This window comes from Streptomyces sp. NPDC033131 (assembly GCF_055578365.1).
Map to the genome: position 1 here is coordinate 70,389 of NZ_JBVIPA010000031.1, position 48,343 is coordinate 118,731.

45 protein-coding genes are annotated in these 48,343 nt (G+C 70.5%); 30 read left to right on the forward strand and 15 right to left on the reverse strand.

Going from position 1 to position 48,343, the window contains the following annotated elements; genetic code table 11:
- The first annotated feature begins 959 nt into the window (after positions 1 to 959).
- The 3 genes from ACZ5XS_RS31980 (at position 960) to ACZ5XS_RS31990 (ending at position 3,893) form a co-directional block, all read left to right on the forward strand.
- Positions 960 to 2,192 (forward strand): amidohydrolase family protein, encoded by a 1,233-nt coding sequence (locus ACZ5XS_RS31980; protein WP_468657192.1) that lies wholly within the window; start codon positions 960 to 962, stop codon positions 2,190 to 2,192.
- Between the two features lie 7 nt (positions 2,193 to 2,199).
- Complete coding sequence (locus ACZ5XS_RS31985) at positions 2,200 to 3,117, forward strand: TIGR03619 family F420-dependent LLM class oxidoreductase (RefSeq protein WP_468657194.1); 918 nt, start codon at positions 2,200 to 2,202, stop codon at positions 3,115 to 3,117.
- Between the two features lie 122 nt (positions 3,118 to 3,239).
- The gene (locus ACZ5XS_RS31990; protein ID WP_468657196.1) at positions 3,240 to 3,893 is read left to right on the forward strand and encodes a LuxR C-terminal-related transcriptional regulator; all 654 of its coding nucleotides are present in this window, start codon (positions 3,240 to 3,242) and stop codon (positions 3,891 to 3,893) included.
- Positions 3,894 to 3,921: 28 nt separating this feature from the next.
- Here ACZ5XS_RS31990 and ACZ5XS_RS31995 read toward each other — a convergent pair whose 3' ends face one another.
- Both ACZ5XS_RS31995 and ACZ5XS_RS32000 read right to left on the reverse strand, forming a co-directional pair.
- Positions 3,922 to 4,752, reverse strand: coding sequence for a hypothetical protein (locus ACZ5XS_RS31995; RefSeq protein ID WP_468657198.1), 831 nt, complete (start codon positions 4,750 to 4,752; stop codon positions 3,922 to 3,924).
- A gap of 58 nt (positions 4,753 to 4,810) precedes the next feature.
- Positions 4,811 to 5,542: a hypothetical protein gene (locus ACZ5XS_RS32000; protein ID WP_468657200.1), complete on the reverse strand. Its 732-nt coding sequence runs from the start codon at positions 5,540 to 5,542 to the stop codon at positions 4,811 to 4,813.
- A gap of 200 nt (positions 5,543 to 5,742) precedes the next feature.
- On the opposite strand from ACZ5XS_RS32000, the gene ACZ5XS_RS32005 reads away from it, so the two are divergent.
- The 4 genes from ACZ5XS_RS32005 to ACZ5XS_RS32020 all read left to right on the forward strand — a co-directional run bounded on the left by ACZ5XS_RS32005 (position 5,743) and on the right by ACZ5XS_RS32020 (position 10,985).
- Positions 5,743 to 6,495, forward strand: coding sequence for an SDR family NAD(P)-dependent oxidoreductase (locus ACZ5XS_RS32005; RefSeq protein WP_468657202.1), 753 nt, complete (start codon positions 5,743 to 5,745; stop codon positions 6,493 to 6,495).
- 98 nt (positions 6,496 to 6,593) lie between these two features.
- A complete protein-coding gene (locus tag ACZ5XS_RS32010) occupies positions 6,594 to 7,712 on the forward strand; it encodes an LLM class flavin-dependent oxidoreductase (RefSeq protein WP_468657204.1) in 1,119 nt (372 codons plus the stop codon).
- A gap of 94 nt (positions 7,713 to 7,806) precedes the next feature.
- Positions 7,807 to 9,537 carry an N-acyl-D-amino-acid deacylase family protein gene (locus tag ACZ5XS_RS32015; protein WP_468657206.1) on the forward strand — a complete coding sequence of 577 codons (1,731 nt, stop codon included), beginning with the start codon at positions 7,807 to 7,809 and terminating at the stop codon, positions 9,535 to 9,537.
- A complete protein-coding gene (locus ACZ5XS_RS32020) occupies positions 9,534 to 10,985 on the forward strand; it encodes an aldehyde dehydrogenase family protein (RefSeq protein ID WP_468657208.1) in 1,452 nt (483 codons plus the stop codon). Before ACZ5XS_RS32015 ends, ACZ5XS_RS32020 begins: the two co-directional genes overlap by 4 nt.
- Before the next feature lie 15 nt (positions 10,986 to 11,000).
- Here ACZ5XS_RS32020 and ACZ5XS_RS32025 read toward each other — a convergent pair whose 3' ends face one another.
- The 3 genes from ACZ5XS_RS32025 to ACZ5XS_RS32035 all read right to left on the reverse strand — a co-directional run bounded on the left by ACZ5XS_RS32025 (position 11,001) and on the right by ACZ5XS_RS32035 (position 12,566).
- Positions 11,001 to 11,426: a hypothetical protein gene (locus ACZ5XS_RS32025; RefSeq protein WP_468657210.1), complete on the reverse strand. Its 426-nt coding sequence runs from the start codon at positions 11,424 to 11,426 to the stop codon at positions 11,001 to 11,003.
- Between the two features lie 86 nt (positions 11,427 to 11,512).
- Complete coding sequence (locus ACZ5XS_RS32030) at positions 11,513 to 11,701, reverse strand: DUF397 domain-containing protein (RefSeq protein WP_468657212.1); 189 nt, start codon at positions 11,699 to 11,701, stop codon at positions 11,513 to 11,515.
- A gap of 10 nt (positions 11,702 to 11,711) precedes the next feature.
- Positions 11,712 to 12,566: a helix-turn-helix domain-containing protein gene (locus ACZ5XS_RS32035; protein ID WP_468657213.1), complete on the reverse strand. Its 855-nt coding sequence runs from the start codon at positions 12,564 to 12,566 to the stop codon at positions 11,712 to 11,714.
- A 201-nt stretch (positions 12,567 to 12,767) separates the two neighbouring features.
- Here ACZ5XS_RS32035 and ACZ5XS_RS32040 point away from each other — a divergent pair, with 201 nt between their 5' ends.
- The 3 genes from ACZ5XS_RS32040 to ACZ5XS_RS32050 are packed head-to-tail and all read left to right on the forward strand — an operon-like array spanning position 12,768 to position 13,806.
- A complete protein-coding gene (locus tag ACZ5XS_RS32040; protein WP_468657214.1) occupies positions 12,768 to 13,205 on the forward strand; it encodes an ATP-binding protein in 438 nt (145 codons plus the stop codon).
- A gap of 50 nt (positions 13,206 to 13,255) precedes the next feature.
- Positions 13,256 to 13,531 (forward strand): hypothetical protein, encoded by a 276-nt coding sequence (locus ACZ5XS_RS32045; RefSeq protein ID WP_468657216.1) that lies wholly within the window; start codon positions 13,256 to 13,258, stop codon positions 13,529 to 13,531.
- On the forward strand, positions 13,528 to 13,806 hold the full coding sequence (locus ACZ5XS_RS32050) for a hypothetical protein (protein ID WP_468657218.1): 279 nt from the start codon (positions 13,528 to 13,530) through the stop codon (positions 13,804 to 13,806). Before ACZ5XS_RS32045 ends, ACZ5XS_RS32050 begins: the two co-directional genes overlap by 4 nt.
- A 22-nt stretch (positions 13,807 to 13,828) precedes the next feature.
- Here the strand turns inward: ACZ5XS_RS32050 and ACZ5XS_RS32055 are convergent, their stop codons facing one another.
- A complete protein-coding gene (locus tag ACZ5XS_RS32055; RefSeq protein ID WP_468657220.1) occupies positions 13,829 to 14,224 on the reverse strand; it encodes a nitroreductase family deazaflavin-dependent oxidoreductase in 396 nt (131 codons plus the stop codon).
- Positions 14,225 to 14,323: 99 nt separating this feature from the next.
- Here ACZ5XS_RS32055 and ACZ5XS_RS32060 point away from each other — a divergent pair, with 99 nt between their 5' ends.
- The 9 genes from ACZ5XS_RS32060 (at position 14,324) to ACZ5XS_RS32100 (ending at position 23,837) form a co-directional block, all read left to right on the forward strand.
- Positions 14,324 to 15,154, forward strand: coding sequence for an endonuclease/exonuclease/phosphatase family protein (locus ACZ5XS_RS32060; protein ID WP_468657222.1), 831 nt, complete (start codon positions 14,324 to 14,326; stop codon positions 15,152 to 15,154).
- Between the two features lie 316 nt (positions 15,155 to 15,470).
- Complete coding sequence (locus ACZ5XS_RS32065; protein ID WP_468657224.1) at positions 15,471 to 17,060, forward strand: peptidoglycan-binding protein; 1,590 nt, start codon at positions 15,471 to 15,473, stop codon at positions 17,058 to 17,060.
- A 132-nt stretch (positions 17,061 to 17,192) separates the two neighbouring features.
- The gene (locus ACZ5XS_RS32070) at positions 17,193 to 17,585 is read left to right on the forward strand and encodes a hypothetical protein (protein WP_468657226.1); all 393 of its coding nucleotides are present in this window, start codon (positions 17,193 to 17,195) and stop codon (positions 17,583 to 17,585) included.
- A 19-nt stretch (positions 17,586 to 17,604) separates the two neighbouring features.
- A complete protein-coding gene (locus ACZ5XS_RS32075) occupies positions 17,605 to 18,156 on the forward strand; it encodes a protease inhibitor I42 family protein (RefSeq protein WP_468657228.1) in 552 nt (183 codons plus the stop codon).
- Positions 18,157 to 18,169: 13 nt separating this feature from the next.
- Entirely contained in the window at positions 18,170 to 18,580 is a 411-nt protein-coding gene (locus ACZ5XS_RS32080) for a hypothetical protein (RefSeq protein ID WP_468657229.1), read from the forward strand.
- Between the two features lie 85 nt (positions 18,581 to 18,665).
- Positions 18,666 to 19,511 carry an LLM class F420-dependent oxidoreductase gene (locus ACZ5XS_RS32085; RefSeq protein ID WP_468657231.1) on the forward strand — a complete coding sequence of 282 codons (846 nt, stop codon included), beginning with the start codon at positions 18,666 to 18,668 and terminating at the stop codon, positions 19,509 to 19,511.
- A gap of 141 nt (positions 19,512 to 19,652) precedes the next feature.
- Entirely contained in the window at positions 19,653 to 22,238 is a 2,586-nt protein-coding gene (locus ACZ5XS_RS32090; RefSeq protein ID WP_468657233.1) for a bifunctional FO biosynthesis protein CofGH, read from the forward strand.
- Between the two features lie 73 nt (positions 22,239 to 22,311).
- Positions 22,312 to 23,181: a DUF4231 domain-containing protein gene (locus ACZ5XS_RS32095; RefSeq protein ID WP_468657235.1), complete on the forward strand. Its 870-nt coding sequence runs from the start codon at positions 22,312 to 22,314 to the stop codon at positions 23,179 to 23,181.
- An 86-nt stretch (positions 23,182 to 23,267) separates the two neighbouring features.
- Positions 23,268 to 23,837 (forward strand): hypothetical protein, encoded by a 570-nt coding sequence (locus ACZ5XS_RS32100; RefSeq protein WP_468657237.1) that lies wholly within the window; start codon positions 23,268 to 23,270, stop codon positions 23,835 to 23,837.
- On the opposite strand, the gene ACZ5XS_RS32105 is transcribed toward ACZ5XS_RS32100, so the two are convergent.
- On the reverse strand, positions 23,830 to 24,342 hold the full coding sequence (locus ACZ5XS_RS32105; protein WP_468657239.1) for a DUF2165 domain-containing protein: 513 nt from the start codon (positions 24,340 to 24,342) through the stop codon (positions 23,830 to 23,832). The two genes, ACZ5XS_RS32100 and ACZ5XS_RS32105, sit on opposite strands and share 8 nt — an antisense overlap.
- A gap of 316 nt (positions 24,343 to 24,658) precedes the next feature.
- On the opposite strand from ACZ5XS_RS32105, the gene ACZ5XS_RS32110 reads away from it, so the two are divergent.
- On the forward strand, positions 24,659 to 25,774 hold the full coding sequence (locus tag ACZ5XS_RS32110) for an ADP-ribosylglycohydrolase family protein (protein ID WP_468657241.1): 1,116 nt from the start codon (positions 24,659 to 24,661) through the stop codon (positions 25,772 to 25,774).
- 975 nt (positions 25,775 to 26,749) lie between these two features.
- Here the strand turns inward: ACZ5XS_RS32110 and ACZ5XS_RS32115 are convergent.
- Together ACZ5XS_RS32115 and ACZ5XS_RS32120 are read right to left on the reverse strand one after the other, a co-directional pair.
- On the reverse strand, positions 26,750 to 28,324 hold the full coding sequence (locus tag ACZ5XS_RS32115) for a sodium:solute symporter family protein (RefSeq protein WP_468657242.1): 1,575 nt from the start codon (positions 28,322 to 28,324) through the stop codon (positions 26,750 to 26,752).
- A 218-nt stretch (positions 28,325 to 28,542) separates the two neighbouring features.
- Positions 28,543 to 29,328 carry an SDR family oxidoreductase gene (locus ACZ5XS_RS32120; protein WP_468657244.1) on the reverse strand — a complete coding sequence of 262 codons (786 nt, stop codon included), beginning with the start codon at positions 29,326 to 29,328 and terminating at the stop codon, positions 28,543 to 28,545.
- A 115-nt stretch (positions 29,329 to 29,443) separates the two neighbouring features.
- Between ACZ5XS_RS32120 and ACZ5XS_RS32125 the strand changes: the two genes are divergently transcribed.
- A complete protein-coding gene (locus tag ACZ5XS_RS32125) occupies positions 29,444 to 30,283 on the forward strand; it encodes a hypothetical protein (RefSeq protein WP_468657246.1) in 840 nt (279 codons plus the stop codon).
- Positions 30,284 to 30,384: 101 nt separating this feature from the next.
- Here the strand turns inward: ACZ5XS_RS32125 and ACZ5XS_RS32130 are convergent, their stop codons facing one another.
- Together ACZ5XS_RS32130 and ACZ5XS_RS32135 are read right to left on the reverse strand one after the other, a co-directional pair.
- Positions 30,385 to 32,256, reverse strand: a complete 1,872-nt coding sequence (locus ACZ5XS_RS32130; RefSeq protein WP_468657248.1) for an MFS transporter — start codon at positions 32,254 to 32,256, stop codon at positions 30,385 to 30,387.
- A gap of 149 nt (positions 32,257 to 32,405) precedes the next feature.
- Positions 32,406 to 34,973: a D-alanyl-D-alanine carboxypeptidase gene (locus ACZ5XS_RS32135; protein WP_468657250.1), complete on the reverse strand. Its 2,568-nt coding sequence runs from the start codon at positions 34,971 to 34,973 to the stop codon at positions 32,406 to 32,408.
- Between the two features lie 227 nt (positions 34,974 to 35,200).
- On the opposite strand from ACZ5XS_RS32135, the gene ACZ5XS_RS32140 reads away from it, so the two are divergent.
- The 3 genes from ACZ5XS_RS32140 to ACZ5XS_RS32150 all read left to right on the forward strand — a co-directional run bounded on the left by ACZ5XS_RS32140 (position 35,201) and on the right by ACZ5XS_RS32150 (position 37,530).
- Positions 35,201 to 35,959, forward strand: a complete 759-nt coding sequence (locus ACZ5XS_RS32140; RefSeq protein WP_217243130.1) for a GOLPH3/VPS74 family protein — start codon at positions 35,201 to 35,203, stop codon at positions 35,957 to 35,959.
- A 311-nt stretch (positions 35,960 to 36,270) separates the two neighbouring features.
- The gene (locus tag ACZ5XS_RS32145) at positions 36,271 to 37,128 is read left to right on the forward strand and encodes a helix-turn-helix domain-containing protein (RefSeq protein ID WP_217243131.1); all 858 of its coding nucleotides are present in this window, start codon (positions 36,271 to 36,273) and stop codon (positions 37,126 to 37,128) included.
- 210 nt (positions 37,129 to 37,338) lie between these two features.
- Positions 37,339 to 37,530 carry a DUF397 domain-containing protein gene (locus ACZ5XS_RS32150; RefSeq protein WP_217243132.1) on the forward strand — a complete coding sequence of 64 codons (192 nt, stop codon included), beginning with the start codon at positions 37,339 to 37,341 and terminating at the stop codon, positions 37,528 to 37,530.
- A 132-nt stretch (positions 37,531 to 37,662) separates the two neighbouring features.
- Here the strand turns inward: ACZ5XS_RS32150 and ACZ5XS_RS32155 are convergent, their stop codons facing one another.
- Positions 37,663 to 38,538, reverse strand: coding sequence for a MerR family transcriptional regulator (locus tag ACZ5XS_RS32155; protein WP_468657278.1), 876 nt, complete (start codon positions 38,536 to 38,538; stop codon positions 37,663 to 37,665).
- 102 nt (positions 38,539 to 38,640) lie between these two features.
- The gene (locus ACZ5XS_RS32160; RefSeq protein WP_468657252.1) at positions 38,641 to 39,153 is read right to left on the reverse strand and encodes a glutathione peroxidase; all 513 of its coding nucleotides are present in this window, start codon (positions 39,151 to 39,153) and stop codon (positions 38,641 to 38,643) included.
- A 204-nt stretch (positions 39,154 to 39,357) separates the two neighbouring features.
- On the opposite strand from ACZ5XS_RS32160, the gene ACZ5XS_RS32165 reads away from it, so the two are divergent.
- Both ACZ5XS_RS32165 and ACZ5XS_RS32170 read left to right on the forward strand, forming a co-directional pair.
- Positions 39,358 to 40,494 carry a GNAT family N-acetyltransferase gene (locus tag ACZ5XS_RS32165; protein ID WP_468657254.1) on the forward strand — a complete coding sequence of 379 codons (1,137 nt, stop codon included), beginning with the start codon at positions 39,358 to 39,360 and terminating at the stop codon, positions 40,492 to 40,494.
- Between the two features lie 171 nt (positions 40,495 to 40,665).
- Complete coding sequence (locus ACZ5XS_RS32170; RefSeq protein WP_468657256.1) at positions 40,666 to 41,904, forward strand: DegT/DnrJ/EryC1/StrS family aminotransferase; 1,239 nt, start codon at positions 40,666 to 40,668, stop codon at positions 41,902 to 41,904.
- Between the two features lie 74 nt (positions 41,905 to 41,978).
- Here ACZ5XS_RS32170 and ACZ5XS_RS32175 read toward each other — a convergent pair whose 3' ends face one another.
- Positions 41,979 to 42,287 carry a MarR family transcriptional regulator gene (locus ACZ5XS_RS32175; protein WP_468657258.1) on the reverse strand — a complete coding sequence of 103 codons (309 nt, stop codon included), beginning with the start codon at positions 42,285 to 42,287 and terminating at the stop codon, positions 41,979 to 41,981.
- Between the two features lie 69 nt (positions 42,288 to 42,356).
- Between ACZ5XS_RS32175 and ACZ5XS_RS32180 the strand changes: the two genes are divergently transcribed.
- Positions 42,357 to 42,773 carry a DUF1097 family protein gene (locus tag ACZ5XS_RS32180; protein ID WP_468657260.1) on the forward strand — a complete coding sequence of 139 codons (417 nt, stop codon included), beginning with the start codon at positions 42,357 to 42,359 and terminating at the stop codon, positions 42,771 to 42,773.
- A gap of 73 nt (positions 42,774 to 42,846) precedes the next feature.
- Here the strand turns inward: ACZ5XS_RS32180 and ACZ5XS_RS32185 are convergent, their stop codons facing one another.
- Positions 42,847 to 43,824, reverse strand: a complete 978-nt coding sequence (locus ACZ5XS_RS32185; RefSeq protein ID WP_468657262.1) for a glycoside hydrolase family 11 protein — start codon at positions 43,822 to 43,824, stop codon at positions 42,847 to 42,849.
- Between the two features lie 568 nt (positions 43,825 to 44,392).
- Here ACZ5XS_RS32185 and ACZ5XS_RS32190 point away from each other — a divergent pair.
- From ACZ5XS_RS32190 to ACZ5XS_RS32200, 3 genes are all read left to right on the forward strand, one after another.
- On the forward strand, positions 44,393 to 45,742 hold the full coding sequence (locus ACZ5XS_RS32190) for a phosphatase PAP2 family protein (RefSeq protein ID WP_468657280.1): 1,350 nt from the start codon (positions 44,393 to 44,395) through the stop codon (positions 45,740 to 45,742).
- 812 nt (positions 45,743 to 46,554) lie between these two features.
- Entirely contained in the window at positions 46,555 to 47,649 is a 1,095-nt protein-coding gene (gene chvE, locus ACZ5XS_RS32195; RefSeq protein ID WP_468657264.1) for a multiple monosaccharide ABC transporter substrate-binding protein, read from the forward strand.
- A 101-nt stretch (positions 47,650 to 47,750) separates the two neighbouring features.
- A partial coding sequence (locus ACZ5XS_RS32200) for a pyridoxal-phosphate dependent enzyme (protein ID WP_468657266.1) occupies positions 47,751 to 48,343 on the forward strand: 593 nt, incomplete at its 3' end.

A 48,343-nucleotide genomic window follows, 5' to 3' on the forward strand; every position in this document is an offset into this window, starting at 1 on the left:
ATCGCCTTCGTCAGCCCCGGGCCGGCCTGATCCGTGAGTCATGGTCGCCCTTGGGCCCCCGGCGGCACCGGATCCGGCTGCCACGGTCACCACTTCATCCCCCGGTGTGCCGGCCACCATCGCCCCGGCCCCGGGCGCTCCGGCCCGCACGGCTGCGGCCGTGGTCTCCGACCCGTCGGATCCAGGCGCCACGGCCACCACATCGCCTTCGTCAGCCCCGGGCCCGTCTGATCCGTGAGTCATGGTCGCCCTTGGGCCCCCGGCGGCACCGGATCCGGCTGCCACGGTCACCACTTCACCCCCCGGTGTGCCGGCCACCATCGCCCCGGCCCCGGGCGCTCCGGCCCGCCCGGCTGCGGCCGTGGTCTCCGACCCGTCGGATCCAGGCGCCACGGCCACCACATCGCCTTCGTCAGCCCCGGGCCGGCCTGATCCGTGAGTCATGGTCGCCCTTGGGCCCCCGGCGGCACCGGATCCGGCTGCCACGGTCACCACTTCACCCCCCGGTGTGCCGGCCACCATCGCCCCGGCCCGCGCGGCTGCGGCCCCGGCCTCGGTCTCCGCCCCGTCAAATTCAGGCGCCACGGCCGACACGCACCCCTCGTCAGCCCCGGGCCCGTCTGATCCGTGAGTCACGGTCGCCGCCTCGGCCCCCCGCACGCCCGTTCCCGGCACCAGCGCCTCCTCCTCGGAGAAGCCGGGACGGCGCCTCTGCTCCGGTACACGCGGTACCTCCGGCACTCGCGGTACACCGTCCATCGCCGTCGTCCCCCTAGATGTCCTGAGCCACCCCGCCAGTTTGCCTTGTTCATGGCAGATGCGTCAGCTGCGGGGGGCGCGATCACAGGGAGGCGCGCGGGATATCACAAGCCCCTCACACTCTCTCCCCGCCTGCTCGGGAACGCGGAAGCCCCATCCCGCTAGCTGACGGATCGTCAGATCGGCGCTACCGTGCCCCCATGGAGACCAACTCACCCCTTCCTCCGATCATTTCCGTCGACGACCACACCGTCGAACCCCCCACCGTCTGGCAGGACCGGCTCCCGAAGAAGTACCTCGACACCGGTCCCCGCACGGTCCGCGCCCCTCTCAAGGAGATGACCTTCCTCGGCGGCCGCTTCAAGCCCGTCATGGGCAGGCCGGGCGACGACGGTCCCGTCGGCGACTGGTGGGTCTACGAGGACCTGCACCGCCCCCTCACCCGCCTCGACACCGCCGTCGGCTACAGCAGGGACGAGATCAAGCTGGAGGTCATCACCTACGAGCAGATGCGGCCGGGGTCGTACGACGTCCCCGCCCGCCTCGCCGACATGGACGTCAACCACGTCCAGTCCGCCGTCTGCTTCCCGACCTTCCCGCGCTTCTGCGGCCAGACCTTCACGGAGGCGAAGGACCACGAGCTCGGCCTCCTCTGCGTCCAGGCCTACAACGACTGGATGGTGGAGGAGTGGTGCGGACCCCAGGCGCACGGCCGCCTCATTCCGCTCACCCTCATCCCCCTCTGGGACGCCGGACTCGCGGCCCGGGAAGTACGGCGCAACGCCGCCCGCGGTGTCCGTGCGGTCGCTTTCTCCGAGATACCCCCGCACCTGGGGCTGCCGTCCGTCCACACCGACGAGTGGGACCCCTTCCTCGCCGCCTGCGACGAGACCGGCACGGTCATCGCCATGCACATCGGCTCCAGCAGCCGTATGCCGTCGACCTCCGCCGACGCCCCGCCCGCCGTCGGCTCCACCATCACCTTCGCCAACTGCTGTTTCTCGATGGTGGACTGGCTGATGAGCGGCAAGTTCGAGCGCTTCCCGAACCTCAAGGTCATGTACGCGGAGGGCCAGATCGGCTGGATCCCCTACATCCTCGAACGGGCCGACGTCGTCTGGGAGGAGAACCGCGGCTGGGGCGGGGTCGCCGACAAGGTCCACCGGCCGCCGTCCGAGCTGTTCGCCGAGCACGTCTACGGCTGCTTCTTCGACGACGCCTTCGGGCTGCGGAACCTGGACGCCATCGGAGTCGGGAACGTCCTGTACGAGACCGACTACCCGCACTCCGACTCGACCTGGCCGAAGTCGCGGGAGGTCGGCGAGGCCCAGATGGGGCACCTCGCTCCGGACGTGGTGGAACGGATCGTGCGGGGCAACGCCATCGACCTGCTCGGGCTCACCCCGGACGGACTCTGGAACGGTCCGAGGTGATCGAGGGATGATCCGGTACGGCATCCAGCTCCCCGTCCAGTCCCAGAGCACCCTCTACGCCGAGCCGTGGGAGGCCGCCGCCGGACCGGTCGACCTCCTTGACATCGCCCGTGCCGCCGACCGTGCCGGCTTCGACTACCTCGCCTGCTGCGACCACGTCGCCATCCCGCGCCGGCTCGCCCCCGCGATGAGTACGGTCTGGTACGACCCGGTCGCCACCCTCGCCTTCCTGGCCGCCGCCACCGAACGCGTCCGGCTGCTCAGCCACGTCGCCGTCGTCGGTCTGCGCCATCCGTTGCTCAGCGCCAAGCAGTACGCGACCCTCGACCACCTGAGCGGCGGGCGGCTGATCCTCGGGGTGGGGGCCGGGCATGTGCCCGAGGAGTTCGAGGCGCTCGGGGTCGACTTCCGGCAGCGCGGGGCCGTGCTCGACGAGTCGGTCGACGCCCTGCGCGTGGCACTCGGCTCCGAGGAGTTCCCCGAACACCACGGCAGGCTCTACGACTTCCAGGACCTCGGCCAGCGTCCCCGGCCGGCCCAGACCCGCGTCCCGCTCTGGGTCGGCGGCTCCTCGCCCGCCGCCGTCCGCCGGGCCGCGCTCAAGGGCGACGGCTGGCTTCCGCAGGGTGACCCGCGGGAGCGGCTGCCCGCGCAGATCGAGACGATCAGGAGCCTCCGGGAAGAGGCCGCCGTCCGAGGGCCCTTCACCGTCGGAGCCATCGCCGAGCCGCTGTACGTCGGCACGCCCACCTGGGACGTCGGGCGCCGCACCCTCACCGGCCCGCCCGACGCACTCGCCGAGTCCCTGCGCGCCTACCGCGCGATGGGCGTCCAGCAGATCCAGGTGAGGTTCCGGAGCAGGAGCCGCACCGAACTCATCGACCAGATGGCCGCGTTCGGGGCCGAGGCGGCTCCGCTGCTGTGAGGGATTCCCGGGCAACCTGTCTGGCAGCCTGACCGCATTTATTGAAACTTTGAACATCTGCACGCCGCTTCGCGTACGTACGGACGTACGGACGTGAGACTTCGGCGGAAGGACACCGTGGCGTGCGATCCCCTCAGCGACTCTCCATAGCCCTGGCCTGCCCCGACGGCGGATGGCCGCACGAGGACTGGCCCGCCCCGGACGACCGCCACTTAGGCCGGGTCGTGCACCTGTCCCGGCCCTTCCGTGTGCCCGAGGACGTCGACGTCGTCGTACTCCGCTGCACGGATCCGGCGACCGGCTTCACCGAACTCCTCGGCGGCATGGGGAAGTCGGGCACCCCCGTGATCGTGATCAGCCCGCGCCGGGACACCGAGACCGTCCTCGAGGTGTTCCGCGGCGGTGGGGCCTACCTGGTCGAGGGCGACTACTGCACCTGCTTGCTGTCCGCCGCCGTCCTCGCGGCCACCGTCGGCCACACCTACCTCTCCCCCCTCGCCTGCGACGCCGTCCGGGAGGGCGTCCGGTGGATGTCCGCGGCCGGCACCGCGCGGGAGCGCCTACGGGCCCTGCTCTCCCCGCGCGAGCGGCAGATCATGGACCTGCTCTCGACCGGCCTGGGAGCGCAGGAGATCGGGCTGCGGCTGCGGCTGAGCGAGAAGACCGTCCGCAACAACCTCAGCAACATCTACGCCAAGCTGGACGCACGGGGCGGCACGGACGCGGTCCTGCGGTGGCTCGGAGCCACACCGGCCACGCCCGTGCTTCGCACATGAGAATCCTTTGGTGTCCGAAAGTTTCCGACTACGGCGCGGGAATTTCCGAAGCCGGGATTTCCACGTCGGTAACGTTTTCTCCGCCCTCACCGAATCCGGGCTGCGAGTTGAGTTCCTCGACGCCGTCTCCCACTTCCTGCAGACTCACGCCGCCGGAGGAATTCAGCAGTGCGTTGGCCTCGGGGGTGCCGCATTTCACGTTGCGCAGCCACAGCCGACCGTCCGGCGTGCCGTTGTTCAGGATCTGCGGATAGAAGACATGGATCGTCGCGGCGCCCTCGCTCGGCGAGAAGAACACCGTCTTTCCGTCCTGCGCCTCCTTGTACGTGGCCTTGAGGTATCCGCTCACGTCCGTGCGCTTGTGCGACCACATGAAGAATCCGATGTTGTCCGGCTTCACGGTGGCGGACAGGCTGAACGCAAGGCTGGTTGCCTTGTCGTCGCGCGTGACCTCGAACTCGGAGGTGCTGAATTTCGTGCCGATCTCGATGAGGGAGCCGCCCAGAGTCGTTTCGGAGCTCGCGGTGAATCCCTCCTGCACCTGAACCACCCTGGTGACAGTCGCACTGACATCGAAGGTGTTGGTTACCGCGGTCGTCGTCCCGCAGTTCTTGGACGGGGGTGATACGCGCTCGTTGGGGCCGAGGCTGTTCGCCTTGAACTGGACGTCGACGAACTCGCATTTCTCGAGTTTGTCAGGTTGCGAGGCACAGTCGGAGTTCACCTCGGACGGGGTGGCGGCGCCCGCCTCGTTCATCAGCGGGATGATCACCGCGAGGGCCGCGACGGGTGCCAGAACGAGGGTGACGCGCTTCTTCTTGCCGCGGTGCCTTCGGGTGCGCGGGGCGGGAGTGGTCATGGATTCTCCTGAGGGTGGCGTGCGGGTCGAGCTGGGGCTTCCTGCGCTGTTGCCGGAATCAGCAGTCCTCCAGGACCGGCTCGGAGGTGCCGTCGGGGATCCCCGGCGCGCCCGCGGCACCCGGCAGGACCACGGGCCCCTCGACGACTTCCGGGGCAACGAAGTTCTCCTCGGGCGTGGCGGCGCTGACAGTGGTCGCGGAATTGGCGTCGATCCGCACCCGCCATTCACCCGTCATGCGCTGCATCTTCGGCGTGAACTCCATGTGGAGTACCTTGCCGACCGGCACATCATGCTGTTCCTTGGCGCTGGCCGTAACCGATTTCACGGTCATGTCCAGAGTGCTCTTGTGCTTGACCCAGGATCCGGTCAGGACTCCGAAGAGGCCGCCACCACCGCCCTGGTTGGTCTCCGTGTACTTGCCCTTGCCCTGGGCCACGGTGGCCGACCAGGTGAGGGTCACCTCCGCTGGATCGGTGGCGTCCGGCTCGCAGTTCGGGAAATCGATGGACGACTTCTCGGTGGGGCCGTCGAAGGTCTCGAACTTCGTCTCGACGTAGTCGCAGTTGTCCGCCTGGAAACCGTCGGCGAACCCGCCCTTCGCCGTCTGCCTCTCGCCGTTGATCACCGCGGACCTGTCGCACATCGCCATGATCCGCTCGGGCGTCTTCGCGTCGGCCGCGTTCGCCGACGGAAGCAGCGCGACGACGGCGCCGCCGGTCGTCAATGCCGCGCCTATCGCGACGAATCGGATCTTCTTGTTCTTGAGCTTCCTGCTTCTTTTGGCCATGCCATGTTCCGCTCTTGAGGGTGTCTTTGCGGTTCCGCTGTGGATTATTGGGGTTCCGCACAGGCTGTGGACAGAGTCAAATGTCCCTACCGGCAGGTCACTTGACGTGTGCTTGTGCAATATCTGTGCCATATCTGACGCCGCGTCAGATGCGGCGCTACGATGGCCGGTCCCGGCGAAGCGATGCCAAGGAGGCCGCCATGGGCAAGCTGGACGGACGGGTCGTCCTCGTCACCGGAGCCGCGCGGGGCCAGGGGGAACAGGAGGCCCGGCTGTTCCGGGCAGAGGGGGCCGAGGTCGTCGTCGCGGATGTCCTGGACGACCAGGGGCACGACCTCGCGAAGGAGATCGGCGCGCTGTACGTCCACCTCGATGTGGGGCGCGAGGAGGAGTGGCGGGCCGCGGTCGACGCCGTCGTGGAGGCGTACGGCCGTGTCGACGGGCTCGTCAACAACGCCGGCATCCTGCGCTTCAACTCCCTCGTCGACACGCCTCTCGACGAGTTCATGCGGATCGTGCGGGTCAACCAGGTCGGGGTGTTCCTCGGCATCAAGACCGCCGGGCCCCGGATCGCCGCGGCCGGAGGCGGCACGATCGTCAACACCGCCTCGTACACCGGGATGACCGGCATGGCGTACGTGGGGGCGTACGCGGCCAGCAAGCACGCGATCGTCGGGCTGACCCGGGTGGCCGCGCTGGAGCTGGCGGCCCAGGGGGTGCGGGTCAACGCCGTGTGTCCGGGTGCCATCGACACCGTGATGAGCAACCCGGGTGCCGGCGCCGAGGGGGCGGCGGACGCGCTGTACCGCAAGCTCGTGCCGCTCGGCCGGATCGGGAGGCCGGAAGAGGTCGCCCGCCTCGCGCTCTTCCTCAGCTGCGAGGACTCCTCCTACATCACCGGGCAGCCGTTCGTGATCGACGGCGGGTGGCTGGCGGGTGTGAGCATCAGCTGACGCCCGGTCAGCTATTGACGCTCCCAGTGGCCGGTGGAACAGTCGGATCCATAAATCTGACGGAACGTCAGAAAAACCCGTGGGGACGGTGAACCTTCGTGGAATTCGGGCTCTTCGTACAGGGATACGTGGGCAAGCGCGCCGAGACCGACCCGCTCGCCGAGCACAAGGCGCTGATGGAGGAGACCGAGTACGTCATCCAGGCGGACAGGTCCGGCTTCAAGTACGCCTGGGCGTCCGAGCACCACTTCCTGGAGGAGTACTCGCACCTCTCCGCCAACGACGTCTTCCTCGGCTACCTCGCACACGCCACCGAGCGCATCCACCTCGGCTCCGGGATCTTCAACCCGCTCGCCCAGGTCAACCACCCGGTCAAGGTCGCCGAGAAGGTCGCCATGCTCGACCATCTCACCCAGAACCGATTCGAGTTCGGCAGCGGGCGCGGGGCCGGCTCGCACGAGATCCTGGGCTTCCTCCCCGGCATCACCGACATGAACCACACGAAGGAGATCTGGGAAGAGACCATCGCCGAGTTCCCGAAGATGTGGCTCCAGGACGAGTACGTCGGGTTCCAGGGCAAGCACTGGCAGCTCCCGCCGAGGAAGATCCTGCCCAAGCCGTACGGGAAGTCCCACCCCGCGATGTGGTACGCCGCCGGGTCGCCGCCCTCGTACGCCATGGCCGCCCGCAAGGGCCTCGGGGTGCTCGGCTTCAGCGTGCAGAAGGTCTCCGACATGGAGTGGGTCCTTGAGCAGTACAAGACGGCGGTCGTGGACGCCGAGCCGGTCGGCGCCTTCGTCAACGACAACGTGATGGTGACGACCACCGCGATCTGCGCGCCGACGCACGCCGAGGCGATCGAGATCGCCGTCAACGGCGGGCTGCACTATCTGCCGTCGCTGGTGTTCCGGTACCACGACACGTTTCCCCGTCCCGAGGGGTTCCCGGTGTGGCCGGAGATCCTGCCCGAGTACACCGCGGAGTTCGTCGAGGTCCTCATCGAGGAGGAGCTGCTGATCTGCGGGGATCCGGACGAGGTGTTCCGGCAGTGCAAGCGGTGGGAGCAGGCGGGGGCCGATCAGTTGAGCTTCGGGCTGCCGGTGGGGGTGCCGAAGGAGGAGACGTTGCAGACGATCCGGCTGATCGGGGAGCACGTGATTCCGAAGATCGACACGGATCCTGTTCATCGGACGTCGCGGTTCCGGGCTGCCGGGTGATCGCCGGCGCGGGCCGCGGGCGGTTCGTGGCTGGTCGCACAGTTCCCCGCGCCCCCAGGCAGGCAGTCCCACCGCGAACCAGGAGGTGAGCCCCATGCTTGATCACGTCATCAAAGGCGCGTCCGTTGTCGATGGGAGTGGCGCGCCCTCGTACACCGCCGACGTCGGCATCCGGGACGGACGCATTGCTGTCATCGGGTCGGTGACCGAAGAAGCCCGCACCACCGAGGACGCGCACGGCCTCGTCCTCGCCCCCGGCTTCGTCGATCCGCACACGCACTACGACGCCCAGCTGTTCTGGGACCCTTACGCGACCCCTTCCCTCAATCACGGCGTCACGACGGTCGCCGCCGGCAACTGCGGGTTCACTTTGGCGCCCCTGAACCCGGCACGCCCCGACGACGCCGACTACACCCGCCGCATGATGTCCAAGGTCGAGGGCATGTCCCTGGTCGCGCTGGAGGAGGGGGCGCCCTGGACCTGGCACGGCTTCGGCGAGTACCTGGACGCACTGGAGGGGCGGATCGCCGTCAACGCCGGGTTCATGGTGGGGCACTGCGCGCTGCGGCGGTACGTCATGGGACCGGACGCGATCGGCGGACAGCCGAGCGGGGAACAGCTCGCGGCGATGCTCCGGTTGTTCCACGAGGCGATGGACGCGGGCGCCTGGGGCCTGTCCACCACCCAGTCCTCCACCCACTCCGACGGCGACGGCGAGCCGGTCGCCTCCCGGCACGCCCTGCCCGCCGAGCTGCTGGCGCTCTCGCGGGCCGTCGGTGAACACGAGGGCACCCAGATCGAGGCGATCGTCGCCGGCTGTCTCGACCAGTTCAGCGACGCGGAGATCGACCTGCTCGCGGAGATGAGCGCGGCGGCCGGACGCCCCCTGAACTGGAACGTCCTGACCGTCGACGCGTCCGTCCCCGAGCGGGTGCCCAGGCAGCTCCTCGCGAGCGAGCGGGCACGGAAGGCGGGCGGCAGGGTCGTCGCGCTCACCATGCCGATCCTCACGCCGATGAACATGTCCCTGGGCACCTTCTGTGCCCTCAACCTCATCCCGGGCTGGGGCCCGATCCTCGCCCTGCCCGTCCCGGAGCGGATCGAGAAGCTGCGCGACCCGGCCGTCAGGGCCGGGATGCTGGAGCGGGCCGGGTCCAAGGAGGCGGGCGTCTTCCGGCGGCTGGCGCACTTCGGGCGATACGTCATCGGCGACACGTACAGCGAGGCGAACCGGGGCCTGAGCGGGCGGGTCGTGCGGGACATCGCGGCGGAACGCGGCCAGGACCCGTTCGAGTGCCTGGTCGAGATCTGCGCCGCCGACGAGCTGCGTACGGTGCTGTGGCCCATGCCGACCGACAACGACCCGGCGTCCTGGGCCCTGCGCGCCGAGACCTGGCAGCACGAGGACGTGCTGCTCGGCGGCTCGGACGCGGGCGCGCACCTGGACCGGATGTGCGGAGCCCCGTACACGACCCGCTTCATCGGGGACTGTCTGCGCGGCCGGAAGCTGGTGGGCCTGGAGCAGGCGGTGAAGATGCTGACGGACGATCCGGCGCGGCTCTTCGGCCTGAGGGAGCGGGGCCGGATACGGGAGGGCTGGCATGCGGACCTCGTCCTCTTCGACCCGGAGCGGATCGCCGCGGGCACGGCCACCCTGGTGCACGACCTGCCGGGAGACAGCCCCCGGCTGGACTCCAAGGCCATCGGGATCCGGGCCGTGTGGGTCAACGGGGTCGAGGCGATCCGGGACGACGTGGTGAGCGGGTCGGTACCGGGGAAGGTGCTGCGCTCCGGCCGGGACACCCGGACGGTGGCGACCAGGTGACCGAGGGACAGCGGCTGTTCGTCGGCGGTGCCTGGGCCGAGCCGGAGGGCGGTCACTACGAGGTCGTCGACCCGGCGACCGAACAGGCCCTCGGCCGGGCGCCGGAGGCCTCGCGGGATCAGGTGCTCGCGGCCTGTGCCGCGGCCCGCGAGGCCTTCGGGCCGTGGTCGCGTACGCCACCGGAGGAACGGGCGGCGATCCTCGCGCGGGCCGCGGGGATCATCGGCGGGCATCTGGAGCCGTACGCCGAGCTGGCCCGGGCGGAGACCGGGGCGACCACGACGACGGCCCGGCGCATGCAGGTCGGCGTGGCCGCCGCCCGCTTCCGGCGCTACGCGCGCGTGGAGCCCGCCGAGTGGGCGATCCCGCCGCAGATCAACGAGGCCGGGCCGATGGGGCGGGCTGCGGTGATGGGCGCGCTGGCCGTACGGCAGCCCGTCGGGGTCGTCACCTGCATCACCTCCTACAACAACCCCTGGGCGAACCCGGCGGGCAAGGTCGCCCCGGCCCTCGCGATGGGCAACACGGTGGTGGTGAAGCCGGCCCCGCAGGACCCGCTCTCGGTGTACCGGATGGCGGAGGCGCTGGAGGCGGCCGGGGTGCCGCGCGGGGTGGTGAACGTCGTCTCCGGCCGGTCGGTGGAGGTGGGAGAGGCGGCCGTCGCGTCCCCCGACGTCGACATGGTGAGTTTCACGGGTTCGACGGTGGTCGGGCAGCGCATCGCCGAGGTCTGCGGCCGGTCCATGAAACGTCAGTTGATGGAGCTGGGAGGGAAGGGCGCGGCGGTCGTCTTCGACGACGCGGACGTCGGATCGGCGGTGGCCGGGATCGGGACGACGTTCTCCTTCTACAGCGGCCAGATCTGCACGGCGCCGACGCGGGTGCTCGCGCAGCGAGGGGTGTACGACCGTCTCGTCGAGCAACTGGCCGCGTATGCGGGCCGGTTGAAGGTGGGCGACCCGCGGGAGCCGGACACGGTGGTCGGCCCGGTGATCTCGTCCGCGCACCGGGACCGGGTGGAGTCGTACGTCGAACTCGGCCGGAAGGAGGGCGCCGTGGTGGTGACAGGCGGCGAACGGCCGCCGTTGGACCGGGGTTTCTACGTCGCCCCCACTCTCCTCGCCGACTGCACCAACGACATGCGCGTGGCCCGCGAGGAGATCTTCGGCCCGGTGGTGACGGTCGTCCCCTTCGAAGAAGAGGAAGAGGGGATCGAACTCGCCAACGACACCGACTACGGCCTCATCGACTACGTCTGGTCGGCGGACGTGGCCCGTGCCTTCCGGGTGGCGCGGCGACTGCGGGCCGGCGGGGTCGGCGTGAACACCGTCGGGCGCAACATGGAGGCGCCGTTCGGGGGGTTCAAGAGGAGCGGCGTCGGACGGGACGTGGGGTCGTACGCGCTGCACGCGTACAGCGAGGTGCAGGCGATCGTGTGGCCGGGGTGAGCTCCGGCGGGGTGCTCAGGGGATCCTGACCTCGTACGCGCCGTCGGCAACGTCCGCGGCCGTCGGCGTCACCGTCACACCGCCGAGGGACTGCGACCAGCGCCCCGTCTGCGGGATGTAGGTGCTGCACCTGGCGGTCTCCCAGGCGGAGACGCCATAGGTGACGCCCGGGGCCATCTTGTAGTCGGTGGTGAACCTGATCCGGCCGTCACCGCCGCTGGGGTCGGAGGCGGTCAGGCAGGTGACCGTCTTCCCGTCGTCGATGCGGAGGCTGCCGAACCAGACGATGGAGGTGCCCTCGCCCCGGGCGGTCATGGGGACGTCGGCGGCGAGGACGGCGGTGGCGGCGGCCGGTGCCGCGGTCGCGGTGGGGGCCGCCGCGAGGGCGGTGGCTCCGGTGACGGCGACGAGGGCGCACAGGACGGTTGAGCGGGAGCGCATGATTCCTCCAACTCTCAACACTGGACCTGGCCAGTGTTACCCCCGGTACGCACGGTGAAGGTCCCTGTTTCCGGCCGTCTTCGGACTCACGGCCGGTCCGCCGCCTTCAGCATGCCGAGCAGGGCACCGAACGCGACCGGATCGGCGGTGAGGACGGCTTGGGCGGGGTCGGCGCTTTCGGTGACGTGGACGGTGGTGGGGGAGGGGGCGGATATGTGGACGCAGGCCTCACCTTCTTGGCAGTAGGACGACTTCTGCCAGAGGGGAGTGGGCATGCCGGCTCCTTCACAGGTTGTGGGCGATGGAACGGATCAGATCCCGGGACTTCTCCGGGCCGAGGGCCGTGGCTTCGACGACGTCCAGGAGGCGCCGGTACTTCTGCAGGTGGGCCTCGGCATCCAGAAGGACGGGACCGTGGAACTGGTCCAGCTGCACGGTGTCCAACTCCGGTACGGGCCCGCACAGGTAGTTGATGGACTGGCCTGATCCCGGGAACGCCCCGATTTCGAAGGGCAGTACGCGCAGGGTGATGTGGTCCCGTTCGCTCATGTCGATCAGATGCTGGAGCTGTTCACGGGCCACCCGCCGACCGCCGACCCGCATGTGCAGGGCGGCTTCGTGGACGACGGTGCTGTACGGATTCGGGTTCTCCCGGAACACGACGTCCTGGCGTTTGATGCGGTGCGAGACGCGGTGCTCGACTTCCGGCGGGGTGGGAGTCGGAATCGCCTGGCTGAAGATCTCCCGGGCGTGCTCGGTGGTCTGGAGCATGCCTGGAATGTGCGCGGTGAAGGCGGTGCGGATGGCCGTGGCGTGGTGCTCCAGCTCCGCGAGCGTGAGCAGGCCCGACGGGAGTACCTCGCGGTACGCGTCCCACCACCAGCCACGGGTCTTCTCTCCGGCCATGTCGACGAGGGCGTCGATGTAGGGCTGGTTCGTGCAGGAGTAGACGTGAGCCATCGCCCGGACACGGTCGGGGCTGACTCCGAACCTGGCCGACTCCACATTGCTGAGTTGACCCGAGCTGGTGCCCAGAACCTGGGCGGCCTCGGTCGATGTCAGGCCGGCCCGTTCGCGGAGTTTGCGCAGTTCGGCCGCAATCCGGACACGCCGGGCTGTTGGTGCGGGCCTCGGAGTCATGAGTCCTCCTCGCGCAGGGCTTCCAGCGAGCTTGTCACCCACACGAGGGAGAAAGCGCCGAGATCCTTCGAAAGTTCGCAAAGGACCTTTGCGAAGCCTCTACCTTCGTTACCAGGCGCCCCACCTGGAAGCGCACCGTGGGACGCCACGGCAGAGACACCAGGCATCCGTCCAACTCCCCTCAGCGACCGGAGACTTCCGATGGCCACCGTATCCCCGTGCTGGAACTACACCCTGCACCTTCCGCACGATCCACGCGCACCGGGTATCGCGCGGGGCGCCCTCCGGCTGATCCTGGCCGCCCACGAGATGCCCGAGCTCACCCCCACCGCGGAACTGCTCGCGGCGGAACTGCTGACCAACTCGCACCGCCACACCAAGGGCCCGTACGCCCTCCGCGTCCGCTCGGCGGAGCCCGGCCGGCTGCGGGTGGCCGTATGGGACACGGACCCGCGTGTCCCGCCGGGCTTCTCGGAGCGTGGCTCACCGGCGCCCCCTCTGGACGCGGAGGACGGCCGTGGTCTGCACCTCGTCCGTTCCTACGCGAGCGCGTGGGGCGCCTCGGTGCTCCGCGAGCTGGGCGCGTCGAAGGGCGGCAAGCTGCTGTGGGCCGAGTGCGGGGACGGGGCGACGTGGTGAGCCGGGCCATACTGAGAAGTGGAGCCATGCCCTTGCACCAGGAGCAGACCATGAGCGCACAGCCCGAGCACGGCTGGGGAGCGATGCCGCTGCCCGAGATCCGGACCGTGGACGACCTACGCGGTGCGCTCAGCCGCTACGGCTTCCCGGGTGACCGGGAGCGCTTCGAGGAGGAGCTGGCCGCCGCCATAGGAGCTTCCCCGACCAACGACTTCGAGGGCGCCGCCGCAGTGGTCCGCGCCTACCGGCACCGGGTTCAGATCAGGAACTCGCCCGAGATCATGGCCGCCCTCGAGGAGGCGCGCACCGGAGGCGGCCCCACGTGAACGAACCGTTGGAGGAGGCCGAGCCTGCGAGGAAGGCGTTCGGCGACCTGACGGAGGGGGAGCGGGAAGTCGTCCGGGAAGCACTCGTGACCATCGGCCGCGACCCGGCGGTCGGCCGCGAGATCCCGGGCTGGCGGCCCCCGTCCGTGGAGTACACGTACACGACACCTCTCGCACGCGATTCAGCCGAGGCGATCACGGTCGTGTACACGCACACGCCGGGCATGGGAGTGACGGTCGTCCACTACTTCCGTGACCCACAGGTGGTGGACTGAGTCCCGCCGGGGCCCTGACCTCTCACCCGTCCAGATCCACCCGCACCGTCAGCAGATCCGTCCCGAACGCCCGGACGCCGACGCTGTTGACCCGCGGCAGCCGGCGCAGTCGGGCCACCGGGTCGTCGTCGGGGAGCAGGTGGGCCGTGCCCGGGTGCCAGCGTCCACGGATCCGTACCCGAACCCGCGGATCCGCCCTGATGTTGCGGACGTACTGGGACCGTTCGCCGAACTCCGACACCAGCCAGAAGGAGTCGCCGACGCGGCGGCCGCCCACCGGGGTCTGGCGGGGCAGGCCGGAGACGCGGCCCGTGGTCTCCAGGACCGTCTGGAGGGGGAGGCGGCGCAGGACCGGATTGCCGACGCGGCGCTGGAAGGCCGTGGCGGCGCGGAACCTGAGGTCGGCGAGGCGGGGCATCGTCCGTGGGGCTCCTTGTGACGGAAGGGGCGGCGGGATGGTTCGAACGGCTGCTTCAATGGTCGCCCACGCGGCGCGAATCGAGGACGGTGGCTGCGGATGCGGGTCGTGACCTGGAACCTGTGGTGGCGCTTCGGCCCCTGGGAAGCACGGCAGAAGGCGATCATCGAGGTGCTGCGGGACCTGCGCCCCGACGTCGTCGGTCTGCAGGAGGTGTGGGCGGCGGGCGGGGAGAACCAGGCCGAGTGGCTCGCCGAGGAACTGGGCCTGCACTGGGCGTGGGCGCCCTCCCCGTCCCCCGAACGCTGGCGGCAACGCCTCGGGGACCCCACGGTCGACATAGGCAACGCGGTGCTGAGCCGCTGGCCGGTCGTCGAGCAGGCGGTGCTGGCGCTGCCGGCACCGGCCGGCCTCGCCGACGGCCGCACGGCCCTGTACGCCCGCCTGGCCACCCCCGCCTACGACGTCCCCTTCTTCACCACCCACCTCACCTCGGCCCCCGCCGCCTCGGCGGTGCGCTGCGGCCAGGTCACCGCCCTCGCGAGGTTCGTCGCCCGCCACCGCGGCGACACCCCGTTCCCGCCCGTCGTCACCGGGGACTTCAACGCCTGGCCGGACTCGGACGCGGTCCGCCTGTTCGGCGGGTACAAGACCGAGCCGGTCGTACCCGGCCAAGTCCTGTACGACGCCTGGGAGTACGCCGACCCGGCCGCGCCCTCCGCCACCTGGACCCCGGAGAACCCCTATGCGGCGCGGGTGTTGGAGCCCCCCGTCCGTATCGACTACATCCACGTGGGCCCACCCGGCCCGTCCGGCGAGGGCCACGTCCGGCACGTACGGCGGGCGGGCGACGGGCCGGTGGAAGGGGTGTGGGCCTCGGATCACGCGGCGGTGGTGGCCGACCTGGCGGCGGACGAACTCGGCACCTGACCCTCCCCTGTGCGGAGTTGGCGTACCCGCCTGGTCCTGCCCCCGTGTGGCGTTGCCGTACCTGTTCCCGACCCGCCCTGCGCGGGATGCCGTACCCGCCCGGTCCTGCCCCCGCGCGGGGCGTCGTACCTGCCCACGACCCGCCCCGCGCGGGGATGCCGTGGGAGCCGTGTGCACGGCGTGTGAGCTTCGGGTCGGTGCGCCCGGCGCCGTGTTAGCGTCCCGCGGGCATGATCATGTTCAGTGCCCCCGCACGGGCAGCCGCGTCGAAGGCGCCGGTACCGCGGGGACGGAAAACGGGGGAACGGGGCCGGCGATGACAGGAGTCCTGCGGCGGATCGACGAGTCCGCGTCCGAGCGGGCCGAGCGGCTGGCCGGGCTGAGCGACCGGATGCTGAAGGCCGGGAGCAAGAACGACCTGCTCGATCTGATCGACCTGGCGTTCGCCGAGCCCCCGCCGGAGGGTGACCCGGGAACCCTGGAATCGCTGGGCATGCGGTACCGCGACCAGCTCGACGAGGCCATGGGCCTGCACGAGCGGGTCGACAGGGTGGCCCGCAAGGGGCTGCCGGAGGTCTGGGTCGGCGACACGAGCGTCCTCGCCTCGGACGCGGTGAGTGCCGTGTCGCGGGCGGTGTCGGAGATGGCGGAGGCGTTCGAGGGCGGTTCCCGGGCGCTCATCGTCCTGGCCGACGCGATCATGGAGGCCCAGCGCCAGGACGGCGAGGGCCGGGGGAAGTTGCGGCAGGCGCTGTCGGAGATGGGCAGCGACCGCGAGGGCTTCTTCGACGAGTTGCGCGAGAACGACGAGGAGGAGTGGGACCGGGCGAACGCCGCCCACTTCGCCTCCTACGGCGTCGGCCTGATGCGCAAGGCCGTCCTCGCCGCCGGCGAGGCCTGCCGCGTGGCGGCCCGGGACCTGAACAAGTGGGCCACGGAGGCCCGCGCCGGGAAGATGGACACCGACGAGCTGTCCGCGGTCGACCGCCTCATGCTCGCCGACTCCAGCAACGTGAAGGGCGCGGCCGAGTACAACGAGATCCTTTCCGCGGCCGAACTGGAGCGCTCCGGGCGGGCCATGGAGAACCTCCCGCCGGCCGACCGGGCCCGGATGGAACTGCTCATGGCGAACGCCTCCTCCCCGCAGGAGAAGGCGTATCTCATGAAGGGCCTCGCCGCGGGCCGAAGCGTCGACGAGATCGACGAGTTCGCCTTCAAGATCCAGGGCAAGGACCCGGCGTGGCTGCAGCGGCACCTGTCGCCGATCACCACCCAGGGCGACAGCCTGAAGGACGAGGGGACGAACCCCGACGGGTCCAGCGTCAACATCGACGACCAGACGTTCAACGGCCAGAAATGGGTCCAGGGCGGCGACGGCTCGGAGGGCACCTGCGTGGCCTCGTCCACCGTCACCGCACGGGCCATGGTCGACCCCCTCTACGCCCTCGAACTCACCGGCGGGCCCAGCGGGCAGGAGGACGACCCCGGCGCCTTCCGGCAGCGTCTGGTGGAGGAGCAGCACCGGCTGCACACGGAAGGCGACGGCGGTGAGAAGTGGACCGGCATGGGCCCCGAGGGGCAGGAACGCATCGCCGACAACGCCATCGGCGGCGCCACCGGCGACGACTACCAGCGCCGCGACATGAACACCGCCGACGAACGCAGGCAGGCCCTGACCGACGTCGAGAAGGCGGTCGCGGAAGGGAAGCCGGTCCCGGTCGACGTCCGGAGCGACGACGGCGCCCACGCGATGACCATCATCGGCCAGGAAGGCGACATGCTCCAGATCTACAACCCCTGGGGCACCACCACCTGGGTCAGCGAGGACGACTTCATCAACGGCAACATGGGCAAGGCGTCCAACGGTGAACTCGACGACGCGTACAGCGTTTACGTCCCGCAGTAGGGCGTTGGCCAGCGGCCGTCTTGATGATGGTGTGGGAGCCGCGTGCGGGGCGTGTGACGCGAGGACGTCCGGGCCGTTGCCGCGTGTTAGCCTCCCCGCCGACGTGATCAACGGGGGATACGGGGGATGACGATGCCTTCTGCACAGGACTCCACGTCCGCGCGGGACTTCTCGGTCAGCAAGAGCGGGCTCACCGGCCAGGCGAAAGAGCTGGACGAGGCGGGCGACGACGCGGGGAAGATCCGTACCGCGGTCGACTCCAGGGCCTGCTACGCGACGGATCTCCTGGGCGGCGCCGTCTCCGCGGAGGCGATCAACTCGTACATCGCGGCCTGGGCGGCGGAGGCCCGCACGGTCGAGGACGCGCTGCACGAGCTCGCCGACAAGCTGCACCTGGCCAAGGGGGCGTACTCCGGCAGCGACGGCCTCGTCGAGACCCGGGTCAACAGCGTGGCCGTGGCCGAGAGCGAGATGTCCACGATGCCGACCTTCGGCGAGCGGCCCTCGGTGCTGTCCCAATACTGAGGGGCTAGGAAGCGAAAGAGTGAACTCAACGATGCGTACGGCGTCCACTTCCCGGAGCAGGACGGGGGCTGGGGGCACCGGGGTCACCGCGGTCGCCCTCCTCGCCCTCCTCGCGCTCGCGACGGGCTGCGGAACGGGAACCGACGAGTCCGCCGAGCCCACCGCGCCCGTGAGCCACCCCGCCCAGGACCGCAGCATCTCCGCCGAGGTCGGGGAGCGCTTCACGCTCACCGTCGAGGAGAACGCCTCCACCCGTGAGCACTGGTACCTGGGCGACCCCGGGCCCGACACCTCGGTGGTCCGCGACCGGGGCAGCAAGAGCGCGTCGGACTCCGGTGACGAGCCGGTGCCCGGCGCGGGCAGCGACCTCACCTTCACCTTCGAGGCGACCGGCAAGGGCAGCACCGAGATCGTGCTGATGCACTGCACGTTCAAGACCAGCTGCGAGGGCGACGGCAGCGGCGCGGCCTCCCCGGAGCCGACGCAGACGCAGACGAAGACGCCGACCGCGTCCCCGTCCGCCACCCCGTCCGGGCCCGAGCGGGTCACCTACACCGTCACCGTCAGCTGAGCCGAGGCCCGCGATGAACACGACCTCAGACCACCCGTCCTACACCGACGACGAACTGGCCGGGTTCGACGTGGGCGTGCTCCTGCGCTACGGCCTCACCGCCGCCCCCGGCCCCCGCCGCACCGCCCTGTTCGGCGACGGCGCGGCGGCCGCCGCCGTGATCCTCGACCGCCTCGGCACCCAGCCCCGCTCGGTGGCCTTCCTCGCCGAGGTGGTCCGGGCCGGCGGCCTGGCCTACGCCACGGAACTGCCCGAGCCGCTGCCGCGCCCCGAGGCGGCGGTGGTCGTACGCGACTGGCTGGAGGCCGCCACCCAGCTCGCGGGCGGCGCCCCCGTCGACGAGACGGCGGCCCGCTGGCTGGGAGCGGTCGCGACGATCATCGAGCTGAAGCACCTGACGAGGGCACGCGCGGCCCGGAACTGACCCCTGCACCCCCGGACAGGGCCCTGTGGCTGTGTGCCGACCGGTCGGTATGGACAGGCGCGCCCCCACCCGGTACAGATGAGCCATGCGCATCTCCGTGACGATCTTCCTCACCGACGAGACGATCACCCCGACCCGGCTCGCCCGTGAGCTGGAGCAGCGCGGGTTCGCCGGGCTGTACCTGCCCGAGCACACGCACATCCCGGTCGAGCGGACCACCCCGTACCCGGCGGGCGGGGAGCTGCCGCCCGAGTACGGCCGCACCCTCGACCCCTTCGTCGCGCTCGGCCAGGCCGCGGCGGTCACCGACCGGCTCGGCCTGGGCACCGGCATCACGCTCGTCGCCCAGCACGACCCGATCGACCTCGCCAAGCAGATCGCGACCGTCGACCACCTCTCCGGCGGCCGCTTCACCCTCGGCCTCGGCTTCGGCTGGAACGTCGAGGAGGCCGCCGACCACGGCGTCGAGTGGCGCACCCGGCGCGAGCTCGTCCGGGAGCGCATGGCGCTGATGCGGGCCCTGTGGAGCGACGAGCCGACGGCGCACGAGGGGGAGTTCGGGAGCGTCCGGGCGAGCTTCGCCCACCCCAAGCCCGTACAGAAGCCGCGCGGTCCGGTGGTCGGTCCGCGCACGCTGGTCGGCGGGGCGGCGGGGCCGAAACTGTTCGCCCACATCTGCGAGTACGCCGACGGGTGGCTGCCGATCGGCGGGCGCGGCCTGTCGCAGTCGCTGCCCGTGCTGCGCGCGGCCTGGGCCGACGCGGGCCGCGACCCGGCGGCCCTCCAGGTCGTCCCGTACGCCGTCCACCCCTCGCCGGGCAAGCTCGCGCACTACGCCGAGCTGGGCATCGAGGAGGCCGTGGTGCAGCTGCCGCCGGCGGGAGAGGCGGAGGTGCTGCGGGTACTGGACGAATACGCCGAGTACTTGTAGCCGAGGTGGCGGCAACCGGCCCAGGGGCGCGGGGAACTGCGCGACAAGCCACAACGAACCCGCACCGGGCACGGCACGACAGCCCCCACGAACACCACCCGACCCTGCTGAACCGGCGGAGCCCCTCCGTATGCTCGAAGGATGACGACTTCCGCGACCTCCGGAACCGGCCCCACCGAGAACTCCATGCGTCGCGCCCTCAAACGCGCCCGGGACGGCGTCGCCCTCGACGCCGCCGAGGCCGCGGTGCTGCTCCAGGCCCGGGGCGAGGCCCTGGAAGACCTCACCGCGTCCGCCGCGCGGGTGCGGGACGCGGGCCTGGAGGCGGCGGGCCGCCCCGGCGTCATCACCTACTCGAAAAGCGTCTTCATCCCCCTCACCCGGCTGTGCCGGGACAAGTGCCACTACTGCACCTTCGTCACCGTGCCCGGCAAGCTGCGCCGCGCCGGGCACGGGATGTTCATGTCCCCGGACGAGGTCCTGGACGTGGCCCGCCGCGGTGCCGCCCTCGGCTGCAAGGAAGCCCTCATCACCCTCGGCGACAAGCCCGAGGAGCGCTGGCCGGAGGCGCGCGAATGGCTGGACGCGCACGGCTACGACGACACGATCGCCTACGTCCGCGCCATCTCCATCCGCATCCTGGAGGAGACGGGCCTGCTGCCCCACCTCAACCCCGGAGTGCTGTCCTGGACGGACTTCCAGCGCCTCAAGCCGGTCGCCCCGTCCATGGGCATGATGCTGGAGACGACGGCCACCCGGCTCTGGTCCGAGCCCGGCGGCCCGCACCACGGCTCGCCGGACAAGGAACCGGCGGTGCGACTGCGGGTCCTGGAGGACGCCGGACGCTCGTCGGTCCCCTTCACGTCCGGGATCCTCATAGGGATCGGTGAGACGTACGAGGAGCGCGCCGAGTCCCTGTTCGCGCTGCGGAAGGTGTCCCGGGCCTACCACTCCGTCCAGGAACTGATCATCCAGAACTTCCGCGCCAAGCCGGACACCGCGATGCGCGGCATGCCGGACGCGGAACTGGACGAGCTGGTGGCGACGGTGGCGGTGGCCCGGCACATCATGGGCCCCTCGGCCTGTCTCCAGGCCCCGCCGAACCTCGTGGACTCCGAGTACGAGCGCCTGATCGGCGCGGGTATCGACGACTGGGGCGGGGTGTCCCCGCTGACGATCGACCACGTCAACCCGGAGCGCCCCTGGCCGCAGATCGAGGAGTTGTCCGCGCGGTCGGCCGCCGTCGGATTCGCGCTGCGGGAACGTCTCTGCGTGTACCCCGAGTTCGTCCAGCGCGGCGAGCCCTGGCTGGACCCGCGGCTGCGACCGCACGTACGGGCGCTCGCGGACCCGGAGACCGGCCTGGCGCGCGAGGACGCCGTCGTCGAGGGCCACCCGTGGCAGGAGCCCGAGGAGGTCTTCGAGTCGACGGGCCGTACGGACCTGCACCGCACCATCGACACCGAGGGCCGTACGTCCGACCGCCGCGACGACTTCGACGAGGTCTACGGCGACTGGGGCGCCCTGCGCGAGGCCGCCGCCCCCGGCATGCTGCCGCAGCGCATCGACACGGACGTACGACAGGCCCTGGCGACGGCGGCCGACGACCCGACCCGCCTCACCGACGAGGAGGCCCTCGCCCTGCTGCACGCGGACGGGCCCGCGCTGGACGCCCTCACCCGCATCGCGGACGACGTCCGCAAGTCGATGGTCGGCGACGACGTCACCTACATCGTCACGCGGAACATCAACTTCACCAACGTCTGCTACACCGGCTGCCGCTTCTGCGCCTTCGCCCAGCGCCGCACGGACGCCGACGCCTACACGCTCTCCCTGGACCAGGTCGCCGACCGCGCCCAGCAGGCCTGGGAGGTCGGCGCGGTGGAGGTCTGCATGCAGGGCGGCATCCACCCCGACCTGCCCGGGACGGCGTACTTCGACATCGCGCGCGCGGTGAAGGCCCGCGTCCCCGGGATGCACGTGCACGCCTTCTCCCCGATGGAGGTCGTGAACGGCGCGACGCGCACCGGGATGTCCATCCGCGAGTGGCTGACGGCCGCCAAGGAGGCCGGCCTCGACTCCATCCCCGGCACGGCCGCCGAGATCCTCGACGACGAGGTCCGCTGGATCCTCACCAAGGGCAAGCTGCCGACGGCGACCTGGATCGAGGTCGTCAGCACGGCCCACGAGCTGGGCATCCGCTCGTCGTCGACGATGATGTACGGGCACGTGGACCAGCCGAGGCACTGGCTGGGGCACTTGAGGACCCTGTCGCGCATCCAGCAACAGACGGGCGGCTTCACGGAGTTCGTCACCCTCCCCTTCATCCACACCAACGCGCCGGTGTACCTGGCGGGCATCGCCCGCCCCGGCCCGACCATGCGCGACAACCGGGCGGTGACGGCGATGGCCCGTCTCCTGCTCCACCCGCACATCCCCAACATCCAGACCAGCTGGGTGAAGCTGGGCACCGAGGGCGCGGCCGAAATGCTGCGCTCCGGCGCCAACGACCTCGGCGGCACCCTCATGGAGGAGACCATCTCCCGCATGGCGGGCTCCTCCTACGGCTCGTACAAGTCCGTCAAGGATCTGATCGAGGTGGCGGAGACGGCCGGCCGCCCGGCCCGGCCGCGGACGACCCTGTACGGCGAGGTGTCCGAGGAACGCCGGCGGGCGGCGACGGTGTCGGACGGACATCTTCCGGAGTTGTTGCCGGTGTTGGACTGACCCGGACCCCGGCCGGGCAGTAGAAAGGGCCCGTTGGGCGCCTGATCCGGTGGCGAGGGGACGAAGCGTGAGCGTGACGACCACAGACGGACTGCGGGACGACGACATGCCGGTGGTGTTCCGTTCCTCGGACACCGCCTCGCTGACCGGCCAGCGGCGCTACCTCGGAGGGACGAAGTGGCGGCTGGTGCTGGCGGTGGCCGCCGCGTTGTTCGGTGTCCTGAACCACCGGGCGGCCTTCCTCGCCCTGGTCGCGGTCTTCGTCGCGACGCTGCTGGTGGAGGTCTGGCTGCTGGCGGAGCGGCCGGAGCAGGCCTGGTACGACGGGCGGGCACTGGCCGAGTCCACGAAGACGCTCGCCTGGCGGTACGCGGTGGGCGGAACCCCGTTCCCGGCCGGGCTGCCGCAGGGCGAGGCCCAGCTCCGCTTCCTGGAGCGCTTACGGGAGTTGGTCAGGGAGGCTCCCGCCACCAGCCTCGCCCCGATGGGGTCGGCCGCGGTCACGGACGCGATGAACGACCTGCGCGGCCGTGACTTCGCCGCACGCAAGGCGGCGTACCTGGAGCATCGCGTCGAGGACCAGCTCGCCTGGTACACGAACAAGGCGCGGGCCAACGTCGTACGGGCGCGGCGCTGGCGGCTGCTGCTCATCGCCGTCGAAGGTCTGGGCCTGACGGCGGCGGTGCTCCGGGTCACCGGTGTGCTGGAATTCGACCTCGCCGGGGTCCTCGCGGCCGTGCTGGGCGCCGGCTCGGCGTGGTTCGCGGTGCGGCAGTACGAGACGCTGGGCCGCGCCTACACCTTCGCCGCCACCGAGCTGAGCGTCGTTCACGACCGGCTGACCCAGGCCGAGAGCGCCTCCTGGGCCCAGGAGGTCGCGGACGCGGAGGAGGCGATCAGCAGGGAGCACACCATGTGGCGGGCGTCGCGGGGAGCGGGCTGACGCGGGAAGGTGGGATCCGCGGCCGGTGGGCTCACAGTACGATGATCGGACCCCCGATATGCGGGGTCCCGTAGCTGAGGAGATGCGTGCCCGTGCCTGCCCGACGGCTTCCCTCGTGGGTCTGGGTGACCGGTCTGACGGTGGGCGCGGTCGTGGCGGTCACCGTCCTGACCGTCGAGGCGGACAAGGGGCCGCAGCCGACCGCCACGGCCGCCAGTCCGAGCGCCTCCGCGACCGGCACGCAGCCCACGCCCACCAAGTCCGCCGCGCCGACCGCGGTGCCGGACGGCTCCGGCACCGGGCGGCGCATCGTGTACTCCCTCGGGCAGAAGCGGGTCTGGCTGGTCGACGCGAGCGACGCGGCCCGCCGTACGTTCGCGGTGTGGCCGGGCACGGTCGATCCCGCCCCCGGCACCTACACGGTCGGGACCCGCACGGACGCGACGACCGGCTCGGACGGCGTGCAGATCGAGCACATCGTCTACTTCGCCACCGCGTCCGGCGCCAACATCGCCTTCTCCAGCGCGGTGGACGGCTCCTCGCCGCCCCCGCCGGCCGAGGGCGTCCGGACAGGCGGCATCCGCATGAAGACGGCCGACGGGGACGCGCTGTGGGCCTTCGGCGAGACGGGGACGACGGTCGTGGTGGTCAGCTAGCGGAGCGTGTGCCCCCGTCGCCGAGCGGCAGGTTCACCACCAGCAGCACGATCCCGCTGAACACGAACGCCCGGGTCGCCGCGTCCAGCCCGTTCCAGTCCCCGGACTGCCACATCGCGAACCACTCGCCGCCTATCGCGATGAACCCGGCACCGAACAGCAGCATGACCATCAGCAGGCCGTACGTCGAGATGCGCCGGGCACCCGCGTGGTCCCTGCGCACCCACAGCCACGTCCCGAAGAGGAGGACGAGCGCGGCGGCCGTCTCCCACACGATGATCGCGACATAGGCCGCGTCCTGCAGTCCCTTGCGGGTGATGGCTCTCCACATCAGGTCGTCGTCCTTGAACGTCGTATCCATGGCGAGCACATGCTGCACGAACTGCTGGTTCGTCCCGAAGTCGGTGATGTTCCCGAAGGCGACGAGGAGCATGTACAGGGCGACGGTGGCGGTGAGAAGGGCGGCGGTGAGGGAGAGAGCACTGCGTGAGGTTGTAGTGGCCATGGCGAGTATCTTCCCTTCACGGGGTGCTCACCCCGTACGCATTGAGCCAGAATCACGGCGGTCGGCATGCGTGACCGGAACGCCGAACGGACCGCGACGCCGAACGGACCGCGCGCCGCGCCCACTTGAGCAGCCGCGGGGAGAGAAGGCGCGGTGTCCCCGCAGCCGGGCGGAATGACTCGGCTGCGCTGAAATCTGGCCACACCGGACCCCTGCGGTTACTCCCGGCATACCGATTCGCCCCTGAACCGCCCGTCTCCGTTCGATTACAGTGCTGAGCTGTCGTACGTCTGGACGGTTGCCGTGGGAGGTCTTGGTGGGTGCGACAGCCGGGGCCGTCTGGGGGCGCGCCGAGCAACAGGACTTCCGGGGGCGGGTGCGCGGAACCCTGCTAGGGGCGGCTGTCGGGGACGCGCTGGGCGCGCCCGTGGACGGGCTCGGGCTGGCGGAGATCCGGGAGACGTACGGGGCGGAGGGGCTGCTCGACCTCGGGTTCGGGTACGGGCGGCGCGGCGCGGTCAGTCATCTCACGCAGCTCACCCTGTTCACCGTGGACGGGCTGATACGCGCTCAGGTGCGGCGCGACACCGGCGCCTGGCATCCGCCCACCGACGTGCACCGGGCGTATCTGCGCTGGGCCGCCACCCAGCGCGACTGGGGGCCCGACGAGCGGCGCAAGGAGGACGGCTGGCTCGCCCGGGAGGAGTGGCTGTACGCCCGGCGGGACCCGACCCGGTCCCTCCTCCTGGGGCTTGGCGACGACACCATGGGGACCCTGGACGCGCCCAAGAACCCCGGTGAGGCCGGCCCGGAGGCCGCCGCCCGGTCCGCGCCCTTCGGGCTGCTGGTGGGGTGGGAGCCGCAACTGGTCGTCCAGCTGGCCGTGGAGTGTGCCGCGCAGACCCACGGGCATCCCACCGCGTGTCTCGCGGCCGGCGCGTACGCCGTGATCGTGCACGCCCTCGCCCGCAGCGAGAGCCTCGACGGCGCCGTGCAGCGGGCGCTCGCGCTGCTCGCCGTCAGACCCGGCCACGAGCCCGTGTCGGACGGGTTGCAGCACGCGCTGGGCGCCGTACGGCAGGGGATGCCGGACGCCGCCCGGGTCGAGGAACTCATCGGGAACGGTACGGCGGAGGGGCTGCTGTCCGCCGCCGTGTACTGCGCGCTCGTGGGGGAGGACGTACGGCACGGGCTGTGCCTGTCGGTCAACCACGACGGGCCCTCCGCGGCCGCGGGCGCGCTCACCGGCGGCCTGCTCGGCGCCCTGCACGGCGAGACGGCCCTCCCGCCGGCCTGGCTGGCCGAGCTGGAGGGCCGTCCCACACTGCTGGAACTCGCGGACGACTTCGCGATGGAGATGACCCAGGGGCCCGCCCTGCACGGCCCGGCGGGCGCGTCTCCGGGATGGCTGGCCAGATACCCGAGGGCCTAACCGCCCACCAGCCGAGCCGCCCACCAGCCGAGCCGCCCACCAGCCGAGCCGCCCGCCCGCCGAGCCGCCCGCCCGCCGAGCCGCTAGGCCGCCGAGCCGCCGAGCCGCCGAGCCGCGGAGCTGCCGACCTGTCGAGCCGCCCGGCTGCCGAGCCGCCGAGCCGCTGACCTGTCGAGCCGTCTGGCCGCCTGGCCGTCGAGCCGCCGACCTGTCGAGCGCCGAGCCGCCTGACCTGACCGCCCGGCCGTCTGGCCGCCCGGCCGTCTGGCTGTCGAGCCGTCTGGCCGCCCGGCCGTCTGGCTGTCGAGCCGCCTTGCCGCCTGGCCGTCGAGCCGCCGACCTGTCGAGCGCCGAGCCGTCTGACCTGACCGCCCGGCCGTCTGGCCGCCCGGCCGTCTGGCTGTCGAGCCGACGAGCCGACGAGCCGACGAGCCGCCGACCTGTCGAGCCGTCTAGCCGCCTGACCGCCTTGCCGCCGAGCCTCCTGGCCGCCCGGCCGTCTGGCCGCCCGGCCGTCTGGCTGTCGAGCCGACGAGCCGACGAGCCGACGAGCCGACGAGCCGCCGACCTGTCGAGCCGTCTAGCCGCCTGACCGCCTTGCCGCCGAGCCTCCTGGCCGCCCGGCCGTCTGGCCGCCCGGCCGTCTGGCTGTCGAGCCGCCTTGCCGCCTTGCCGCCTGGCCGTCGAGCCGCCGACCTGTCGAGCGCCGAGCCGCCTGACCTGACCGCCCGGCCGTCTGGCTGTCGAGCCGTCTAGCCGCCGAGCCGCCGACCTGTCGAGCCGTCTAGCCGCCTGACCGCCTTGCCGCCGAGCCGCCTGGCCTCCGAGCCGTCTGGCTGTCGAGCCGACGAGCCGCCGACCTGTCGAGCGCCGAGCCGCCTGACCTGGCCGCCTGGCCGCCCGGCCGTCGAGTCGCCCGGCCGCGCCGGGCCGTCGGCCGCGCCGAGCGACCCGGTCACCCGGCCCGGCCCTCCGTCAGTCCTTCACCGGGGTTCGCACCGCGTCCTCCACGCCGTCCGCCGGCGTCGGGATCGCGGCCGCGGCGGCCCCGTCCCCGTCCGTGTTGATCGTCTCGATGATCGCGAGGCGTTCCGGGGTGTCCTCCGGCTTGAGGAAGCCGACGAGGATGTACAGGACCAGGGAGACGGCCAGCGGGATCGACACCTGGTACTGGAGCGGGACACCGCCGTCGACGTTCCAGTTGATCGGGTAGTTGACCAGCCAGAAGGCGAACAGACCCATGGACCAGCTGGTGAGCGCGGCCGTCGGGCCCGAGCGGCGGAACGGTCGGAGCAGGCCGAGCATCATCGGGATGGCCATCGGGCCCATCAGACCGGCGACCCACTTGATGACGACCGTGATGATGTCCTTGAAGGCGGGGGAGTTGACCTGGGTGGCCGCCGCCATCGACAGGCCGAGGAAGACGACCGTCGCGAGCCGCGCAGCGATCAGCCCCGAGCGCTGGCTCCAGCTCCGGGCCCGCGTCGAGATCACCGGCGCCACGTCCCGGGTGAAGACGGCGGCGATCGCGTTGGCGTCGGAGGAGCACATGGCCATGGTGTGGGAGAAGAAGCCGACGATGACCAGGCCCAACAGGCCGTGCGGCAGGAGCTGTTCGGTCATCAGACCGTAGGAGTCGGAGCCGTCCGGCTTCTGGGACTCCACCAGCAGCGGCGACATCCACATGGGGTAGAAGAGGACCAGGGGCCAGACCAGCCAGAGAACCGCCGACAGCCTCGCCGAGCGCTCGGCCTCCTTCGGGGTGGCGGTGGCCATGTAGCGCTGGGCCTGGTTGAGCATGCCGCCGTTGTACTCGAAGAGCTTGATGAAGAGGAAGGCCAGCAGGAACACCGCGCCGTAGTCGGCGACCAGCGGCTTCTCGTGACCCTGCAGCGCCGGCTGGTCCCAGGCGTCGATGAAGCCGATGTTCCTGTCACCGAGTTCCATGACCACGGCGACGAACATCGCGACACCGGCGAGGAGTTGGATGACGAACTGGCCCAGTTCGGTCAGCGCGTCCGCCCACAGGCCGCCGATCGTGCAGTAGACGGCCGTGATGGTGCCGGTGATGAGGATGCCCTGGTTCAGCGAGATACCGGTGAAGACCGACAGCAGGGTCGCGATCGCGGCCCACTTCGCGCCGACGTCCACGATCTTCAGCAGCATGCCGGACCAGGCCAGGGCCTGCTGGGTCTTCAGGTCGTACCGGTTCTTCAAGTACTCCAGCGGGGAGGCCACATGGAGCCGTGAACGCAGTCGGTTGATGCGCGGGGCGAACAGCTTCGAGCCGATGGCGATGCCGAGCGCGATCGGGAACGACCAGGTCACGAACGACGTCACGCCGTAGGTGTAGGCGATGCCCGCGTACCCGGTGAACATCACCGCGCTGTAGCCCGACATGTGGTGGGAGATGCCGGACAGCCACCACGGCATCTTGCCGCCGGCCGTGAAGAAGTCGCTGACGTTGTCGACCCGCTTGTGCGACCAGATGCCGATCGCAACCATCACGCCGAAGTAGCCGATGAGCACGGCCCAGTCGAGACTGTTCATGTGCCCCCTTCCAGGGTCCGCCTTGTGAACTCCGCCCAACTGGTTGGCACTTCGCCCGGGCGGGGTAGGGGCGAGACAGGCCGCGAAGTGCCCGCTCATCGTGGGTGGGTCGACGCGGGCACGACAAGCGAGCGTAAGGTCAAGGGGGAGTAAAAAAGTTCGGCGAGCTGACCCTGGTTCATGTTCATGAACACCCTCGAGGTGGCCGAAAGAGGACCTCAGCGCATCAGCTCCCCCGCGTTGACCAGCAGCGACTGCCCCGTGATGGCCCGCGCCCGGTCCGAGGCCAGGAACACCGCCGCGTCCGCCACGTCCGCGTCCGCGGCGAGCTCGGGCAGCGCCATCCGGCCACTGAGCCGCTCCAGCACCTCGGCCTCGGGCACGCCCTCGGTCTGCGCCGTGAATCGCACGTACGCCCGCACCGGCGGCCCCCACATCCAGCCCGGCAGCACCGTGTTGACCCGGATGCGGTACGGCCCGAGCTCCCGCGCCAGCGAGTACATCGCGCTCGTCAGCGCCCCCTTCGACGCCGCGTACGCCGCCTGCCGCACCTGCGACGGAGCCGCCACCGCCGACTGCGTACCGATGAACACCACCGCACCGCCGCCCGTTTTCAGCCCCGGCAGACACGCCCGCGTCATCCGCAGCGACCCCAGCAGGTTCACGTCGATCACCGACTGCCAGGTGGTGAAGTCGGCGTCCTCGAGGCCGCCGAAGCAGCTGTCCCAGGCGGCGACATGGACCACGGCGTCGATCCGCCCGAACCGCTCCACCCCCAGCCGGACCAGCGCCTCGCACTGCGCCTCGTCCGTGATGTCCGTCGCCCGGTACGCCGTGTGCGCCCCGTCGGGATCGATCTCGGCCGCGCTCTTGGCGAGGTTCGCCTCCGTCCGCGCGCCGAGCACCGCGTTCCCGCCGTCCCGTACGACGGCCGCCGCGACCTGATGGCCGAGACCGGCCCCGACGCCCGACACGACGACGGTCTTGCCCGAGAGCAGTGACATCGATGGCCTCCCTGTTCACCAGGCGGTTCACCCGGACCCTGGCGGATTAGCTGACGGGGCGTCAGAGTATGGGCGACCGCAGGAGGACGGAAGGGAAGACGGAAGAGGAGTGCCCATGTCCGAAGACACCCGCAGCGAGACCTACGCCGACCTGGCCGCCGTAGGCCCGTACGGAGTCCGCCCCGGCCACGCGCTGATCACCATGGTCGAACCCCACCCGGGCCACGAGTACGCCTACAACCGCTGGTACGAGGACGACCACTACTACGCCGGCGCGATGGCCATGCCCTGGATGTACGCGGGCCGCCGCTGGGTGGCGACCCGGGACCTGCAACTCCTGCGCCGCCCCGCGAAGTCGGCGATCGCCGAGCCGGTCACCGCCGGCTGCTACCTCTCGACGTACTGGATCACCGACGGCCGCTACGACGACCACATGCGCTGGACCGTCGGCATCAACAAGCGCCTCAACCGCGACGGCCGCGTCTACCGGGACCGCACCCACGTCTTCACCGCGTTCCAGGACCACGAGGCGACCGTCTACCGGGACGGAGCGGCGGGGCCGAGGGACTTCCACGCCCTCGACCACCCCTACACCGGCCTGGTCCTCCAGGTCGTCGACACCGAGTCCGCCGGGCAGCGGGCCGAACTGCTGGAGTGGCTGGTCTCCCGCCACCTCCCGAAGCGGGTCACGGGCTCCCCGACGGCCCTGGTGACGGTCTTCCGGCCGACCCCGCTCCCCGGCGACCGCATGTCCTACGTCAAGCAGGTCGAGGGCGTCGACACCCGCCTGACCCTGCTGTGGTTCCTGGAGGCGGACCCGAGGGAGTGCTGGGAGCCGTACTTCGCGGGGCTGGAGGAGGCGGTGGGGGAGTCGGGGCTGGGTAGGGTGGAGCTATTGGCGCCTTTCGTCCCCACAGTGCCGGGGACGGACAGGTACGTGGACCAGCTGCGCTGACCTCAAGGTTCACCCTTTACCCGACCGAGACGGGTGGTGGGTGCGCACAGGCCGGGGGTCTGGGGGCGGAGCCCCCCCAGAGACGCTCACCCCGCCCACGGTCACTTCAACTCATCGGGGCAGGGCGTCCCCCGCGGCACCGTGTAAGGCGCGGCAAGCCGATACGTCCCCGCCTGCGGAGCGACGAGCATCGTCCACTTGTCGCCCTCCGCGTCCTCCTCCGTCTCCATCAGGCAGCCGTTGACGTTGTCGTACGTCTTCGGCGTGCCGTCGGCCCGGTCCTTGGAGGCGTCCGTCTCCTGCGGCGGCTTCAGCTTGTTGCCCTCGGCGTCGACGATGCTCAGCCACGGCGAGTACGGGATGCGGATGAGGATCCGGCCCGCCTTCCTCACCCGCATGGTCATCTCGCCCTGCGCGGCCCGTTCGACGACCGCGTTCGGCTCGGCGAGCGGGGCCGGGTCGGTCACCCGGAACAGCTGCCAGTTGGCGTCGCCCCAGATCTGCTTCAGATACGGCATGCCCCGCTGGACCAGCTCCCGCTCCCGCTCGCCGCCGTCGCCGTCCGGCTCGTCCTTCGGCAGCACCACGAAGTGCACGGCCCAGCGCCCCAGCCACTCGTGGTAGTTCGCGGAGTTGAGCGTGTCGTCGTAGAAGAGGGGGTTGCGCTCCATGTCGGCCTGGCGGTTCCAGCCGCGGGCCAGGTTGACGTACGGCGCGAGCGCGGAGGCCTCGCGGTGCGAGCGGGCCGGAACGACCTCCACGCGGCCCTTCTCGGCGCCGACCTCCTGGAGTTCGTTGACGAGCGGCGCCAGCTCGCGCGCCCAGGACGCCGTGGGGGTCGTGTGGACGACGTCGTCGACCGACTTGAAACCGATCCACCCGGTGAAGCCGACGAAGGCCAGCACGATCGCGTACCACTTGCGGGTGCGCGGCACCGCGAACGGCAGTGCGGCCGCCAGCGCCACCCCCGCGAACAGCATCGCCAGACGCGAGATGTTGGAGCCGATCTGCGAGCTGACCAGCCACACCAGGACGATCGCGAGGGCGTACACCCCGGACGTGATCCGGACCGTCTTCCACTCGCGCGGGACGAGGAAGAGCACGAGGAGCGCGTACAGCAGCGGCAGTATCACCGAGCCGATCTTCATCGGCTGGGTGCCGGCGAAGGGGAACAGCCAGGCGGACACCGCGACGACCGCCGAGGGCGCGAGGCCCAGCGCCCAGGCACCCGGCCGGCGCTTCTGCAGGAACAGCGCCGCCGCCACGAGCCCCACGAACAGGCCCGCCACCGGCGACGACATGGTCGCGAGCGCGGCCAGCGGGGCCGCGCACAGGGCCTTCGCCCACCGCTTGTAGCGCCAGCGGTACGGCCAGCAGAACACGACGGCGACCGCGCCCAGCGCGAACATCGTGCCCAGACCGAACGTCACCCGGCCCGACGCCGCGTTGCACAGGAACGCGAACACGCCCGCGAGCGACGCCCACAGCGGGTTCTTCACCGAGCGGCTGCGGATGAGGACCATCGTCAGCAGCCCGGCCGAGACCGTGCCCGCGATCATCATCGTCGTACGGACACCGAGGACCGACATCAGATACGGCGACACCACGCTGTACGACACCGGATGCATGCCGCCGTACCAGGCCAGGTTGTACGCCGAGTCGGGATGCCGGCCGACGAACTCCGCCCACGCGTCCTGCGCCGCGAGGTCGCCACCGCTATTTGCGAACGTGAAGAACCAGACGATGTGCAGCACGCCGGCGAGGGCGGTGACGGAGAGGGCGGGGCGCCGCAGAAGACGCTCGCGGAGGGCGAGAAAGGCGTTCCTTGATCTGGCTCGGAAACCGGATCCGCCCGAGGAGGGCCTACGGCCGTCCTCGTGGTCCTCCGGCTCCGGTGCGGGCACGCGTATTCGCGGGCCGGTTCCCGGACCCGGATCGGTGTCGTCGGCGTGTGTCGGCTCCGCTGTGGCCACCTGAAGGCACTCCCCGTGGTGTCCCGTCTTCTGTTCTCGGCCGCGTCCCGTGAGCGACCTGCCCGATTCGTGACGCTAGCACGCAGTTCCCCGACCGGAACCCGGGCGGGCTCCGGTCGGGGAGGATGCGGCGCACTTATGGGCCCGGATCAGCCGAGACGCGTCAGCTTGTCCGTGTACCCCGGTTCGACGAGGTCCCGCTGCAGCGCGACCGGCACCTTGACCGCGCCGCCCGAGCCGTCACCCACGGTGAGCGTGCCGACCTTGGTGCCGGCCTTCGCGGTGTGCGGTACGTCGTCGGAGGCGAACGACAGCTTCACCTTGAAGCCGGCCCAGCCGACCGCGGTGACGTCCTTGGTGACGACGACCGGGGTCTGCCCGCCGAGCCCGTCGTCCACGTACCCGACGACGTCGCCCTTCTTGAGGATCTTCGCCGAGGTCATCGCGTCCTGCGCCGCCAGCATCGCGACCCGGCTGACGTCGTTGACGGTCTTGATGATCGGCGCCTTGTGCTGGCCGAGGATCGCGCCCACGAGGGTGACGGTCTCACCGCCGACCTCCTTGCGGGCCGCGAAGAGGAGGTTGCCGCCGGCGGCGGTCGTCGTACCCGTCTTGATGCCGATGGCACCGTTGTAGGGGACGAGATAGTTGTAGTTGTACCACTTCTGCCCGGACGGATCGATCCACTGGCCCATGGACGTGATCTCCATCAGGGCGGGCATCTTCACCAGCTCGTTGCCGAGCTTCACCTGGTCCTCGGCGGTGGAGACGGTGGTCTCCTTCAGGCCCGAGGCGTCGGTGTACGTGGTGTTCTTCATCCCGAGGTCCTTGGCGGCGTCGTTCATCTTCTTGATGAAGGCCGCCTCGGTGTCCGCGTCCCAACGGGCCAGCAGGCGCGCGACGTTGTTCGCGGACGGGATCATGATGGCCGTGATGGCCTGCCGCAGGGTTAGGTTGTCGCCCTGCTTGATGGTGTTGAGGGTGGACTCGCCGTCCTTGTTGTAGCCGCCCTCCTTCTCGGCGGTGGCGTCGACGGGGATGTTCGGCCCCTCCGCGCCCGACTTCAGCGGGTGGTCCTTCAGCACGACGTACGCGGTCATGGCCTTGGCGACCGACCCGATGGCGACCGGCGTCTGCTTGCCGAAGTCGCCCATCGTGCCGATGCCGTTGACGTCCATCCGGCCCTGGCCCTCGCTCGGCCAGGGCAGGGCGGCCTCGCTGCCCTCGAAGGTGTACGACTCGTCGGCGGTCAGCGTCAGCTCGGGGGCCGGAAGTGGGCGTACGGCCTGCACGATCGCAAACACGACCGCGAGCAGCAGCGCCAGCGGGGTCCAGATCTTGACCCGCCGCACGATCGTACGGACCGGCGTCTCCGGCGGCGGCGGCGTGTTCGTCAGCTCCGCCAGCAGGTCCAACGGCGGCCTCGGCGGCAACGGCTGCTGCGTCGTCCGCTCCGGACCGACCTGCGGCAGCGCGGAGGTGGCATCGGCCGGCGCCGCCTTGCGCGTCGCCGAGTCGTCCAACGGCTTCAGCGCGACGAACTTGCTCGTCCGCTCGGCGGGGGGCTCCGGCGCCTCCGGTGCCTCGGATGACTTGGATGCCTCGGGCTCGGGCTTCCTCGCGGCATCACCGAGCTTCAGCATGGTCGTCGGCTGATCCACGGCGGGCGCGGGGGGCCGTACGGCCTTGAAGACGGCGGTGGCCTGGTCGACGGAGGGCTTGGCGTCCTCGACGTCCTCCGAGGTGTCCGACTCGGGCGTGCCGGTGGCCTCGGCGTCGGAGGAGGGTTCGTCGTCGGATTCGGGCTGTGCCGCGCCGACCTCCGCCTCCGCCTCCGGCGATTCCGTACCCGCGTCCGCGTCGGTCTCGGCACCGTCCTCGGTGTCTTCGGCGTCCTCGGTGTCGGCCTTCTCGTCCGCCGAGGCCACCCACGCGGCCACGGCGTCACGGAGCCGGACGTCACCCGCTGCAGGGGCCTCGTCACGGTCGTCGGCGGCACCGGAACCCGCGTCGGCGGAGGAATGCCCGGCCTCGGCGTCCTCGTCCTGCGCGTCAGCGGCGTCGGCCTCCGGGGCCTCGGCCCGGGGGTCTGCGGCTTGCGTGGCCTCTGCGGGGTCGGCTTCAGGTGTCCCGGCGTCTTCGGTGCGGGGTTCCTCGGCGTCATCGGTGGCCTGTGCGGGCTCCGTCGCCGCGGGGTCGGTCGTCGGGGCGGTGGCGTCGGCCTCCGGCGCCTCGGCGTCTTCGGCGTCCTCGGCCCGGGGGTCCGTGGCTCGCGTGGCCTCTGCGGGGTCGGCCTCCGGCTCGGTGGCGTCCGCTGTGTCCGCGGCCGCCTCCGTGGCGGCCTGGGCGGCCGTTCCCGCCCTCTCGGCGCCCGTGTCCCCGGTCTGCGGCTCCGCGGCGTCCTGAGCGGGCTCCTCGGCCCTCTCCGGCTCCTCGGCCGTCTCCGGGGTCTCCTCGGCCGTCTGCGCGTCCGCGGTGAGCTCTCGTACCGAGAACACCCTCGTGGCCGTGTCGACGCCGCCACGGGCCGTGGAGGCGGTACCGGAGTCCCGGGCGACCGCGAGGCGCGGATCGCGCTTCTCGGGGGGTTCGGGACGCTGGGAGGACTCCGTCCTGGCCTCGGGAACCGGGCCCGCGCTCCCCGACGTCGGTTCTGCCGACGACTCGCGCTTCTTCGACCTGTCGGGGGACTCGCCCGCCACCGATGCCTCCTCCATGCGCCGCACGCGACCGTGTCCGTGCGCCTATCGAACCGTGAACCGCCGCCCGGAACACCGCTCCTGCGCGGTGTCCGAACCATGTACCAGTGTCCTGTGTGTGGGCTTGCCCAAGGCGGTAGACGAGAACGACATACCTACCGGTTCCCTTACAAACAGGTCACGCACCCTCGACAGACCAATGTGAGAGGGGTCACCCTGTCATTCATCCACGCGGGGAGGCATGGATGGGCAGGAGCCGCAGAACAATTCCGGAAGAGCTTCTGTTGCTGGCGCTGGACCCGACCACGGGTACCACTGCACAGCCGCAGTCGCTCGACCTTGGTCTGGCCGGAGCACAGCTAGTGGAGCTGGCGCTGGCCGGACGGATAGCCCCGGACGGGGATCGTATCGCCGTGGTGTCCCCACGGCCGACTGGAGATCCAACACTGGACTGCGCGTTGGAGTTGCTGCGAAGGCGTGGCGCTCCCGTACGTGCCGTCCACTGGATTGGCGGGCCGCGTCTCGGGCTCCGCCAGACCTACCTCTCGCATCTGGAGCGGTGCGGCATGGTGCATGCCGTGGCGGGACAGATGTGCGGAGTGCTGCCGACGACTCGCTACCAAGCGACGGAAACCGAGATCAGCCGGGAGATCAAAGCCCGACTGGACTCCGCGATCCGCACCGGCGTACCGCCGGACCCGCGGACCGCGGCGCTCGCTGCACTGGCGCACGCGGTCGGCCTCGGCAAGCACCTGTATCCCGGGAACGAGGGACGCTCGTCCCGATCCCGGCTGCGGGACCTGATCAGGCACGACCCCATGGGCGGCCTCGTGGCACACGCCGTGATGGACGTCCAGAACGGTGCGGCTGCCCAGCCGCGCCGCAACCCTCCGGCACCGGCCGGCCGCCAGGCCGCGCCCGGAGCCAGGCCCGCACCGGAACCCGCGCGCGGCGTTCCGATGCAACCGCGCCGAGGTTCGATGGCGCGCGTCGTGGCCCACTGAGCCGCAGTTCCACGACGGGCACCGCGGCAGCACGATCCGCACCACAGGGCACCACGCACCACAGGGCACCACGCACCGCCGAGCGCCGCACCGCAGTCCCCAAGACCGGTACGGGAGCCGCTGTTCCGCGCGGGGTGACAGAACCGTACGTCCGGACGACGACGCGGTTCCGCCGCCCCGCGCGGCCGTGTGTGCGGGAGCTGCGCATATCCACCGTTTCCCAGCGGTAGTAAGCCCCTTGGTGGCAGTCTGCTCAACAGCAGATACGCAAAGTGGCAAGTATGAGGCACGCAGCCGGAGGTGCACGTCCCGTGGCGTCCAATGTCAATCCCACCGTCAGGCGGCGCCGGCTGGGCCAGGAGTTGCGCCGCCTGCGCGAACTCAAGGGCATGACGGCCGAGGAGGTCGCCGAGCGACTGCTGGTGTCGCAGTCGAAGATCAGCCGGCTGGAGAACGGCCGGCGCAGCATCAGCCAGCGCGACGTGCGCGACCTGTGCGGGGTGTACGAGGTCGAGGACCAGCGCATCGTCGAGTCGCTGATGCAGATGGCGAAGGACTCGCGGCAGCAGGGCTGGTGGCATGCGTTCGGGGACATCCCGTACAGCGTGTACATCGGCCTGGAGACCGACGCCGAGTCGCTCCGCGTCTACGAACCCCAGATCATCACCGGGCTGTTGCAGACCCGCGCGTATGCCGAGGCCATCATCAGGGGCGGCTCGCCGGAGACGTCGGACACGGAGATCGACAAGCGGGTGCAGGTCCGGATGCGGCGGCAGGATCGTATCGCCGCGGAAGGGGAACCCCTGCGGCTGTGGGTCGTGCTGGACGAGGCGTCGCTGCGCCGGGTCGTCGGGAGCCGCCCGGTGATGCGCGAACAGCTGGAGCACCTCGCCGAGATGTCCCAGCGCCCGCACATCACCGTGCAGATCCTGCCGTTCGAGGTCGGCGCCCACCCCGGCATCAACGGCCAGTACTCGATCCTGGAGTTCGCGGACGCGGCCGACTCGAGCGTCGTCTACATCGAGGGCGTGACCAGTGACCTGTACCTCGAGAAGGCCCACGATGTGCAGAAGTACACGGTGATGTACGAGCACTTGAGGGCGCAGGCGCTGAACGTCGACCAGTCGACCCGGCTCATCGAGGACGTGGCCAAGGAGTACGCACGCTGAGCCTTCGCGGCGCCCTGTGAGGGCCCCTGGCGAACGAAAGGCCGCATGCTATACCCCGGCCGGGCCGCACTGGAAGACTCCCCTGGAATATGCCATCCGGAAGAGTGAACGACTGCTCCAGAAGAGGATGTGAGCGAGTAGCGTCGATCACGCCAACGATCAGCAAAGGTTGGCGGAAACCGAACTGCGCAACTGGCTTACGGAGCAAACATGGCAATTCTTCAGGGCGCCACGGACTCGTGGACGAAGTCCTCGTACTCCAACAACAACGGCGCCTGTGTCGAGGTCAAGTCGCCCACCGTCGCGGAGCTGGACGTCCGCGACTCCAAGGTCACCGACGGGCCGACCCTGGCCTTCCCCACCGAGGCATGGAACGCGTTCGTGGCCTCGGTCAAGGCGTAGGGAGCGGGTCTTTCTGATCCTCATTCCCAGCCGAACGCACGATCGACAACTGCACAAGCACCACTGTAAGAGCCCTCTCGACCAGCCCGCCGTCCTTGCCGAGGGGGCTCGGCTTGTGCCCGGACGCAGCCCTCAGCGCACCGGGAACGCCACGTCGCACACCGGGTCCTCGGGGCCCGCCGCGTCCCAGTCGGCGAAGTAGACCTCGCGGCACGGCCCGTCGTACTCCAGACCCTCCCGCTTCAGCCACACCTCCACCGCCTCGAACGCGGCCAGGATCTGCGGATGGGCCACCTGCGCCTTGGAGATCCGCGTACGGGCGAGCCGCCGGGCCGGTTCCCTCCGGACGCCGAACTCCCGCCCCCGGCCCTGCTCGGCCACCCACGCCCGCGCCGCGGCCTCGTCGGCGACCGGCACACACGACTCGGCCGGGCCGTCGCTCTCCATCGACACCTCGGAGTGGTAGACGACGAACGGCGCCGCCGTCACGCCCCCGCACCGCCGCGCCGCCTCCTCCAGGCGCCCCAGCGACGCGCCGATCCAGGCCGGCAGCTCGTCGGCCAGCGTGTGCCGGGTCTCGGTGATCACCACCTGCGCCGGTACCTCCACCGTCTCGACCACGAACTTTCCGTACATCTCGCAGCTCCTCCCCGACAGTCGTCCACGGAGGTACTCGACGAGCGTCCGCTGCCCGGCCACCCGCGCCTCGACGTCCGCCCAGTACGCGGCGAGCCGGTCGGCACTCTCGGTGCCCGCCGCCTCGACCACCTCGGCGATCCGCGCCAGCGGCATGTCGAGTCGGCGCAGCATCGCCACGAGCCGGGCCCGTTCCACCTGGCTCGCGCGGTAGTAGCGGTAGCCGCTGACCTCGTCGACGTGCGCCGGTGCCAGCAGTCCGAGCCGGTCGTACAGCCGCAGAGCCTTGGCCGAAAGCCGGGCCCGCGCGGCGAACGCGCCGATGGTGAGCAGGTCCTTGTCCACTGGGTCCACTGCGTCCACTGCGTCCACTGCGTCCACTCGGTCATCCTCCGTCGCCGGGCGGCTCTTCCGCCCGGCGACGAGGACGCTCGACCCTGCCCCAGGGGCAAGGTCAACCGGACCCCGGGAAGGTCAGCCGGCCAGCTGTGCCTCTACGGCCGCCACGACCTCGGCCGACTCCGGCTCGGTCTGCGGCGAGAAGCGGGCGACCACCTTGCCGTCCCGGCCGATGAGGAACTTCTCGAAGTTCCAGCGGATGTCCCCGCTGTGCCCCTCGGCGTCGGCGAAGCCGACGAGGCGCTCGTACAGCGGGTGCCGGTCCTCCCCGTTCACCTCGACCTTCTCGGTCATCGGGAAGCTCACGCCGTACGTCGCCGAGCAGAACTCGGCGATCTCCTCGGCGCTGCCGGGCTCCTGTCCGAGGAACTGGTTGCAGGGCACGCCGAGCACGGTGAGACCGCGCTCCGCGTACTGCGCGTGCAGTCGCTCCAGGCCGGTGTACTGCGGGGTCAGTCCGCACTTGGAGGCCACGTTCACCACGAGCACGGCCCGGCCGGCGTACTGGGCGAGATCCGCGGAGCCGCCCTGGAGGGCGTCGATCCCGACATCGAGGGGGGAAACACCGTTGCTGTCTACAGTCGTCATGCTCGGATGCTAGCTCCGCGAGGTGAAGCCCCGGCGACCGGTACGGAAGGAACGGCCCGGGCCGCCTCCGACCCGATCCGCACCCATCCGTTACGACCGGCACCCTTGACAGGGTGCGTACTGTTTCGCGACTTTTGGTCCTTGGGGCCGGACGCGGTCGACGCGTCATGGGGGAATACAGGGGGGCGGTCGCCCGTGCGAGCCATGAGCAAGGTCGAGTCGGACATATCGATCCACAGACCCGAGGAGCTGAGCGCCGAGCTCCGCGGGGCCTGGCACCGGGCGATGGACGAGTCGCCCGACTACGCGAACCCTTTCCTGGCACCGGAGTTCGCGGCCGGTGTCGGCATGTACCGCGACGGGGCGGCCCGGGTGGCCGTCCTGCACCAGCACGGGGAGCCGGTCGGCTTCCTGCCGTACGAGCGGGGCGCCTTAGGCGTCGGCCGGGCCATCGGGCTCGGGCTGTCCGACTGCCAGGCCCTCGTGCACCGCCCCGGCGTCACCTGGGACGCCCGGCTGCTGCTGCGGGCCTGCGGGCTGTCCGTCCTCGAGTTCGACCACCTCGTCGAGGAGCAGAAGCCCTTCGGCGGCTTCGTCACGGGGATGTTCGCCTCGCCGGTCCTCGACCTGAAGGACGGCGGCGACAGCACCTACCCGGAGTGGCTGCGCGCCACGTACCCGGGGCTCGCCAAGACGACGCTGAAGAAGGAACGCCGCCTGGGCCGCGATGTGGGCGAGATGAGGTTCGTCTACGACGAGCGCGACCCGCGCATGCTGCGCCGCCTCATGGAGTGGAAGTCCGCCCAGTACCGCAGGACGGGCCGGATGGACCGGTTCGCGCGCCCGTGGATCGTGGCCCTGGTGGAGCACCTGTTCCAGGTCCGCGAGGAGCACTTCACCGGCATCCTGTCCGTGGTGTACGCCGGGGACCGGCCCGTGGCCGCGCACTTCGGCCCGAGGTCGCGCACCGTGTTCGCGGCCTGGTTCACGGCGTACGACCCCGACTTCCACTACTACTCGCCCGGCCTGCTCATGCACCTGCGGATGGCCGAGGCGGCCGGCCGGGACGGCGTGCGGCTGATGGACATGGGGCGCGGCGACAAGGAGTACAAGGACTGGCTCAAGACGCGTGAACTGCGCGTGGGCGAAGGGTTCGTGACCCGGCCCCACCCGGTCGCGGCGGCACACCGGCTGTGGCGCCGGCCGGTACGCGGCCTGCGCAACACGGTCCTGGCCCATCCCGCCCTGCGGGAGCCCGCCGACCGCCTGCTGAAGACGGTCGGCACCCTGCGTACGTCGGCCCGTCCGGCGCCGGGCCGGGCGGCACCGCGCGCGCACTGAGCGGACGACCGGTCCGCCCGCTCCTTCTCCCGCCCCACCGCGTCCTTTCGCGACGGTGCCGGCGGCTCTGCACACGCGCACCGTCAGGCGCCATCCCGGGCCCCGCCACGGGCCCTACGACGACTTCTTCAACGGTCCCTCGCAGGGGCCCCTTCGACGGAAGAGGTGACGATGCCGATGCCGTACGGATCCCGGCTCGCCGCGACGATGACCCGGCGACTGGGACGGGAATGCGTCTACACGCCCTCGGCACGGCTGGCCCTGTACCTGGCGCTTCGGCGCTGGTGCCGGCCGGGCGGGCGCGTGCTGATGTCGCCGGTCAACGACGACGTGATCCTCTTCGTCGTCCTGGCGGCCGGGCTGCGCCCGGTGCAGGCCCCGGTGTCGGCCTGGGACGGCAACATCGACCCGTCCGCCGTACCGGAGGCCACCTGGCGGAACCTGGACGCGGTCCTGACCACGAACCTGTACGGGATCCCGGACCGGGTGGGTGAACTGCGCGCCCGTTGCGAGGCGTTGGGCATCCCCCTGATCGAGGACGCGGCCCACGCGATCGGCACGCACGTCGACGGACAGCCGATCGGAACGTTCGGCAGGGCGGCGGCCTTCAGCCTCTCCAAGCACGTGGCGGCGATGGCCGGCGGTTTCCTCGCCGTGGAGGACGCGCGCACCCGGCGCGAGATGGAGCTCCTGCGCGACGACCTCCTCGAACCGACCCGTCTGCGCGCCGACCTGGCCGCGGCCCTGCGCCCCCTGGCGCGCTCGGCCGTCCGCACCCTCCATCTGGTCCGGCCGGCATGGCGCACGATGCGGCGCCTGGGCCTCCTCGAACGCGACACCTTCCGCATGGCCCTGCACGCCCCGCGCCTGTCCGCCTCCGCACTCCGGGCGCCGAGCCTGACCGCGTACGAACCCTGGGTCCGCGTCGACCTGCACGACTTCCGTACCCGCCACGGGGCCCTGGTCCGCGGCCAGTTGAGCCTGCGCATGGCCCGCCTCGACACCAACCTCACCCACCGCAGGGCCGGCGTCACCCTCCTGTCCGGCACGGCCTGGGCCTCCCCGGCCCTGCGCGACCGGGCCGCGCACGAGGGCCCCTTCCCCCTCTTCCGCGCGCCTCTCCTGGTCGACGACCGCGACGCCCTGGTGGAACGCCTCGTGAACCACGGCATCGTCTGCGGCTACATCTACGACCCCCCGCTCGACGACTACGCGGGTGCGGAGTTCGTGGAACCGTCTCCCGACCCGGCCCCCGCCCGCTGGTTCGCCTCCCACGTCCTCCCGGCGGATCCCCTCCTCGCCCACCAGGTCACCAGCGCCCTGACCAGGGAACGAGCGAGGACCGCCCGTTCGCCCACCCCGGCCCCGGTCCCCGACACGAGGAGGCCGGGGACGCCGCTGGGACAGTGAGGCCGCGGGCGTGACGGTGTCAGGGCCGCGATGAAGCGGCAGCGTGCCGCCGTGCCGCCGCGTCCGGCCGACCGTCAGCCCAGCCGCCGTGAGGCCCGCTGCAGCAGGGTCCGCAGCAGGGCCGTCTCCTCGGTGCCCAGGGCGGTCACGATGTGGTCCTGTTCGCGTTCGACCGCAGCCGTCCAGCGGGTCAGCGCCTCGCTGCCCCGCTCGGACGCGAACACCAGAACGCGCCGCCGGTCCGCGTCGTCCACCCGGCGCAGGACGAGGTTGAGGGACACCATGCGGTCGACGACCTTGGTGAGGGTCGGTGCGGACAGCAGGGCGAACTCGGCGATCTCGGTCATGGGGCGGCCCTCGCCCCCGCCGAGGAACGACAGCACCCGCCACTCCTCGAGCGTCGCCCCCTCCGCCTTCAGCGCCTCACCGAGTCTTTCGCCAACGCCATCGCCATGATCACCGCCACCACGACGGGGGCGGGGTTCGCGGTGGTGGCCGTACTCCTCAACCGTGAGACGGGCACGATGTTCGGCACCGGCGAGTTCGCCCAGACCCTGGCCCTGGGGGTGGTGATCTTCATCGTCAACGGCACCCTGCTGGCGACCGGCCGGCTGAAGCCGTTCGCTCTCATCCCGGCGATGTTCTTCGGCTTCGCGTCGACCTTCGCCACGTACTTCGGCGGATTCGGCTATGACGCGGGGAACCTGGGCGCCTCCTTCGTCAGCGCCGCCGCCATGTGCGCCCTCGGCCCGCTCGCGGCCACCCTCGGACTGCGGCTGATGTTCACCCCGGCCGCCACCACGGCCGAGCCCGGGACACAGCACGAGACCAAGGAGGTGACCCCTGCGGCGAGCGAGGCACCGGCCTGACCCTCGTAGTCCTCACAGGTGTGGCGCGGCGGCCATGGGCCACCGCGCCACACGTGCTCCGGGTGGCCGGTGATCAGGCCGTACTGCAGGAGACCGTCGGCCAGGTCCAGTTGCCGTTGGGCTGGATGGTGACGCCGAAGGTGTTGCCGCTGCCGTTGGGTTTGGCGGTCAGCACCTGGGCGCTGGGGTAGCCGGCGCTGGTGTTCCAGGTGGAGAGGACCTTCGCGGGGGAGGGGACGTTCATGGTCACGGTCCAGTTGCCGGCGCCGGAGACCGCGACGTTGAGGTTGTAGCGGTCGCTCCACTGCTGTCCGGCGGACAGAGTCGCGGTACATCCGCTTCCGCTCCCCCCACCACCACCGGTGGTACCGCCCACCGTGATGTTGGAGCTTCCGCTGCTCTGGTATCCCTCGGTCGCGAGGATCATGTAGTAGTTGAAGCTGCCGAGGGGCATACCGGCGCGGGCCCAGGCGTCGAAGTGGTTGCCGGTGGTGATGGTGCCACCCGTCCGCTTCGCCTGCCGGACGCTCCAGTACTGGTCGAAGGTCCGAGTGCCCTCGACGGACGGGGCGTTGTACCGCGTCGTCTTGTAGATGTCGTACGTACCGCCGTCGCTGGTGACGGTGCCCATGTGCGTCCCGGTGGGCCGGTAGGTGCCCCAGTTGTCGACGATGTAGTACTCGACGAGCGGGTTCGACATCCAGCCGTAGAGCGTCAGGTACGCGTTGCCGGACGGGTTGAAGGTGCCGGAGTAGGTCACACTCCTGCGCCCGCCGGTGCTCCAGCCCTTGCCGGCGACGAAGTTCCCGGTGTTGCTCCAGGAGGTGCCGTAGTTGCCGCCGGAGCCCAGGTTCATGGAGACCGTGCCCGGGGCGTCGGTCCAGAACGAGTAGTAGTAGCCGTTGTTCGTGCCGGTCTGGTTCGTGTTGACGACCGTGTCGGCGTGAGCGGTGCCGGGCATGGTCAGCGCGGCGACAGCGACCATGACGATGGCGCAGGCGCTGCTGATGAGAAGCCGGAAGCGGCTGAGCGGTGCGGGTGCGTCGTTCATGTGCGTGTTTCCTCCTCGTCCTCGTGAAGGCCGTTCAACGGCGACAGTGTTGGTCTGGGCACGACAACTGTCAATTATTTCGGCAATGTAAGCGAAACATTCGCTGAGCCGACGGTGCGTGGAAGCTGAATATGGCCTGATGGGAGGCGATGAATGTCAGGCCCGGCGAGAGTCGGCCATCGAAAGGCGGCAGCTAATGATCAGCACGAGAGACGGAAACGTCGAAAGTTTCGAAGCCTTTCCGGATCACCACCCGCTGCGTACCGCTGGTTGCGACACGACGCCGCTGTACCGCAGGATGCCGACGGGGGTGGCTATGGAACGGAGATTATCGGTGCGGCTGCCGGCCGGTGACGACGAGGTATCCGTGGCCGAGGTGGAACGCGGACCGCGATCTTTCCGTCTTTCCCCGTCGGGCGGGCTGCTTTTCGCGAGGAGAAAGTGGCCTCCACCGGAAGGCGGCGCGCGAAACCCACCCTTACCTAGCCAAATCTAGAAAATCGGCCGAAAATTGAGACACATAACAACGAAGATATCTTCGCGAATAAGGCCCGGAAGCCCGCTCTCCGTGTGGCGTCAACCACGGGCGGGACTCTGGGTGGTGGTGGGTGTCGTCGCCCTCGGATTCCTCGTCGCGCTGGAGATCGCCGCACGTCACTACGGCCTGCCGGGGCCGATGACCTGCCAGGTGCAAGAGGTGATATTCCCGCCCAAGTCAGGCTTCCTGCTGTATGCCGGTATGGCCTTGATGATGGTGGTGCTCACCTGGCGGCAACGGTTCATCGCGTTCGGTACCGCGGTCGGAATAGACGTCGCCTTCTTGGTCGTCCGGTGGACGTTCGACGTCAAGGTGACCGACGGCCACCCCTTCGGCAACGGCGCGTTGTGGGTGATCCTGGGCTGTGCGGTCATCGCCGTCACCCGCCGCACCGGCCCGGAACGCGTCCTGCTCCTGAAGGGCGTCGGGCTCGCCCTGCTGCTGGTGGCCGGCCGCAAGACCGGCGACACCTGGCTGCTCATCACCTCGAAGACCCGCCCGATGGTGCTCGACCAGTACGTGGCAACCGCCGATCATGCACTGGGCAACCCCTCATGGCTGGTGGGCCGGATCGTCACGGCCACCGGCCCGATCGGCTTCAACATTCTCGACATCGTCTACGGCCAGCTCGCGGTGGCCGCGGTGATCGTCGCGCTCTACCAACTGCGTAACGTGGCGGTCGAGCGCCGCTTTCCGGGCCATCACCTGGTGCGCACCTTTCTGGTGATCGGCCTCCTCGGACCCGCCATCTACATGATCTTCCCGGTGGTCGGACCGATCTTCGCCTACGGCACCGGCGCCGAGCACTGGGCGTCGGTCAGCCTGTGGGCGAAAACGCCGCCCACCGGGCAATGGGCGTTGGCCAACCTGTGGCCGAACACGCCGCCGCCGATCACTGTCCCGCAGCACATGCCGTTCGACGGGATCACCCCGCGCAACTGCATGCCCAGCCTGCACACGGCGTGGGCCACCGCGATATTCATCCATTCCCGTAAGGGCCCACGTCTTCTGCGATCCGCGGGAACGTTCTGGCTGATCGCCACGCTCACCGCGACGCTGGGATTCGGCTGGCACTACGGCGTGGATCTCCTCGCCGGCGTGGTGTTCACGCTCACGATCGAGGCCGCCCTGCGCTCGCTCGACCGCGGCTGGGACCGATCGGGGATCCAGCTGGTCGCTTACGGTGCGACCGTCTTCGCCGCGCTCCTGCTGTCGTATCGCTATCTGCCGTTGGAGATGGCCCAGCACCCGTGGGTGGCCGGACCGCTTCTCGTGCTGGCGATGACCTCAGTGGTCTACGGCTACGTGAGAACCACCGCCCTGTGGGAATCGAGAACCGCACCGGCCCGGCAGTCGGAACCGCAACCCGAACTGGTGTGAGAGGAGCGGCAACACGAGAGTGCCGCCGCCCCCCCATTCTTCGCAGGTGCGCAGGGCTTCGCGATCAGATGCCGGGCGCGGGCTGTTCCCGCAGGCGCCGCGCGCCGCTGCTTCGTCCAAGGCCCCGAAGCCGTTCGCCAACACCTTTCTGTAACCGTTCGAGTTCACCCCGTTGACACCCTGCAGCCTCACCCTTAACCTCACGCCAATATTTGGAACATGTGACGAGATTTCGAACAGTTGAAAGGCGATTGTCCTGTGCACCCCCGGAAGCAGCACGCACGTGGCCAAAAGGCCGTGGCGCGGCCTGGCGTACGTACAGGAGCACACCGGTAAAGGGACCACGAGACTTCGGCGAGCGCCGGATGCCGGGCCGCAGGACGCACTGACCGGCGAACTGCGGGCCACCGGAGGCGTCTGAGCACCGACTCAACCGACGTGCCGCGCGACCTGACCTCACCACCCTGTGAGCGAGGTCCGCCGGTTGTCCACTCGCCGTGAAACCTGAACGCCAAGACCCCCCCGAAGACCTCGGCGGCCACGTGCGGATCCACGAGGGTGCCGAGCTGATCCGCCCCGGCGCACCGCTCCGTCCTGAAGTCCGGCCCGTCCAGGGCACCCGGGCCCGGGGATCCACCCGTACGGCACCCCCATCTGCGGTCCCCCACCCATGGACACCGCCCGGGAGTACGTACCGCGCGCCCGACGCGCTCTGCCCACCTGCTCACCGCACGGCCCGCTCCACCGCTTTCCCCTCGGCGCCTGATACGCCGTCCTCTCCTCAACGACGAGACGAACAAGGAACGATCACCATGTTCAAGCGAAGAGCCGCTCTTGCCTTCCTCGGCGGAGCCGCCTCCCTCGCCCTCACCGTGTCCGCCTGCGGCGAGAGCGGCGAGGCCGGCTCCCAGAGCTTCTCCAAGGGCGGGACGGTCGGCATCGCCATGCCGACCCGGGCCTCCGAGCGCTGGCTCACCGACGGCAAGAGCGTCGTCCAGGGTCTGAAGGACAAGGGATACAAGTCCAAGCTGGTCTACGGCGACGACGACCCGAAAGCCCAGGTCGCGCAGATCGACAGCCTGATCAAGCAGGGCGTCGACGCGCTGATCATCGCGGCCATCGACGCCAAGTCGCTGAACGGCGTGCTGCAGAAGGCCGCCGACGCGCAGATTCCGGTGATCTCCTACGACCGGCTCATCATGGGCACGAAGAACGTGGACTACTACGTCTCCTTCGACAACGAGATGGTCGGCCGGCAACAGGCCCGCCACATCATCAAGAAGCTCGGCCTGGAGGAAGGCAAGGGCCCGTACAACATCGAGCTGTTCGCCGGCTCCCCCGACGACAACAACACCAAGTACTTCTTCGACGGTTCCATGGCGCTCCTGGAACCGTTCCTGGAGAGCAAGCAGTTGGTCGTCCCGTCCGGCGAGGTCGAGATGAACCAGATGACCACCCTGCGCTGGGACGGCCCCACCGCGCAGAAGCGCATGAGCCGCATCCTCGCCAAGTGGTACGACGGCAAGGACCTCGACGCGGTCCTGTCGCCGTACGACGGCATCTCCCGGGGCGTCCTGACCGCGCTGGACTCGTACGGCTACGGCTCCGACGGCAAGCCCCTCCCGGTCATCACCGGGCAGGACGCCGAGCTGGACTCGGTGAAGTCGATCATCGCGGGTCAGCAGTCGCAGACCGTCTACAAGGACATCCGCGCGCTCGGTGAGGCCGCCACGGAGATGGTCGACGACATCCTCACCGAGAGGCTGCCGAGGATCGACAACAGAACCGACTACAACAACGGCGTCAAGGACGTGCCCGTCCACCTGCTGCAGCCCCAGAGCCTCGACAAGTCCAACATCGACATCCTGGTCAAGGACGGCTACTACACCGCCGAACAGCTCAAGTAGCGACACGGCCCCTCCGCGATCCGCCCGCACGACGCTCGCCGGACCGCTCCCGGATCGATGACCCGACAGGAACGGCGCCGACGGCACTACGCTGCTGTGTCGTGCAGGAGACGCGCCTCGACACCGCTCGGATCAGGGCGGCCCGCCGGGTCATCGACCCGATGTTCCTCGACACTCCGCTGTACCGCTGCGAGGCGCTGGAGCCCGGCCTCGGGTGCACGGTGAGTATCAAGCTCGAAACGGCGAACCCGGTCCGCAGCTTCAAGGCCCGCGGCACCGAGGTCGTCGCGAGCCTGCTCGCCGGCGACGGCTCGCGAGCTGTGGTGTGCGCCAGCGCGGGCAACCTCGGCCAGGCCCTCGCGTGGTCCGGTCGCGGCCGGGGGCTCGACGTGACCGTCGTGGCATCCCGCTTTGCGACTCGCGCCAAGCTTGATCGCATCCGCGCGCTGGGCGCCCGGCTTGAACTGGTGGACGGCGACCACGAGTTGGCTCGCGACCGGGCGGCCGCCGTCGCGAGCCACGACGGCGTCCGGCTGGTCGAGGACAGCCTGGACATCGAGACCTGCGAGGGCGCGGCGACCATCGGCCTGGAACTGGTGGACACCGTGCCGTCGTTCGACGCCGTCCTGATCGCTCTCGGCGGCGGGGCGCTGGCCACCGGCGTGGGTCATGTGCTGAAGGCCCTGGCGCCCCA

Coding starts and splice junctions, on each gene's coding strand:
- ACZ5XS_RS31980 (WP_468657192.1), top strand. CDS start 960: ATGGAGACCAACTCACCCCTTCCTCCGATCATTTCCGTCGACGACCAC.
- ACZ5XS_RS31985 (WP_468657194.1), top strand. CDS start 2,200: ATGATCCGGTACGGCATCCAGCTCCCCGTCCAGTCCCAGAGCACCCTC.
- ACZ5XS_RS31995 (WP_468657198.1), bottom strand. CDS start 4,752: ATGACCACTCCCGCCCCGCGCACCCGAAGGCACCGCGGCAAGAAGAAG.
- ACZ5XS_RS32000 (WP_468657200.1), bottom strand. CDS start 5,542: ATGGCCAAAAGAAGCAGGAAGCTCAAGAACAAGAAGATCCGATTCGTC.
- ACZ5XS_RS32005 (WP_468657202.1), top strand. CDS start 5,743: ATGGGCAAGCTGGACGGACGGGTCGTCCTCGTCACCGGAGCCGCGCGG.
- ACZ5XS_RS32015 (WP_468657206.1), top strand. CDS start 7,807: ATGCTTGATCACGTCATCAAAGGCGCGTCCGTTGTCGATGGGAGTGGC.
- ACZ5XS_RS32025 (WP_468657210.1), bottom strand. CDS start 11,426: ATGCGCTCCCGCTCAACCGTCCTGTGCGCCCTCGTCGCCGTCACCGGA.
- ACZ5XS_RS32030 (WP_468657212.1), bottom strand. CDS start 11,701: ATGCCCACTCCCCTCTGGCAGAAGTCGTCCTACTGCCAAGAAGGTGAG.
- ACZ5XS_RS32035 (WP_468657213.1), bottom strand. CDS start 12,566: ATGACTCCGAGGCCCGCACCAACAGCCCGGCGTGTCCGGATTGCGGCC.
- ACZ5XS_RS32040 (WP_468657214.1), top strand. CDS start 12,768: ATGGCCACCGTATCCCCGTGCTGGAACTACACCCTGCACCTTCCGCAC.
- ACZ5XS_RS32045 (WP_468657216.1), top strand. CDS start 13,256: ATGAGCGCACAGCCCGAGCACGGCTGGGGAGCGATGCCGCTGCCCGAG.
- ACZ5XS_RS32055 (WP_468657220.1), bottom strand. CDS start 14,224: ATGCCCCGCCTCGCCGACCTCAGGTTCCGCGCCGCCACGGCCTTCCAG.
- ACZ5XS_RS32060 (WP_468657222.1), top strand. CDS start 14,324: ATGCGGGTCGTGACCTGGAACCTGTGGTGGCGCTTCGGCCCCTGGGAA.
- ACZ5XS_RS32065 (WP_468657224.1), top strand. CDS start 15,471: ATGACAGGAGTCCTGCGGCGGATCGACGAGTCCGCGTCCGAGCGGGCC.
- ACZ5XS_RS32070 (WP_468657226.1), top strand. CDS start 17,193: ATGCCTTCTGCACAGGACTCCACGTCCGCGCGGGACTTCTCGGTCAGC.
- ACZ5XS_RS32080 (WP_468657229.1), top strand. CDS start 18,170: ATGAACACGACCTCAGACCACCCGTCCTACACCGACGACGAACTGGCC.
- ACZ5XS_RS32085 (WP_468657231.1), top strand. CDS start 18,666: ATGCGCATCTCCGTGACGATCTTCCTCACCGACGAGACGATCACCCCG.
- ACZ5XS_RS32090 (WP_468657233.1), top strand. CDS start 19,653: ATGACGACTTCCGCGACCTCCGGAACCGGCCCCACCGAGAACTCCATG.
- ACZ5XS_RS32105 (WP_468657239.1), bottom strand. CDS start 24,342: ATGGCCACTACAACCTCACGCAGTGCTCTCTCCCTCACCGCCGCCCTT.
- ACZ5XS_RS32115 (WP_468657242.1), bottom strand. CDS start 28,324: ATGAACAGTCTCGACTGGGCCGTGCTCATCGGCTACTTCGGCGTGATG.
- ACZ5XS_RS32120 (WP_468657244.1), bottom strand. CDS start 29,328: ATGTCACTGCTCTCGGGCAAGACCGTCGTCGTGTCGGGCGTCGGGGCC.
- ACZ5XS_RS32125 (WP_468657246.1), top strand. CDS start 29,444: ATGTCCGAAGACACCCGCAGCGAGACCTACGCCGACCTGGCCGCCGTA.
- ACZ5XS_RS32135 (WP_468657250.1), bottom strand. CDS start 34,973: ATGGAGGAGGCATCGGTGGCGGGCGAGTCCCCCGACAGGTCGAAGAAG.
- ACZ5XS_RS32140 (WP_217243130.1), top strand. CDS start 35,201: ATGGGCAGGAGCCGCAGAACAATTCCGGAAGAGCTTCTGTTGCTGGCG.
- ACZ5XS_RS32150 (WP_217243132.1), top strand. CDS start 37,339: ATGGCAATTCTTCAGGGCGCCACGGACTCGTGGACGAAGTCCTCGTAC.
- ACZ5XS_RS32160 (WP_468657252.1), bottom strand. CDS start 39,153: ATGACGACTGTAGACAGCAACGGTGTTTCCCCCCTCGATGTCGGGATC.
- ACZ5XS_RS32165 (WP_468657254.1), top strand. CDS start 39,358: ATGAGCAAGGTCGAGTCGGACATATCGATCCACAGACCCGAGGAGCTG.
- ACZ5XS_RS32170 (WP_468657256.1), top strand. CDS start 40,666: ATGCCGATGCCGTACGGATCCCGGCTCGCCGCGACGATGACCCGGCGA.
- ACZ5XS_RS32180 (WP_468657260.1), top strand. CDS start 42,357: ATGATCACCGCCACCACGACGGGGGCGGGGTTCGCGGTGGTGGCCGTA.
- ACZ5XS_RS32185 (WP_468657262.1), bottom strand. CDS start 43,824: ATGAACGACGCACCCGCACCGCTCAGCCGCTTCCGGCTTCTCATCAGC.
- chvE (WP_468657264.1), top strand. CDS start 46,555: ATGTTCAAGCGAAGAGCCGCTCTTGCCTTCCTCGGCGGAGCCGCCTCC.